The following is a 56,415-nucleotide window of genomic DNA, read 5'->3' as shown; positions in this document are numbered from 1 at the left end:
GGCGATGGCCTTGAGCAAGGTCGACTTGCCACTGCCGTTGGGCCCCAGCAGCGCCGTGACCTGACCGTGGCCAATGCCTGCCAGCGACAACTGCTCGATGATCCGCCGCTTGCCATAACTGACGTCCAACTGGCGGATTTCAAGTTCATGAGCGCTCATCATTGGCCTCCATTGCGGCGCAGCACAATCGACAGGAAGAACGGAATACCCACCAGCGAGGTGACGATACCCACCGGAATCAGCACCCCGGGAATGATGTTCTTCGACGCCACCGACGCCAGCGACAGGATCAACGCACCCGCCAGGGCACTGCCAGGCAGGTAAAAGCGGTGGTCCTCACCGAACAGCAGGCGGGCAATGTGCGGGCCCACCAAGCCAATGAAGCCGATGGTGCCCACGAAGGCCACAGCCAGCGCAGACAGCACGCTGACCCGCAGCAAAGTGCCCAAACGCAGGCGCTTCACGTCGATACCAAAGCTGGCCGCGCGATCCTCGCCCAGGCGCAGCGCCGTGAGCTGCCAGGCACGGCGCAAGGCCAGCGGCAAAGCCACCACCAACGCCAGCGCCAACAACCCCACCTTCATCCAGCTGGCGCGGGCCAGGCTGCCTAGGGTCCAGAACACCAGTGCTTGCAGGGAGTCCTCGGTGGCCACGAACTGGATCAGCGACACCAGCGCACCAAAGGTGAAGCCCAGGGCAATGCCGAACAGCACCACCACGCTGGTATCGGCCTTGCGCCAGCGCGCCAGCAGGTCGAGCAGCATCGTGGCAACCAGGGCAAACACAAACGCATTGATTGCCACCAGCCATTCGTCCGGCACGCCGGGAATGCCCAGGTTGAGCACAATGGCCAACGCCGCGCCGAACGCCGCCGCATGGGACACGCCCAAGGTGAACGGGCTGGCCAGCGGGTTGTTGAGGATGGTCTGCATCTCGGCGCCGGCCAGGCCCAGGGCTGCGCCCACCAACACGGCCATCAGGGACTGGGGCAGGCGAATGCTCCAGACGATGACTTGCTGGCCGGGGCTGACCGAGGCCTTGTGCAGCAGGGTCTGCCACAGGTCATGCAGGGTCAGGCCCGAAGGGCCCAGGGTAAAGTCCAGCACCAGCGACGCAACGATGGCCACCGCGAACAACGCCAGCAGCAACAGGCGGCGGCGCAGCACTCGGCGATAGTCGTCCAAGATCGCCTGCTCGTGCATGACCGCCATGTTCATGGGGCGGCCTTGAGGTCAGCCCAGAACGCGCCGCTGATGTCTTCAGGCAGCATCTTCTGCAGCTCGGCCTGGGTCTGGTGGGGGTCCAGGTCCTTGAACTGCTGCGGGTAGAACCACTTGGCCATGGCTTCCACCGCCAGAATGTTCAGCGGCGAGTTGTAGAAGTTGTGCCACACGCCATGCACGCGGCCTTCCTTCACGGCGGTCAGGCTGCTGATGCCCTCGCGGGCCACCAACGTCTGCATGCTCGCGCGGGCATTGGCCTCGCTCACGCCAATACCGGCCTTGTAACCGGCGTTGGTCGAGGTGTTGTCGCGCGTTCCGTCAACCAGGTAGAAGCGCGGATCGGCGGCGATCAGCTTTTCCAGGTTGATGTCACCGATAATGCCGGGCAGCAGGCCGGCGGCGATGTTGTTGCCACCGGCAGCCTCGATGAAGTCGCCCATGTTGCCATTGCCTGCGGTGTGGCAGCAGGCAATGCCACCCTTGCCGACGCCGGCGAGCATCTCGATGAACACCGTGGGGCGCTGGTCTTGAGGGACCTTGCTAACCACGTCCTGCACCCGCTTGAGGTGTTGCTGGTAGAAGTCCACATAGGCCTGGGCCTGAGGCTCGCGGTGCAGCACCTTGCCCAGCAGGCGCATGCTGGGCACGGTGTTCTGCAGGGGGTGCTGGCGGAAATCGATGAACACTACCGCAATGCCGGCGTCCTGCAGTTGCTTGACGATGGGGTTGTCCAGGCCCGGGCCGTGACCGGCAATGCCGAAGATGGCCACATCGGGGTTCAGGGCCAGGACCTTCTCGGCGCTGACGCTGGCCTCGGAGGTAGTGCCAATGGTGGGTACCTTGGCAATGCCCGGGTAGATGGCCTTGAAGGCATCATAGCCGGGCTTGTCCGCCGAACTCAGCTCGCCCTGCCAGCCCGCCACTCGCTTGAACGGCTGCTTGCCCTCCAGCAGCGCCATGGCGTAGATCATCCGCCCCTCGCCCAGCAGCACGTGCTGAGGGTTGTCTGGCACCTGCACGGTACGCCCGGCGATATCGGTGACGGTCTGGGCCAACAGCAGCGGGCTGAAAAGGCTGAACGCCACGGCGGTGAGCCAGCCGGTGGCACGGAGGGAGCGGTTTGCACGGCAACGCATCGGGGACCTCGGTGTGGGCAATGAAAATCGCTGGCGATTTTAACTGCTAATGATTCCCAACAACGTGAAACATGTGACAGGTGGTGATTACACCAGCACGCTGCGGTCGAAAACGAACACCCTGCCCGGCTCTGGGCGGTGTTCCAGCAAGGTCTGCGGGCGGCCCATGGGCGGCCGGTTCTTCTCGCCGGTGTCGACGATCCAGCCCTTTTCCTTCATGCGCTCCAGCCTGCCGCGCAAGGTGGTGTGTTGCACCGCCTGGCCCAGGCAGGCCTCAAAGGCGGCCAGGGCCTCGGTCACGGTAAAGCGTGGTTGCAGCAGGTGCAGGGGCAACGCCGTGTACACCGCCTTGGCGGTCAGCCGGGCATAGGCCTGGGCCACCAGCGCGGCATGGTCGAAAGGCAGCGGTTGCCTGCCTTCCAGCACCTCGTCCAGGTCGATAAAGCGCAAGTCGTCGCCCTCAAGCCCGGTGGTGGGACACAGCAGCGCCAGGTAGATAGTGCTCATGGACCAGCCACGCGGGTCCCGCGAAGCGCTACCCACCGTGGCCACCTGCTCCAGGTGCGGGGGCGCCACCCGCGCCTTTTCGTCCAGGGCGCGAGCGGCGGCGGCATCCAGGCTGGCGTCGGCGCAACGGCCGTTGACCAGCACGCCGGGCAGCGCCCATTGCTCTATGAACGGCTCGCGGGCACGGCGGATCAGCAGCAGTTCCAGGCGCTGCGGGGCGGTGAGGCGCAGGGCGACGATGTCGACGCTGGCGAGTATCTGGGCGTTGTTCATATCCATCCCTTCAGTGCACGGCTGAGAGGTATTTGTGGGAGCGGGCTCTGCCCGCGAAGATGACAGCTGGTTGGCGCTGAAGATACGCGGCGCCTGATTCGCGGGCAGAGCGCGCTCCCACATAAAACACTGTCGATCAACCCGAAATAATTTTGCTTGACCACATATTACATCAGGTGGAATATGTAGTCACGCACAGCGCTGCAAGGAGTTGCCCCCATGAAGATCGCCAGTTTCGACATCGATGCCCAAAAGGGCTTCACGCCCCTCTGTCCGGCCGAGCTGCCGGTGCCCGAAGGCCATCTGATCGGCGCGGCACTCAACCACCTGGCCTCGTTTGCCAGCCTGCGCCTGGGCAGCAAGGACGCCCATTCACCCAGCGCCGCGTGGGTGGTGGACAGCCCGGACAAGATGCTGCAACCGCTGGGCCTGCCCAACGCCGACATCACCTGGGTCAGCCACTGCGTGCCCGGCACGCCCGGTTTTGAACTGCTGGACGAGTTGCCCAAGCCACTGGACTACGACTTCTTCGTATGGAAGGGCATCGAGCCGGACCTGCACCCCTACGGCGCCTGCTACCACGACCTGGCCGACACCCGCAGCACCGGCGCCATCGAGTTCCTGCGCCAGCAAGCCGTGGATTACGTGCTGGTGGGCGGCCTGGCCCTGGACTACTGCGTCAAGACCACGGCCCTGCAACTGCATCGTGCCGGTTTCAGGGTCGGCGTTTACCTGCCCGCCTGCCGCGCCATCGCTGACACCACGGCCCAGGCGGCCTGCCAGCAGATGCAGGCCGAGGGCATCGAACTCTACGCCAGCGCCGCCGACCTGGCCGCTGCCATGAACAAGGAAGCCTGACCATGGCCGAGAGCGTTTTCGCCGACCGTATCGTGCAGAACCTGCTGGACACCGATTTCTACAAATTGACCATGATGCAGGCCGTGCTGCACAACTACCCCAACGCCGAGGTGGAATGGGAGTTTCGCTGCCGCAACGCCGAGGACCTGACCCCGTACCTGGCCGAGATCCGCTACCAGATCGAGCGGCTGGCCGACATGTCCATCACCCACGACCAACTGGCCTTCCTGGAGCGCATCCCGTTCATGAAGCCAGACTTCATCCGCTTCCTGAGCCTGTTCCGCTTCAACCTGCGCTATGTGCACACCAGCATTGAAAGCGGCCAGCTGTGCATACGCCTGCGCGGGCCCTGGCTGCACGTGATCCTGTACGAAATCCCGCTGCTGGCCATCATCAGTGAGGTGCGCAACCGTTATCGCTACCGGGACGTGGTAATAGAGCAGGCCTCCGAGCACCTGTACAACAAGCTGGACTGGCTCAAGGGTGAGGCCAGCGCGGCCGAGCTCAGCGGCTTCCAGCTGGCCGACTTCGGCACCCGCCGGCGCTTTTCCTACCGGGTTCAGGAAGAGGTAGTGCATATCCTCAAGCGCGACTTCCCCGGGCGTTTCGTGGGCACCAGTAACGTGCACCTGGCCCGCGAGCTGGACGTGAAACCCATTGGCACCATGGCCCACGAATGGTTCATGGCCCACCAGCAACTGGGCCCGCGGCTGATCGACAGCCAGATCGCCGCCCTGGACTGCTGGGTGCGCGAATACCGCGGCCTGCTGGGCATTGCCCTGACCGACTGCATCACCATGAACGCCTTTCTCAACGACTTCGACCTGTACTTCGCCAAGCTCTTCGACGGCCTGCGCCACGACTCGGGTGACCCGCTGCAGTGGGCGGAAAAGGCCATACGGCACTATGAAAGCCTGGGCATCGACCCGCTCAGCAAGACCCTGATCTTCTCCGACGGCCTGAATATGCCCAAGGCGCTGGAACTGTATAGAGCGCTGCACGGGCGGATCAATGTAAGCTTTGGCATCGGCACCAACCTGACGTGCGACATTCCAGGGGTGGAGCCCATGAACATCGTGATCAAGATGACCGCCTGCAACGGCCATCCGGTGGCGAAGATTTCCGACACGCCGGGCAAGACCCAGTGCCTGGACGAGAACTTCGTGACCTACCTCAAACATGTATTTCGCGTCTGAATTGCAACCTCAGGAGTTCGACATGAGCAACCGTCAAATCGAGATCGCCGCGGCCCTCAACGTGGTCCCGCCCTTCGCCGACACCGCCGCCCTGGTGGCTGAGGTGGAGCGCCGCAAGGCCTTCATCAAGCAATGCCTGCGCAACGCCCACGTCAAGGTGCTGGTGCTGGGTATCAGCGGCGGCGTCGACTCGCTGACCGCCGGCCGCCTGGCGCAGCTGTCGGTGCAGGAGCTGCGCGCCGAGACCGGCGACAGCGGCTATACATTCATCGCCGTGCGCCTGCCGTACAACGTGCAGCACGACGAGCACGATGCCGCCGCGTCGATGGCCTTCATCCGCGCCGACATCGAAGACACCGTGAACATCGCCGGTGCCGTGCTGGGCCTGAGCGAACAGGTGGCCCACCTGCACGGCCTCACCGATGCCCGCCGCGACTTCGTGATCGGCAACGCCAAGGCACGTATCCGCATGGTGGCCCAGTACACCATCGCCAACGCCAACAACGGCCTGGTGATTGGCACCGACCACGCCGCCGAGGCGGTGATGGGCTTCTTCACCAAGTTCGGCGACGGCGCCTGCGACCTGGCGCCGCTCAGCGGCCTGGTGAAAAACCAGGTTCGGGCCATTGCCCGCCACCTGGGCGCGCCGGAAAACCTGGTGGAAAAAGTGCCCACTGCCGACCTCGAAGAGCTGCGCCCCGGTAAGCCGGACGAGGAGTCCCATGGGGTCACCTACGCGCAGATCGATGCTTTCCTGCACGGCCAGCCGGTGAGCGAGGACGCCTACGCGATCATCGTGCGCACCTACGACAACAGCCAGCACAAACGCGAGCTGCCGTTCGCGCCGTGACCGGTCCGATGTGCCGCCAGGCCGGGAACCGGTGCCTGGCGCGCATCAATCGACACTTGGTGCTGGCGATGCCGAGGCGTGATCGTCAGCGGGGCATGGCTGGCACGCCGGGTGATCCGCTGGAGCGAACGCGCCGCCTGACTGTTCTTCATCTGGATGCGTACACGCTGCGGGGGCGGCCCGCAACGAAATCGATCCAGCGTATTGATATCGATACAAAATTGACCAAGCATCCAGTTACGCTGATAAAACCAGCTCAGATCATACACGTAACGTATCGAATTCGTTCCAGAACCCCGTACCCAAACTCCAGCAACCCCCTGAATTTACTGGCTTTTGATCTTGGCACCCCCCTTGCTCTGTTCAGTCCTAAACCACCGAACACAAGGATTGCCCCATGTTCTCCAAAAGCCTCACCCTCGCCGACTTCGACCCTCTGCTCAATGACGCCATCGGCCTTGAAGGCCGCCGCCAGGAACAGCACATCGAGCTGATCGCTTCCGAGAACTACACCAGCCCGGCCGTGATGCAGGCTCAGGGCTCGGTGTTGACCAACAAATACGCCGAAGGCTACCCAGGCAAGCGCTATTACGGCGGTTGCGAACACGTGGACGTGGTGGAGCAACTGGCCATCGACCGCGCCAAGGCATTGTTCGGTGCCGAGTACGCCAACGTGCAACCGCACTCCGGCTCACAGGCCAATGCCGCAGTGTTCCTGGCTCTGCTGCAACCAGGCGACACGGTGCTGGGCATGAGCCTGGCCCATGGCGGCCACCTGACCCACGGTGCCAAAGTGAGTTTTTCCGGGCGGCTGTACAACGCCGTGCAGTACGGCATTAATGACCACGGCCTGATCGATTACGACGAAGTGGAACGCCTGGCCGTTGAGCACCAGCCAAAGATGCTCATCGCCGGTTTCTCGGCCTATTCGCGCACCCTGGATTTCGCCCGCTTCCGCGCCATCGCCGACAAGGTGGGCGCCTACCTGTTCGTGGACATGGCCCACGTGGCGGGGCTGGTGGCCGCCGGCCTGTACCCCAACCCTCTGCCCTTCGCCGACGTGGTCACGACCACCACCCACAAGACCCTGCGCGGCCCCCGTGGCGGCCTGATCCTGGCGCGCAGCAACCCGGCACTGGAGAAGAAACTGGACTCGGCCGTATTCCCGGGTGGCCAGGGCGGCCCGCTGATGCACGTGATCGCCGGCAAGGCCGTGTGCTTCAAGGAAGCCCTGGCACCTGAATTCAAGGCATACCAGCAGCAGGTCATTGACAACGCCCGGGCCATGGCCGAGGTGTTCGTGGAGCGCGGTTACGATGTGGTGTCGGGCGGCACCGATAACCACCTGTTCCTGGTCAGCCTGATTCGCCGCGGCATTACCGGCAAGGACGCCGACGCGGCCTTGGGGCGCGTACACATCACCGTGAACAAGAACGCCGTACCGAACGATCCGCAGTCGCCTTTTGTGACCTCGGGCCTGCGCATCGGCACACCCGCCGTCACCACCCGCGGTTTCGGCACGTCGGAGTGCTCGCGCCTGGCAGGCTGGATCTGCGACGTACTGGACCACCTGGGCGACGCCGACGTGGAAGCCGAGGTTGCCTCGCAGGTTGCGACACTGAGCCGCGACTTCCCTGTGTACACCCGCTAGGCGCTTGAGGTTGCCCTCTGGCACACTTCACGCAAGTGTCCAGAAGGGCAACCTAACTGGCCAGCGGCCAATGTCGGGAATAACAATGAAACTGCATCAACTGCGCGCTTTAGTCTCCATCCACGAAACCGGCAGCCTGCAAGACGCATCGCAGGTGCTGCACCTGACTCAGTCAGCACTGAGCCGGGCCATCAAGGAACTCGAAAACGAGCTGGGCATCACCTTGCTGGTGCGTTCCAACAAAGGCATGACCCTCACCGAATACGGCCAGCGCATGCTCGGCCATGCCCGCCAAGCGCTGGAAAGCGTACGCCGCGCGCGTCAGGAAATCGAGGACATGAAAGGCTTGGTGGTCAGCGAGATCACCATTGGCGTGACGCCCGTTACCGCGTTGCTGCAGTCCCTCAAGCAAGCCCTGCTGCACTTCCAGCAAAGCTACCCCCAGGCCACCCTGAAAGTGCTGGAGATGCGCCCTACGCAGTTGTTGCAGCACTTGCGCGACGGCCTGCTGGACTTTGCCCTGACCTCCCAGGTGCCGGCCAATGCCGTGGGCCTGGACTGGCAACCGCTGTGCCGCATCCCTGGCGTGGTGGTGGTGCGCAAGGACCACCCGCTGCGCAATGTGCGTTCGTTGCGGTTGCTGCAACAGGCCCACTGGATCAGCGTGGACCCGCTCACCGACAGCCAGTCGCAATTCAACCAATTGTTCGAAGGCAGCGCCCTGGGCCGCCCGCGCAAGGTGTTCGAATGCACGGCCATGAACCTGGCGATCAAGATACTGATCGACAGCGACGCGGTGATGATCATGAGCCAGCCCGCCCTGGGGCACGACCTGGTGGGCATGAGCGATATGTCCAAGCACCTGCTGAAGATCGACATTCAGGAACCGGTGCCCGAGTACTCGGTGAACCTGGTGTGTGTGAACCGCAGCTACCTGACCAAGACCGCCGGCCACCTGTTCGCTCATCTGCATGAAGCATTGGCGGGCAAGCCTGCTGCTATCTGAGGCTTGGCCCCCCCCTGTAGGAGCGGACCGTGTCCGCGAAGCACACACCGCCATACGTCAGGTACGACGCGGCGGGACCTTCGCGGACACGGCCCGCTCCTACACCATTGCGCAAGGCCTTTACTCCTGCGCTGGATGAATGTCATACCGCAGCCTTTACGGGCCTTTCGTGGTTTGAAGTGAGCAGTCACCACTCTACCTGTTCTCTCGCGTTACCCATCTGCCCACCTCCTCGGCACCAGTTTCGCGCATCGCGAGTCGAAAATGCCCACATGCAACGTCTGCCTATCCCGCCGCCGCTGATCATCCGCACCAACGGTTGGGGGCTTGCATAAAAGCGATGTGCAGTTTGAGCAGCGCTGTTCAACACTGCGGATCACCACGACCCCGGGTTCAGGAACAGCGCCATGAAAACCACCCCCGCCAGTGAACTGCCTCATCAGCCCAGCCCAGCCATGATCTCGCAGCAAGCGCGCAAGATGCGCCGCGTGGTCATCGCCTCGTCGCTGGGCAACGGCCTGGAGATCTACGATTTCACCGTGTACAGCTTCTTTGCGGTGATCATCGGCAAGCTGTTCTTCCCAGCCGACTCGGCCATGGCCTCGTTGCTGATGTCCTTGGCCACGTTCGCCATCGGCTTCCTCATGCGCCCACTAGGTGCGGTGCTGATCGGCCGCGTGGCCGACCGTCGCGGCCGCAAGGCGGCGCTGTCGCTGACCATCGCCCTGATGACCCTGGGCACCGGCATCATCGCCCTTACCCCTACCTATTCGAGCATCGGCATTGCCGCCACCCTGCTGCTGGTGTTCGGCCGCTTGCTGCAGGGCCTGTCAGCCGGCGGCGAGGTGGGCAGCGCCTCGGCGTTCCTGATGGAATCGGGCAACGCCAGCAACCGCTGCTTCATGGTCAGTTGGCAGGGCGCCAGCCAAGGTGCCGCGGCCTTGCTGGGCGCACTGACCGGCCTGCTGCTGAGCAGCAACCTGAGCCCCGAAGCCCTGGAAAACTGGGGCTGGCGCGTGCCATTCGTGATCGGCCTGCTGATTGGCCCGGTGGGCTGGTTCATTCGCCAGCACCTGGACGAAACCCACACCGAAACCGCCAACACGCCCTCGCTGGCGCAACTGCTGCGCGAGCACAAGGGCACCCTGCTGCTGGGCATCATGTGGATGTCCGCCTCCACCGTGAGCATGTACATGGTGGTGTTCTATATGCCGACCTACTTGGTGCGCACCCTGCACTACCCCGGCAGCTTCTCGTTTGCCCTGGTGGGCCTTGCCAGCGCCCTGCTGGCGGTGACTCCGCCGCTCGCTGCGCGCTACGCCGACCGTTTTGCCCGACGCAAGCCGCTGCTGTACTGGGTGGTTGGGCTGTCGCTGGTGTTCGCCTACCCCTCGTTCCTGCTGCTGGGCCTGCAAAGCACTTGGCTGTGCATGCTGGCCATCACCCTGCTGATCATGCCCATGGCCGTCGGCGTGGGCGCCAGTTTCGCCATGCTGATGGAGGCCTTCCCCCGTGAGCAGCGCGTGACCGGCCTGTCGGTGATCTACAGCTTCGGCGTGACCCTGTTCGGCGGCTTCTCGCCGCTGCTGGTGACCTGGCTGATAGGCCTGACCGGCAACCCCTTGACCCCAGCCTTGTACCTGATCGCCACCCTGGTGCTGGCACTGATCGCCCTGCGTCTGTTCCCGGAATATCCGGGCCGCGACTGAGTCCCCTTTACTACCAGAAAAGGAAGCAACCGTGAGCAACCTGATCATCAACCAGAAACTGCAAGCCAGCGCCGAACATTTCGCCAGCATCCGCCGCGACATCCACACCTTTCCCGAGCTGGGCGGCGACGTCCCTCGCACCGCTGGCCTGGTAGCCGAAATGCTCGGCGCCTGGGGCTACGAAGTGCACACCCAGGTGGGTGGCCACGGCGTGGTAGGCGTGCTGAAACGCGGCACCGGCTCACGCAGCCTGGGCATTCGTGCCGACATGGACGCCTTGCCGATTCTGGAGAAGAACGGCCTGCCGTGGGCCAGCCAGCACCAAGGGCGCATGCACGCCTGCGGCCACGACGGCCACACGGCCACCCTGCTGGCGGCAGCCGAGCAACTGGCCCTGCACGCCGAATTCGATGGCACCCTGAACCTGATTTTCCAGCCCGACGAAGAAGGCCTGGCCGGCGCCAAGCAGATGATTGATGACGGCCTGTTCACCCGTTTCCCCTGCGATGCGGTGTACGCCTACCACAACATGCCCGGCGTGCCCGTGGGCAAGGCGGTGGTACAGGCCGGCGGCTTCATGGCTTCGTCGGAACGGGTGACCATCACCCTGACCGGCCGCGGCGGCCACGGCGCCATGCCGGAGCGCGCCATCGACCCGGTGCCGGCGCTGGCCAGCATCATCACCGCCCTGCAAACCGTGATTTCACGCAACCTGTCCACCGATGACGCCGCCGTAATAAGCGTGGGCATGGTCCAGGCGGGCACGGCGTACAACATCATTCCCGAAACGGCGAACGTCATGCTCAGCGTACGCACTGCCGACCCGGCCGTACGCGACCGCGTGGAAAAGCGCATTCGTGAGATTGTCGAGGGCCAGGCGGCCAGCTTCGGGGTGAAGGCCGATATCGACTATCAGTTGCTGGCGCCGGTGCTGGTGAACAGTGCGGTCGAGACTGAGCGCATGCTGGGTGTGGCCCGCGAGGTGCTGGGCGTCGAAAACGTGCTGGAGCGGATGCCGGTGCGCATCATGGGCAGCGAAGACTTTGCCTGGATGCTCCACGAAAAACCCGGCTGCTATTTCGTGCTGGGCAACGGCACAGGCGAATTCGTGGGCTGTTCGGTGCACAACGATCACTACGACTTCAACGACGCCGTGATCCCGCTGGGCGCGGCGTGCTGGGTGGGGCTGGTGGAAGGCTATCTCAAGGCGTGAAGCCGCATCGCCTGCGGACGCGGCCTTCCGGCCGCTCCTACGGCCTGGCGGCAGCTCGGTATCGCCGCGGTTAGCGGGCGGCGGCCAGGATCAGTTGCTTCATTTCGGACACCGCCGCCTTGAAGCCCACAAACAGGGCATGGGCCACCAGCGCGTGGCCGATGTTCAGTTCGTTGATGCCCTTGATGGCCGCCACGGCCTCGACGTTGTGGTAGTGCAGGCCATGGCCGGCATTGACGACAAGGCCCTGGGCCACGCCGAAGGCCACGCCATCGGCAATGCGCTGCAGTTCTTCGGCAACCTCGGCGGGCGTCTGCGCATCGGCATAGCGACCGGTGTGCAGTTCGATGGCCGGTGCGCCAACGCGCTTGGAAGCAGCGATCTGGCGCTCGTCGGCGTCGATGAACAACGACACTTCGCAACCGATCTTGCTCAGGCGCTCTACCGCTGCCTGAATCCGCGCTTCCTGGCCAGCCACGTCCAGGCCACCTTCGGTGGTCAGTTCCTGACGGGTTTCCGGTACCAGGCACACGTGGGCCGGGCGGATGCGCTCGGCGAAGGCCAGCATTTCTTCAGTAACGCCCATTTCGAAGTTCATGCGCGTTTGCAGCACGTCCTTGAGCAACAGTACGTCGCGTTCCTGGATATGCCGGCGGTCTTCGCGCAGGTGCACGGTAATGCCGTCGGCGCCCGCCTCTTCGGCGTCCAGCGCGGCCTTGACCGGGTCAGGGTAGCGGGTGCCGCGGGCCTGACGCAGGGTAGCGACGTGGTCGATGTTGACGCCGAGAAGAATGCGATTGCTGGTGGTCACGGGAGCGCTCCTTGGAATTGAGACCCCAAGGATACGTGGTGCTCACGGCTTGCGAAACAGTTCCCGGCTGACCAGCGGACGACCGCCCAGGTGCACGGCCAATGCCTGGCGCATCAGGCGCTTGGCAGCAGCCAGCGCACCAGGGGCCTCCCAGTCGGCTTCAGCCATGGCCAGCAGCTGTGCGCCGCTGAACAGCCCAGGCTGGATCAGCCATACGCGCTCAAGGCCGGCATCCACCAGCAACCGATACAGGCCATCGGCCTCCACCGGGTTGCCATTGACGTCGGCGTCCAAGGCGAAGCCGTAGCCCAGGTCATCCAGCAAGCGCCATTCGAACGAACGCAACAGCGGCTCCAGTGGCCGACCTTCGGCCAGCGCTTGTAACGTGGCGGCGTAGTGGTCGAACACGCCGGGGTGAGGGTCCTCGGCGGGCAATAGGCGAATCAGCAGCTCATTGAGGTACAGGCCGCTGAACAAGGCGTCGCCCACCATCCAGGCGGCCACGCCCACGGTTTCCATGCGCCCGACATTCTTCAGCTCGCCCTTGCCACGAAACTCGGCTTCCAGCGGCACGAACGGCCGCGCCTGGGTGCCTGCCTTGCTGCGCGCACTGCGCAACACCGCGCGCAGGCGGCCCTGGGGGGTGAGGAAGTCGACCAGGGCGCTGTTCTCGCGGTAGGGGCGCGAGTGCAGCACGTAGGCGGGTTGCAGGATGGGCGGGTTGGACATGGGCATTCAATTCTTCAGGTCGGAAATGTAATTGTGGGAGCGGGCTCTGCCCGCGAACAGAACACCGCGGTGCCCCATTCGCGGGCAGAGCCCGCTCCCACAAAAAACCGTGCCTGGGAAGGACGGTGCGGTACTAGAGGTCGCCGTAGCCCAGCGAGCGCAGGGCGCGTTCGTCGTCGGACCAGCCACCCTTGACCTTCACCCACAGGTTGAGCATGACCTTGGAGTCGAACAGCAGCTCCATGTCCTTGCGCGCTTCCATGCCGATGCGCTTGATGCGCTCACCCTTGTCGCCAATGATGATTTTCTTCTGGCCGTCGCGTTCCACCAGAATCAGGGCGTGGATGTGCAGGGTCTTGCCCTGCTGCTTGAATTCTTCGATCTCGACGGTGATCTGGTACGGAAGCTCCGCACCCAGCTGGCGCATGATCTTCTCGCGCACCAGTTCGGCGGCCAGGAAGCGGCTGCTGCGGTCGGTGATCTGGTCTTCCGGGAAGAAGTGATCATTTTCCGGCAGGTGCTTGGCAATCAGGCCTTCCAGGGCTTCGAGGTTGTGGCCATGCTGGGCCGACACCGGCACGATCTCGGCGTTGGGCAGTTGCTCCTGCAGCCAGGCCAGATGCGGCATCAACTCGGCCTTGTCCTCGATGCGGTCAGTCTTGTTGATGGCCAGGATCACCGGGCCCTGCACGTACTGCACACGCTCCAGCACCAGTTGATCTTCGTCGGTCCACTTGGTGCGGTCGACCACGAAAATCACCACGTCCACGTCTTTCAACGCCGCCGAGGCGGTCTTGTTCATGTAGCGGTTGAGCGCTTTCTCGTTGCTCTTGTGCATGCCGGGGGTGTCGACGTAGATCGCCTGGATCTCGCCCTCGGTCTTGATGCCCAGCATGTTGTGGCGAGTGGTCTGCGGCTTGCGCGAGGTGATCGCCAGCTTCTGGCCCAGGATGTGGTTGAGCAGCGTGGACTTGCCCACGTTCGGGCGGCCGACGATTGCGACATAGCCACAGCGGGTTGGGGTTGTATCAGTCATTGCCATTCTCCACGCCCAGGGCGATCAGTGCTGCAGCGGCCGCTACCTGTTCGGCAATGCGACGGCTCACGCCCTGACCCCGGCTTTTTTCGTTCAAAAGGGTGATTTCACATTCGACGAAAAACGTCCGGCAATGCGGTTCGCCCTGGATATCCACCACTTCGTAACGCGGCAGGTCGCAGGCCCGGGACTGCAGGAATTCCTGCAGTCGGGTCTTGGGGTCCTTGTTGGTGTCCACCAGCGTCAGGCTGTCGAACTCGCTGGTCAGCCAGGACAACACGCGCTCGCGGGCCACGTCCATGCCCGCATCCAGGTAGATGGCACCAATCAGAGCTTCCAGGGCATCGGCCAGGATCGACTCGCGGCGGAAACCGCCGCTTTTCAATTCACCGCTGCCCAGGCGCAGGTATTCGCCCAGGTCGAAACCACGGGCCAGCACGGCCAGTGTCTCGCCCTTCACCAACCGTGCGCGCAGGCGCGACAGCTGGCCTTCGCGGGCCTGTGGAAACCGTTCGAACAACGATTCACCGGCCACGAAATTGAGGATGGCATCACCGAGGAACTCCAGGCGCTCATTGTTGCGCCCGGCGAAGCTGCGGTGAGTCAAGGCCAGGACCATCAGTTCCTGATCTTTAAAGGTATAGCCGAGCTGACGCTCGAGACGGCTCAAGGAAACACTCACGGTTTACGCACGCTGAATTCGTGGTCAAATTTCACCACCAGGTCGACATTGCCGATCAGTGGCTCACGCTGTTCGTATTGCAAATGGGCGGCGAATACATCGTCGTCCAGTGTCACGGTCAAAATCTTTCCAGGGTCCAGGTCACGGATATTGTTGACCTGCATGCCGGCGGACACATGATCGTAGAAGGCGGCCACGCTATCGATGCGCTTGGCTTTCTCCGCCGGTACCGATTCGATGATTTTCTTCACCGTCCAGTAGTCGAAGTAATGCGGAAGAACCTTGAAGGCAGTACTGGCCACAAAGCCCAGTATGGCCAGGATAACCAGCCCTCCCAGCAGCGAAACGCCTTTCTGCGAACCGCTTCCGTTCATGTCCAGCTCCTCGTCCCTGCCGACGCCTGAAAAGCATTCGGCGCTGTCCACTGGACAGCGCCGCCTGGTGTTACTTGATCAGCCCGACTCGCGAGAAATTCGGCAAGTGGCTCATCTTCGGTTCCGGCCAGCTCATCCAGACCGCGAAGGCCTTGCCGACGATATTGCGGTCCGGGACCATGCCCAGCAATTCCTTGGGAATGCGTGGATCATCCCAGTAACGGCTGTCATTGGAGTTGTCACGGTTGTCGCCCATCATGAAGTAGTGCCCGGCGGGCACGGTCCATTGATTGTCTGGCGGCATGTGATAACGGCCCATTTCCTGGCGGATCAGGTGCTCGACGTTGCCGAGTTTTTCCTGATACAGCTCAGCGGTGCCCAGGGTACCAGGCTCGGTGCCCAGCAGCTTTTCGGCGACCGGCTGGCCGTTGATCAATAGTTGCTTGTCGCTGGTGTAGGCGATGTGGTCGCCCGGCAGGCCGATCACGCGCTTGATGTAGTTGACGCTAGGGTCGCTTGGGTAGCGGAACACCATCACGTCGCCACGCTGCGGGTCACCGATCTCGATGACCTTCTTGTCGATCACCGGCAGGCGAATGCCATAGGAGAACTTGTTCACCAGGATGAAATCGCCCACCTCCAAAGTCGGCTTCATGGACCCCGATGGGATCTGGAAAGGCTCGACCAGGAACGAACGCAGCACCAGCACGATAAACAGCACAGGGAAGAACGACTTGCCGTATTCAACCAGCGTCGGCTCCTTGTTCAACTGTTCAAGCACTACCGGGTCCGGCTCGGTGACACTGCCCTGGTAGGTGGCGATCGCGGTCTTGCGACGCGAGGCCAGGAAAACCAGATCGAACAGTGCCAGCAAACCGCACACGGCTACAGCGATAACCAGCAACAGCGGGAAATTTAGAGACATAGGACCTAACTATCCAACCTGAGCACGGCGAGGAAGGCTTCTTGTGGAATTTCCACGTTGCCGACCTGTTTCATGCGTTTCTTACCGGCCTTCTGCTTTTCCAACAGCTTGCGCTTACGGCTTACGTCACCGCCGTAGCATTTGGCCAGTACGTTCTTTCTGAGCGCCTTGACAGTGGTACGGGCCACGATCTGGCCGCCAATGGCGGCCTGGATCGCAACGTCGAACATCTGCCGAGGAATCAGTTCTTTCATCTTTTCGGTCAGCGCACGGCCCTTGTAGTGGGCGTTGTCGCGGTGAACGATCAGGGCCAGGGCGTCAACCTTGTCACCGTTGATCAGCACGTCCAGCTTGACCAGGTTGGCCGACTGGTAGCGATCGAAATGGTAGTCCAGGGAAGCATAGCCGCGGCTGGTGGATTTCAGGCGATCGAAGAAGTCCAGCACCACTTCGTTCATCGGCAGGTCGTAGCGCACCTGCACCTGGCTGCCGAGGAACTGCATGTCGCGCTGTACGCCACGCTTCTCGATGCACAGGGTAATGACGTTGCCCAGGTGCTCTTGAGGCACAAGGATAGTAGCGGCGACGATCGGCTCGCGGAAATCTTCCACGGCGGATACGTCCGGCAGCTTCGACGGGTTGTCGACGTAGATGGTCTCGCCCGTCTTGAGCAGCACTTCGAAGATTACGCTAGGCGCGGTGGTAATCAGGTCCAGGTCGTATTCGCGCTCCAGGCGCTCCTGGATGATTTCCATGTGCAGCATGCCCAGGAAGCCACAGCGGAAGCCGAAGCCCAGGGCGTCGGAGCTTTCCGGCAGGTACTGCAACGACGAGTCGTTGAGGGTCAGCTTGGACAGTGCGTCGCGGAAGTCTTCGAAGTCTTCGGAGCTGACCGGGAACAGGCCGGCGTAGACTTGTGGCTGGATGCGCTTGAAGCCTGGCAGCACGTCTACGTCAGGGGTGCTGCTCAAGGTCAGGGTGTCACCTACGGGTGCACCGTGAATGTCCTTGATGCTGGCGATGATGAAGCCCACTTCACCGGCCTTGAGGTCGGCGGTGGCGGTGTGCTTGGGCGTGAATACACCCACGCTGTCGACCAGGTGCACCTTGCCGGTGGACTTGACCAGAATCTTGTCACCCTTTTTCACGCGGCCATGGCGAACGCGTACCAGGGACACGACGCCCAGGTAGTTGTCGAACCAGGAGTCGATGATCAACGCCTGCAGCGGATCTTCGATGTTGCCGGTAGGGGCTGGAATGGTCTGGACCAGGCGTTCGAGCACGTCGATCACGCCCATGCCGCTTTTGGCACTGCACGCCACGGCGTCGGTGGCGTCGATGCCGATGACCTTCTCGATCTCGTCCTTGACGCGATCGGGGTCGGCCTGGGGCAGGTCCATCTTGTTCAGCACCGGCATGACTTCCAGGCCCTGCTCGATGGCGGTGTAGCAGTTGGCGACCGACTGGGCCTCCACGCCTTGACCGGCATCGACCACCAGCAGCGCGCCTTCGCAGGCGGCCAGCGAACGGCTGACTTCATAGGTGAAGTCGACGTGGCCGGGGGTGTCGATGAAGTTCAGCTGGTAGGTTTTACCGTCCTGGGCCTTGTAGTGCAGCGTGACGCTGTGGGCCTTGATGGTGATCCCACGCTCGCGCTCCAGGTCCATGGAGTCCAGCACCTGAGCTTCCATCTCGCGATCGGCCAGGCCGCCGCACATCTGGATGAACCGATCGGCCAGCGTCGACTTGCCATGGTCAATGTGGGCGATGATGGAGAAATTGCGGATATGACTCAAATCACTCACGGATCAACACTCAAAAAGGCTGCGGGCTGGACGCCCAACGAAAAATAGCCGGGAATTGTACCTGATTATCCGCGGCGTGGGGAAATTGGGGTTATTGCCGGGTGTTTGTTCATGTTCTCCCGCCAGGCTGCGAAGGCCCGCAGCGGGCCCGCGATCGACATGCCACAGCTGAAGGTCCTTCAGACCTTTTCGCAGCCTGCGCAGCTCAAAGGGATCCACCACAAAAAAGGGCGGTCAACGACCGCCCTTCCCTGTTTCAGGCCTGTGCGATCACTCGCTGAGCTTGAAGGTGATGAAGCTCGCACGGCCCTGGCGCAGCACGCGCATGGACACCGACCGGTTTTTCGGCAAGCCCTTGGCGATTTCGGTGAATTCCTTCGCCGAACCGATGGCCTGGTTGTTCAGGTGGGTGATGACGTCACCCGGCTGCAGGCCGATCAGGGAGGCAGGGCCGTCCTGAACGTCCTTGATGACCACGCCGCTTTGCAGGTCCAGGGACTTTTTCTGATCGGCGGTCAGGTCGGCCACGGAAACGCCCAGGCGGTTACTGTTGCTCTCGGCCTGGGCCTTGTCGCTGCCACCGGCCACGATGTCGTCGTCATTGGCAGGCATGGCCCCGACGGTCACGTCGATGGTCTTGCGCTTGCCTTCGCGAACCACTTCCAGGCTGGCCTTGGCACCGGCCTTCAGGCTACCCACCAGGTGCGGCAGGTCGGCAGACATGACGATTGGCTGGCCATTCATGCTCAGGATAACGTCGCCCACTTGCAGGCCGGACTTGGCCGCAGGGCCGTCCTCAACCAACTGCGCCACCAGGGCACCGGCCGGCTTGTCCAGGCCGAACGACTCGGCCAGGTCCTTGTTCACTTCCTGGATGACCACGCCCAGCCAGCCACGGCTGACCTTGCCGTCTTTCTTCAGCTGGTTGGCCACGTCCATGGCCACATCGATGGGGATGGCGAACGACAGGCCCATGAAGCCGCCGGAACGGGTGAATATCTGCGAGTTGATGCCCACCACTTCGCCCGCCATGTTGAACAGCGGGCCGCCGGAGTTGCCAGGATTGATGGCCACGTCGGTCTGGATGAACGGTACGTAGGCGTCATTGGGCAGGGTACGGCCCTTGGCGCTGACAATACCCTTGGTGACGGAATGATCGAAGCCGAACGGCGAACCGATGGCCAACACCCACTCGCCCACCTTGAGCTTGTCGGAGTCGCCCAATTTCACGGTAGGCAGGTTCTTGCCGTCGATTTTCAGCAGCGCCACGTCGGTGCGCGGGTCGGTACCCACCAACTTGGCTTTCAGCTCGCTGCGGTCGGACAGGCGCACGATGATTTCATCGGCGTCGGCGATCACGTGGTTGTTGGTCAGCACATAGCCATCATCGGAAATGATGAAGCCCGACCCCAGGGACTGGGCTTCGCGCTGGCGATCACCGCCCTTGGGGCTGCGCGGCGAACGCGGCATGTTGCGGAAGAAATCGCGGAAGGCCGGCGGCAGGTCGTCCAGGTCCGGCATGTCGCCGCCGGCCGTGGCGCGGTCGGGCAGCTTTTGCGTGGTACTGATGTTGACGACGGCCGGCGAGGCCTGCTCCACCAGGTTGGTGAAGTCGGGCAGGGCTTCAGCCTGGGCGGTGACGGCCTGGCCGAGCATTAGCACGGCGGCGCACACGGTCAGGTAACTCTTCAAGCGTAATATCGACATACGGCTCCCGTTGGTCACGAGCAAGGTTTAGCAATTGGCTTCGCCAGACGCACAAAACCCGGGCACTGCCGCAAGGCAATGTCCGGGTCCGGGTGTCAGCAGAGGCGATCCTGAAACAGCAGACAAGGCCAGACCCTTGAGGGTCTGACCTATAGAAAAAAACAGAGGGTTTTGCAACCTGACTGACAGAAGTTTCATTTCGACATCCTTTGTAACGGATGCCCTGGCGTGCTCCCTGCACGCCCGCTTCTGCTCAGCATTGGCGCCTCAATTCTTCGCCTGAGCGTCTTGCGCGCGCATCGACAACGCGATGCGTTCGGCGGTGCCGATGGGAATTTCACCGACCACGGTCACCATCACATCACCCTTGGGCGTGGTGAGGCGCCGCGATACGGCCGAGGTTGGCCCTAGCTGAGTACGGGTATCGGTGCCCACTGTGCCGTTGAGCGGCTCCAGAAATACCGAGAACCGTGCCAGGCCGTCGTCATACATCAGGCTACTGACCGTGACCTTGCTGTCCGGGTCTTTGCGGACCGAACTGCCGGCCAGCTCGAAACCGGGCGGCAACCAGTCCGAGCGCCAGTGACTGGCAGCCGACGCAGGGGCTTGGGCCACCACGGACGGTGCCAGCGGCTTGCAGTTGTCACTGGCCGCCAGCTGCGCATCGGTGGGTACGGTGGTGTCCAACCGGGTGAACTGGAAGCGCTCCAGCAAGCGCCCCTTGTCGTCGAGCAACAACGACTTGAGCGGCAGGCCAGTCTGGCTGTCCAGATGCAATTCGAAACCGTAGCGATGCTGGTCTTTGGGCGTCAGCGTGACGATGGTGGCGTCACGCCCCGCTACCCGTGATTGCCCCGCCACCGACAGGTCGTACCAGGACATCAACTTGAGCGGGTCGAGCACCCGACCCGAGGAATTTGGTGCTTCGGTCACACCGGGAACCAGGGTTCCGCTCACGCATTGGGTACGACCATCCACGCGCACGACTTCCTGGGCGGAGCCGTCGAGCTGCAGAAGCCGCTCGCTGACCTTGCCGTTCTGGGCGCGATGCCAGATATCGTGAGTGGAAAAACTGCCGTTGCGTTCGTAGACGAAAGTGCCCTGGAAACTCTGCTGCTGCTCGGCCTGGGCCAGGCGGTTAAGCCATTGTGAAGCGTCGGTGGCCGCAAAGGCCGGGACGCTCAGGCAAGTACCGAGCAATAGCGGTAGTAGCGGTATGGCGCGCATGCAACTCCTTAGCGGTTTTCAAGACTCGCGGCACGTGCGTAAGGCAACGCGCTTTCAGTCCCTTTCAACGCAGCTTCCTGGGCGTGTTGGCGCAGGTAGCCGGGCAGACGCTGGTCATGCATGCCAGCCTGACCTTGCAGAACGCCGTTGGCCATGGGGCCGGTGCTCTGGTCGGCACTTTCAGTGTAGCCTGCCAGCACGGCCGGGCCTTGAACCTGCGGCACCGAAGGCGCCTGCTGGGTAGCCGGTTGCTGCTGGGCCAGTTGGTTGCCGGCGATTTCGTCCTGGTTGTACAGGCGCACACCTGCCAGCACCGCGACGGTTACCGAGGCAGCCACGGCCAGACGGCCAATGCTGCGCCATGGGCCACGGGACGCCTTGATGGGGGCGATCTCGTCGGCAATGGCAGCCGAAACGGCCGTTGCCAGGTCCAGGCGTGGGTCAAGCAAGTCCTTGTGCATGACAGCACGCGCAATCTGGTAGCGATTCCAGGTGGCACGTGTTTCAGGATCTTCCAGGGCATTGATGACCCGGCGTAATTCCAGTTCGTCCGCTTCGTTATCCATCACCGCGGACAGCGATTCCTGCAAAGCTTCACGACTCATGGCGGTTCCTCTCTTGGCTGTCGCCGCTGTCTCAGGTTTCCTGCAACAAAGGCTGCAGGGCTTTATCTATGGCCTCCCGAGCGCGGAAAATCCGGGATCGCACGGTACCAACCGGACACTGCATGACGCTGGCAATGTCCTCGTAACTCAGACCATCGAATTCACGTAAAGTTAACGCCGTACGCAAATCTTCTGGCAGTTGCTGGATGGTCCGGTGGACGGTGCCCTCGATCTCATCGCGTAACAGGGAGCGCTCCGGAGACTCCAGATCCTTGAGGCCATGATCGCCGTCGTAGAACTCGGCATCCTCGGAACTCACATCACTATCGGGTGGCCTGCGACCGCGGGACACCAAGTAGTTTTTCGCCGTGTTGATGGCGATGCGGTACAGCCAGGTGTAAAAGGCACTGTCTCCGCGAAAATTTCCAAGCGCCCGATACGCCTTGATAAAGGCTTCTTGCGCCACATCCTGGGCTTCATGGGTGTCGTGCACGAATCGCACGATCAACCCGAGAATCTTGTGCTGATACTTCAGCACCAACAGATCGAAAGCTCGCCGGTCGCCGCGTTGAACACGCTCGACCAGTTGCTGATCCTCTTCCTGGGTTAGCATGAATACTCCTCGTTGTACCTGGAGGAGCATTGCTTAAGCCATCGTTCAGGCTTGCAAACATAGACTCGGGCTTTTCGCAAAAGTTCTCCCCTCCAAGCAAGTTTCCTGCGAGCCATAATTTGACCTGCACGAAAACCGCAGCGCGGTCATGGCCGGCTGCGTCAATAATCTTGTCGTCGAATCCGCTTGCAGTGGCCAGCGACCTCAGCCCCACATAAAGCCGACGCCGTTTCCCTTCTCATGGGCGACCGTCTATGGATACCGGGGTATTGCATAAAGTTCCCGGTATTTGCAGGGATCGCCCGAGGACGTTGCGAGTTCATGCGTTGAGCGCCGGTGTTTCAGCCATGAAACAGGCTCAAGACCGGTCGATCAGGCGCATTCCTTCCGTCCGTCAGTCCATGTATCTGATAGCCCGACCAACGGTATAGTTCCACAACGCCATGAAGGCGTCGCTATTGTGCCGCTGGGACCCTTTATATACTAGTAGCCACAGGAGAGTTCGGCAGGGCTCCCCACAGATACCGGTTGGTGCCAACGTGGGCGGGCCGCCTTGTCTGTTCGGCTTTGGATTTTGGGTGTGCTACCAAGTGAGGATTGCACAGCACCGGCCGCATGGAGGAGACTGCGCCGAAAACAATAGTCGCCCCCGCGGACACACAGACATGAGCCAGCAGTATCAACACGACGTTCTAGTGATTGGCAGCGGTGCCGCAGGCTTGAGCCTGGCCCTGACCCTGCCCGGCCATTTGCGCATTGCTGTGCTGAGCAAGGGCGATTTGTCCAACGGCTCGACCTTCTGGGCCCAGGGCGGCGTCGCAGCCGTGCTGGATGACACCGACACGGTGCAGTCCCACGTGGAGGACACCCTCAACGCGGGCGGCGGCTTGTGCCACGAAGACGCCGTGCGTTTCACTGTGGAGCACAGCCGCGAGGCCATCCAGTGGCTGATCGACCAGGGCGTGCCGTTCACCCGCGACGATGACCCGGCCCACGACGAAAACAGTTTCGAATTCCACCTGACGCGCGAAGGCGGCCATAGCCACCGGCGTATCATCCATGCCGCCGACGCCACCGGCGCCGCCATCTTCAAGACCTTGCTGGCCCAGGCCCGACTGCGCCCCAACATCGACCTGCTGGAACAGCGCGTGGCGGTGGACCTGATCACCGAACGACGCCTGGGTCTGGATGGCGATCGCTGCCTGGGCGCCTACGTGCTGGACCGCAGCACCGGGGAAGTGGACACCTTTGGTGCGCGCTTCACCATCCTGGCCACCGGTGGCGCGGCCAAGGTCTACCTGTACACCAGCAACCCCGATGGCGCCTGTGGCGACGGCATCGCCATGGCCTGGCGCGCCGGTTGCCGGGTGGCGAACCTGGAATTCAACCAGTTCCACCCCACCTGCCTGTACCACCCCCAGGCCAAGAGTTTCCTGGTAACCGAAGCCCTGCGCGGCGAAGGCGCCTTGCTCAAGCTGCCCAACGGCGAACGCTTCATGCCGCGCTTTGACCCTCGCGCCGAACTGGCGCCGCGCGATATAGTGGCCCGCGCCATCGACCACGAAATGAAGCGCCTGGGCGTGGACTGCGTGTACCTGGATATCAGCCACAAACCGGCCGAGTTCATCACCAGCCACTTCCCGACCGTGTACGAACGCTGCTTGAGCTTCGGCATCGACATTACCCGCCAGGCCATTCCGGTGGTGCCCGCGGCGCACTACACCTGCGGCGGCGTGATGATCGATCAGCACGGCTGCACCGACGTGCCCGGCCTGTACGCCATCGGCGAAACCACCTTCACCGGCCTGCACGGCGCCAACCGCATGGCCAGCAACTCGCTGCTGGAATGCTTCGTCTATGGCCGCTCCGCCGCCGCCCACATCGTCGACCACTTGCCGCACACCGCCCTGCCCGAGCTGCTGCCGCACTGGGACGCCAGCCAGGTGACCGACTCGGACGAAGACGTGATCATCGCCCACAACTGGGATGAGCTGCGGCGCTTCATGTGGGACTACGTGGGCATCGTGCGTACCACCAAGCGCCTGCAACGGGCCGAGCACCGGGTACGCCTGTTGCTGGACGAGATCGACGAGTTCTACAGCAACTACAAAGTCAGCCGCGACCTGATCGAGCTGCGCAACCTGGCCCAGGTGGCGGAATTGATGATCCGCTCGGCCATGCAACGCAAGGAAAGCCGCGGCCTGCACTACACGCTGGATTACCCGGACATGCTGCCCGAGGCGCTGGACACTATTCTGGTGCCGCCCACCTACGACGACTGAACTTGAGCCGCGTACGCAGGCGCCGATGGTCATCGGCGCCTTGCGTGTCGCCCGGCAGGCACAGGCTGCGCGACCACCACTGGCCCGGCAGGCGAAAACGCACCACCACAAGCCCCGGCAATGCCAGGCTGTCGGGCCGCAGTTGCACGGCCTGCCAGCCTCCGGCCCGATTCCACAGCGCCCAGCCGCTGGCGTCGCGGCGCAGTGCCTGCCAGGCGTGGGGGTGGTTGAGCAGAATGGATCGGGGCAGGTGCCAGGCCCCATGGGCCAGGCACATCAGCACGCCCAGGCAGCGCCAGATGAACGGCGCGTCCAGCAGCAACAGGCTGACCAGCGCCAGGCCCTGTGCAGCCAGATAGGCCGCCAGCAACCGCCGGGAGGCGCGCCAGCGACACTGGAAGGTGCTACTTGGGCTGGACACGGTCCAGGATCATGCGGACCATGCGCTGCAGCTCCGGGTCCTCGGATTCGGCACGCTCCATGAACCAGCCGAACATATCCTGGTCTTCGCATTCCAGCAGGCGGCGGTAGCATTCGCGGTCCACGCCGTTGAGGCCGGGGTACACCTCCTTGACGAAAGGCACCAGCAAGACGTCCAGCTCCAGCATGCCACGACGGCTATGCCAGTAGAGCCGGTTGAGTTCAATATCTTCGACCATGGAGCGCTCCTCAAATAGGCGGGCAGTATACAGGGGCTGGCGCCGCGCGGCACTTGGACTAACGTAGCCGCAAGCTACAAGGTGCAAGCTGCAAGTTCCTCCGCTCTAGCTTGTAGCTTGTAGCTTGTAGCTTGTAGCTTGTAGCTTGTTCTATGATGGTGCCCAGTCTTTTGCCTTTGCGATGTCCCATGGCCGATTCCGCTTTTTTCTGCGTGCTGTCCCACGAAGGTGTTCTGGCCGTCCGCGGCTCTGATGCCGGCAAGTTCCTGCAGGGTCAGTTGACCTGCAACATCAACTACCTCACCGAGCATTACGCCAGCCTGGGCGCACGCTGCACCCAGAAGGGCCGCATGCAGTCGAGCTTCCGCATCCTGCTGCAAGGCGACGGCATGCTGCTGGCCATGGCCTGCGAACTGATCGAGCCGCAACTGGCCGACCTGAAAAAATACGCGGTGTTTTCCAAGTCCAAACTGACCGACGAGAGCGCCGCCTGGGTGCGTTTCGGCATGACCAATGGCGAGGCGGCCCTGGCTGCGCTGGGCCTGCAGCTGGGTTCCGAAAGCAACACGGCGGTGCGCCATGAGACGCTGATTGCCGTGCGGGTCTCGGCCGGGCGCGCCGAGCTGTGGGTACCTGCCGAGCAGGCCGAAGGCGTTCAGCAACAGCTTGCACAGCACCTGCCCCAGGCCCAACTGAATGACTGGCTGCTGGGCCAGGTGCGCGCCGGCATCGCCCAGGTGATGCCCGAAACCCGCGAAACCTTCATCCCGCAGATGCTCAACCTGCAAGCCGTGGGCGGTGTCAGCTTCAAGAAAGGTTGCTACACCGGCCAGGAAATCGTGGCGCGCATGCAGTACCTGGGCAAGCTCAAGCGTCGTCTGTACCGCCTGTCGCTGGCCGATGAACAACTGCCCGCGCCCGGTACGCCGCTGTTTTCGCCTACGCACAACAGCGCCGTCGGCGAAGTGGCGCTGGCCGCTCGCGCCGATCACGGTATCGAACTGCTGGCCGTGCTGCAGGCTGACGCCGTGGAAGAAGGCCAACTGCACCTGGGGAGTCTCGAAGGCCCGCGCCTGAGCGTGCTCGACCTGCCCTATGAACTGGATCGCGACCGCGAGATCCAACGCTAGGCATGATGCCTTCGCCCTTCTGCCGACACCTCTGTCGGCAGCAGGCGCCCACCGCGACAAGCGTTCCAGGAAGTCGATATGAGCGAACTTGCCGAAACGGTACAAGTGCATTTGCTGGCGGCCATCGACAATGATGACCTGGTTCTGCCAACACTTCCCGAAGTTGCCCTGCGCATTCGCGAGGCCGCCGAAGACGTCGACATCAGCGTCGGCGCACTGGGCAAGGTCATCAGCCGCGACCCGGCGCTGGCTGCACGGCTGATCAAGGTGGTCAACAGCCCCATGCTGCGCGCCACCCAGGAAGTCACCGACCTGAGCGCAGCCATCAACCGCCTGGGCATCAACTACAGCAGTAACCTGGCCATCGGCCTGGTGATCGAGCAGATCTTCCATGCCCGCTCCCCGGTGGTGCAGGCCAAGTTGCTGGAGGTGTGGTGCCAGAGCCTGGAAGTGGCCGGTGTCAGCTACGAGCTGTGCCGCCGCCACACCTCGCTCAAACCGGACCAGGCGGCATTGGCGGGGTTGGTGCACCAGATCGGTATCTTACCGATACTCACCTATGCCCAAGACCACAACGAACTGCTGTCAGACCCGGTGTGCCTGAACCACGTGATCGAGCGCATCCAGCCACTGCTGGGCGTCAGAATCCTGGAGGCCTGGGAGTTCGCCGAGCCCTTGGCGAAGGTGCCCGGCCACTACCTGGACCTGACTCGCCACACCGCACAGATCGACTACGCCGACATCGTCCAGATCGCCCGCCTGGTGCGCCAGCGCGACTTTCACCGGCTGCCCGGCCTGCCCGCCTATCGCCACTTGAACCTGGGCGAGGAATTGCCCCTGGCGGAAGTGGACCTCAGTGTGGCGCTTGGGATGTTCCGCTAATCGGCGACGAAGCTGACCCGCACTTTGAGCCCCGTGTGCGCACCGTCATGCAGGCTGATGTGCGCCAGGTGCGCCTTGCAAATCTCGCCGACAATCGCCAACCCCAGCCCGGCGCCCTTGGCGCTGCGGCGGTAGAAACGCTCGAACACCCGCTCGCGTTCGTCGGCCGGGATGCCCGGGCCGTCATCTTCCACTTCCAGCACCGCCGGGGCGCCAACCCGCATGATGACGTTACCGCCAGGCGCGGTATGCGCCAGGGCATTGTCCAGCAGGTTGCTGAGCAGTTCGTTGAGCAGCGTCGGTTCGCCGCGCAGCCACACCGGCTCGTCCGCCTCCAGCGCCAGTGCTACGCCACGGGCGTGGGCCAGCGGCGCCATGGCCATCCCCAGGTCCCGCGCCAGCTGGCTCAGGTCCAGGCGCTGCGCGCCCCCTTCGGCGATGGCCCGCGCACCATTCTCCACCCGTGCCATGGACAGCAGTTGATTGGCCAGGTGCGTCAGGCGGTCGGCGTCCTCACCCGCTGCCTCCAGCGCCTGGCGCCACACTTCGCCCTGATCGGCACGCAGGCCGAGGGCGATACGCGCCTTGAGCGCCGCGAGCGGGGTGCGCAACTCATGGGCCGCGTCGGCAATGAACTGAGCCTGGCGCTCGAACTGGCCGCGAAGGCGCTCGGTAAAATGGTTTAGCGACAGCACCAGTGGCACCAGTTCGCGCTGTACACTGACCACCGGCAAGGGCCGCAGGTCGTCTGGCTGACGCGCCTCCACTTCGCCGCGCAAGCGCGCCAGCGGGCGCAGCGCGGCGCTGACGGCGAACCACACCAGCAGTAGCGCGCCCAGGCCGAGCATGCCCAGCCGCAGCAAGGTATCGGCCATCAGCCCGCGGGCCATGCGGATGCGCGCCTCCTCGGTCTCGGCCACGCGAATCTCGGCCATGCCATTCATGTCTGGCTCGCTGACCGCTTTCAACAGGCTTACCACCCGCACGTCCTGGCCCAGGTAGCGGCCATTGTAGAAACGTGCCAGGGCCGGGTAGTCGTCAGTGCGCGGCGTGCCTGCCGGGGGCGCCGGCAGGTTTTCATAGCCGGATATCAGCTTCTGGTGAATGTCGTTGACTTGGTAGTAGATGCGCCCGGCGCTGTCATAGGCAAAGGTGTCCAGCGCCACGTAAGGCACATCGGCACTCAGGCTGCCGTCGCGCTGCGACAGGCCCGCGGCAATGCTGCGCGCCGAGGCCAGCAAGGTGCGGTCATAGGCGGTGTCGGCAGCCTCGCGGCCGTTCCAGTAGGCGCTGAGGCCGCTGGCCAACATCAGCACCACCAACAACACGGCCAGGTTGCACAACAGGCGCCAGCGCAGGCTCTGAACCTTAAGCATCGCGGCTCTCGAGCAGGTAGCCCAGGCCGCGGAAGGTAACGATGGCCACGGCCTGACCGTCGAGTTTCTTGCGCAAGCGGTGCACGTAGATTTCGATGGCGTCGGCACTGGCCTCCTCGTCCAGGCCAAACACCTGGGCGGCTACCTGCTCCTTGCTCATGACCCGCCCCGGCCGGGCGATCAGCGCTTCGAGCACGGCCTGCTCGCGGCTGGTCAGCGCCAGTAACTCATCGGCCAGGGTGAACCGCCGGGTGTCCAGGTCGTAGACCAGTGCACCGCACCGCTGCTGACGCTCGCCACCCAGCACGCTGCGGCGCAGCAGGGCCTTGACCCGCGCTTCCAGTTCGCTCAACTCGAACGGCTTGGCCAGGTAGTCATCGGCGCCCAGGTTCAGCCCGTGCACCCGGTCCTTGACCTCGCTGCGGGCGGTGAGCATCAACACCGGCAGGTTCTTGCCGCGCCCACGCAGGCGCGCCAGCACCTCGAAGCCGTCCATGCGCGGCAAGCCCACGTCGAGAATTACCAACGCGTAGTCCTCGCTGGCCAGCGCCAGGTCGGCGGCCACGCCGTCCTGCAGTACGTCCACCGTCAGCCCGGTGTTCTTCAGGGCCTGGGCGACGCTTTCTGCCAGGGGCAGGTGGTCTTCGGCGAGGAGTATGCGCATGGGGATCAATCTCGTGTTGTAGATGGCTGGTAACCGCTGCCGTAGGCTGCGCTGGCCCTTTGGTACACTGCAGAGCTTCAGCGTGGGCGACGGCCCGCGCAGCCTGCCGGCAGCGACAGTGCGGCAGTGTACGCCCCGGCCCGCGCCTGTGAAGGGCTGCCACAGGCAATTTTCGCCTGAAAGGTTAGCGAAAGGTTGCTCCCTTATCATCACCCCACGGCAACTCCATTGCAGGGCGTTGCCGTGAAAAACGCCACGATGCGTTTTCACTAAAACAAGAACAAAAAAACGGAGTTTCCCCATGCTATTGAACCGCGCGCAGGCTCGCCTGTCTGTTCTGGCCCTGGCACTGGCCGCCAGTTACCTGGCACTACCATTCAATGCCCTGGCCGCTGAACCCAAACGCCCCGAATGCATCGCTCCGGCCTCCCCCGGCGGCGGTTTCGACCTGACCTGCAAGCTGGTGCAAAGCGCTCTGGTGAGCGAAAAGATCCTCAGCAAACCCATGCGTGTCACCTACATGCCCGGCGGCGTCGGCGCGGTGGCCTACAACGCTGTGGTTGCGCAACGCCCGGCTGACGGCGGCTCGCTGGTGGCCTGGTCAAGCGGCTCGCTGTTGAACCTGGCGCAAGGCAAGTTCGGCCGTTTCGATGAGCACGCCGTGCGCTGGCTGGCCGCCGTGGGCACCAGCTACGGCGCCATCGCCGTCAAAAACGATTCGCCGTACAAAAACCTCGACGACCTGGTGCAGGCCTTGAAGAAGGACCCCAGCAAGGTGGTGATCGGCGCCAGCGGCACCGTGGGCAGCCAGGACTGGATGCAGACCGCGCTGATCGCCAAGGCGGCCGGCATCAACCCGCGTGAACTGCGCTACGTGGCACTGGAAGGCGGCGGTGAAATTGCCACCGCGTTGCTGGGCGGCCACATCCAGGTCGGCAGCACCGACATTTCCGACTCAATGCCACATATTCTGAGTGGTGACATGCGCATGCTGGCGGTGTTCGCCGACAAGCGCATTGACGACCCGCACATGAAAGACATCCCCACCGCGCGCGAACAGGGCTACGACATCGTCTGGCCCGTGGTACGCGGCTTCTACCTGGGGCCCAAGGTCAGCGACGCCGACTACGACTGGTGGAAAGCGGCGTTCGACAACATGCTCGCGTCCGACGACTTCGCTACCCTGCGCGCCCAGCGCTCGCTGTTTCCGTTCGCCATGACCGGCCCGGAACTGGACACCTACGTGAAGAAACAGGTCACCGACTACAAAACCCTGGCCAAGGAATTCGGCCTGGTTCAGTGAAGCCCTTCACCTAGGAGACCTCCCATGGCCCTGCAACGTCTCTTTGCCATCGCCCTGCTGCTGGCGTGCGCCGCACTGGCCGCGATGGCCTGGCCCTACCAGGCCGCTTTTTCCTACGAACCGGTAGGCCCGCGGGCCTTCCCCCTGCTAATGCTGGGCCTGATGGCTGCGGCCCTGCTGTACCTGAGCATCCACCCCACCGCCATCGCCCACAGTGACGAAGAGCCACCGCTGGACCGCGCCACCCTGGGCAAGATCGCTGCCTGCGTGGCGTTGCTGCTGGTGTTTGCCGGCACCTTCGAATCCTTGGGCTTTGTGCTGGCCAGCATGCTTGCCGGCATCCCCATGGCCCGCCTGTACGGTGGCCGCTGGTTGCCCGGCGCGGTGATCATCAGCCTGCTCAGCATTGGCCTGTACCTGCTGTTCGACAGGGCCATGGATGTACCGCTGCCCCTGGGCCTGCTCGCGTTCCTGGAGAACTGACATGGACACTTTCAGCTACCTGGGCCAAGGCTTCGGCGTGGCCTTGAGCCCCTACAACCTCGTGACCGCGTTATGCGGCACCCTGATCGGCACTGTGGTTGGCCTGCTGCCAGGCCTGGGGCCTATCAATGGCGTGGCGCTGTTGATTCCCATCGCCTTTGCCCTTGGCCTGCCGCCCGAATCGGCGCTGATCCTGCTGGCGGCGGTGTACCTGGGCTGTGAGTACGGCGGCCGCATCAGCTCGATCCTGCTCAACATTCCTGGTGAAGCCTCCACGGTGATGACCACCCTGGACGGCTACCCCATGGCTCGCCAGGGCCTGGCCGGGGTGGCGTTGTCGCTGTCGGCCTGGAGCTCGTTCATTGGCGCCTTCATTGCCACCTGCGGCATGGTGCTGTTTGCCCCGCTGCTGGCCAAATGGGCCATCGCCTTCGGCCCGGCCGAGTATTTCGTGCTGATGGTGTTCGCCATCGTCTGCCTGGGCGGCATGGCCGGCAACCGGCCATTGAAGACGTTCATTGCCGCGTTGATCGGGCTGTTCCTGTCCTGCGTCGGCATCGACGCCAACAGCGGCGTGTACCGCTTCACCGGCGACAATGTGCACCTGGCCGATGGCATCCAGTTCGTGGTGCTGGTGCTGGGCCTGTTTTCCATCAGCGAAATCCTGCTGTTACTGGAAAAGACCCACCGCGGCCAGGAAGCAGTGAAGGCCACCGGGCGCATGATGTTCAACGTCAAGGAGGCCGCCGCGGTGTTTGCAGTGAACCTGCGCTGCGGCGTGCTGGGCTTCATCATGGGCGTGCTGCCAGGCGCCGGCGCCACCCTGGCCAGCGCCGTAGCCTACATGACCGAGAAGCGCATGGCCGGCGCCAGCGGCACCTTTGGCAATGGTGACAAGCGCGGCCTGGCCGCCCCGGAAACTGCCATCGGCGCCTCGGCCTGCGGCGCCCTGGTGCCCATGCTGACCCTGGGCGTGCCCGGCTCGGGTACCACGGCGGTGATGATCGGCGCCCTGTCGCTGTACAACATCACCCCGGGGCCGCTGCTGTTCCAGCAACAACCGGACATCGTCTGGGGGCTGATTGCCTCGCTGTTCATCGCCAACATCATGCTGGTGGTGCTCAACATCCCGATGATCCGGCTTTTCACCCGCATCCTGTCGGTGCCCAACTGGGCGCTGGTGCCGGTGATCGCCATCATCACCGGGATTGGCGTGTACGCCGTGCATGCCACCACCTTCGACCTGTTCCTCATGGTGGGTATCGGCATCTTCGGCTACATCCTGCGCAAGCTGGACTTCCCGCTGTCACCGGTGTTGCTGGGGTTCATTCTGGGCGGGTTGATGGAGCAGAACCTGCGCCGGGCGCTGTCGATATCCGACGGTGCGCTGGGCATTCTGTGGGCCAGCCCCATCACCCTGGGGGTGTGGGCGCTGACGGCGATTATGCTGGTGTGGCCGCTGGTGCGCCTGTGGCGCCGGCGCGTTGCCCTGGCCGCTGCCTGACGATGGGGCACCTGTGGGTGCTGGCAAGCCAGCTCCCACAGGATCGTGGTGTGGATCAGACCGGTGGCAACTGCCAGTCGATCGGTGCCAGCCCGCTCTGCTGCAAGAACTTGTTGGTTCGGCTGAAATGCCCGTTGCCGATAAAACCACGGTAGGCCGACAGCGGTGATGGGTGTACCGAGGTCAACACCAGGTGCTTGGTGCTGTCGATCAGCTTCTGCTTGCCCTGCGCATGGGCACCCCACAGCAGGAACACGACGCTGGTCTGTTGCTCACTGACGGTCTGAATGACGCGATCGGTGAACGACTCCCAGCCTTTCTTGGCATGGGACGCCGCATTGGCGCGCTCCACCGTCATGGTGGTGTTGAGCAGCAGCACGCCCTGCTCGGCCCAGTGCTGCAGGCAGCCATGGGGCGCGATGTCGATGTTCAGGTCGCGCTTGAGCTCCTTGTAGATATTGACCAGCGAAGGCGGCGTGGCGATGCCCGGCTGTACCGAGAAACATAGGCCGTGCGCCTGACCCGGGCCGTGGTAGGGGTCCTGGCCGAGGATCACCACTTTTACCTGGTTCAGCGGCGTAAGGTTGAGGGCGTTGAAAATCATTGGCCCCGGGGGGTAGATCTCCTTGCCGGCCGCATGCTCCTGGCGCAGGAACTCGCGCAGTTGAGTCATGTAGGGCTGGTCGAATTCGTCACGCAAGGCGTGCTTCCAGCTGGGTTCGAGTTTGATGCGGTCGTCGGAGGTCATTTGGCGTTGCCCGAAAAACAATGGGGCGGACACTAGGAAAGCACGCCACGATTGTCAATCCATGTAGCCGAAGACTGACGTGATGCCGACGGCGGGCCATACTGTCTGATCTACTGCCCAACTCGCGTTACTCAAGAGGTCAGGATGAATCTGCAATTCGAAGAGCTTGTCGGTGTCGATGGCGCCCGCATTGGCGTTGCCACCCTGGACGCCGAAAAATCCCTCAACGCGTTGTCGCTGCCCATGGTCGAGGCCCTCAACGACCAGCTGGAGCGCTGGGAACAGGACGACCAGATCGTCTGCGTATTGTTGCGCGGCAATGGCGCCAAGGCGTTCTGTGCCGGCGGCGACGTGCGCAGCCTGGTGCAGGCCTGCCGGGCCCACCCCGGCGAAGTGCCGCCACTGGCATCGCACTTCTTCGCTGGCGAATACCGCCTGGACTACCGCCTGCACACCTTTCCCAAGCCCTTGATCTGTTGGGGCCACGGTTACGTGCTGGGCGGCGGCCTGGGCCTGTTGCAGGGGGCCAACGTCCGTATCGTCACCCCCAGCAGCCGCCTGGCCATGCCCGAGATCAGCATCGGGCTGTTCCCCGACGTGGGCGCCAGCTGGTTCCTGTCGCGCCTGCCGGGCAAGCTGGGTTTGTTCCTGGGGCTGACCGGCTCGCACATCAACGGCCGTGACGCCCTGGACCTGGGCCTGGCCGACCGTTTCCTGCACGACCACCAGCAGCCGGCCCTGATCGAAGGGCTGCTGCAACTCAATTGGCAGGAGCAGACTGCCGTGCAGCTCAACAGCCTGCTCAAGGCCTTGCAGCAGGAAGCCGTGGGTGAAATGCCCGAAGCCCAATGGCTGCCGCGCCGTCGGCAGATCGACAGCCTGCTGGACGTCAGCGACGTGGCCGCGGCCTGGCGTGCCCTGGTGCATCAGCGCCATAGCGACGACGCGCTGCTGGCCAAGGCCGCGCATACCCTGGCGGAAGGTTGCCCGTTGACCGCGCAACTGGTCTGGGAACAGATAGTGCGCGCCCGGCACCTGTCACTGGCGCAGGTGTTCCAGATGGAATACACCCTCAGCCTCAACTGCTGCCGTCATCCGGAGTTCAGCGAGGGCGTGCGGGCGCGACTGATCGACAAGGACCAGAAACCCCGCTGGCACTGGCCCGACATAGCCGCTATTCCGCAGGCCGTGGTGGAGGCGCACTTCAGCAAGGCTTGGGAGGGGCGTCACCCGCTGGCCGATCTGTCCAATTACTGAGCGGCTACAGGTTGGCCTTACTGGCTGCCTTAGCGGCGGCCGCCGCCAAACCCGCCGTGGCCAGGGCCACCATGGTTGTCATGGTCGCCGTGCCCCTGCCAGTTGCCCCGGCCTGGGCCACCCGGGCCGCGCCCCGGCGGCGGCGGCGGTGGGCGATGACCGTTCCAGCCCGGCCCGCCTGGCCGGTAACCGCCGCCGGGTGGAGGACGGTAGTAATGAGGCGGCGGCGCGTAGTAGCGCGGCGACCGAATGTAATAACCGGAGTTGTAGTACGCGGGGCCATAGGGGTAATAGCCATAAGGATAGGCGCCCCCGGCGTACACATCCGTTCGGTAGTAGGCAGGCCCCTCGTAAGGTGCACACGCGGAGATCAGCAGACCTAGCAACACTATCAGCAAAAGTCTTGGTTTCATGGCGGCCTCCCGGACCGCTGGACAGCTCGAACCAGCGACGCTGGTCGGCGCCGAGCAAAATATAGCGATCGGCATAGATTCAGACCGCGGAAACCCGACTCAGTGCCACCCCTGAAATAATTTGCGACAAGATCGAAACACTCTTATCCATGCGCGCAATTTCTTTACCGCCCCTGGCCCCGCAGCGCCCTCCTCTACCCTAGAATGACGCACCGGTCACCAGCCAATGGATTTGCTATGCCGCCCCGCTTTACTTCGTTGTCACAGCGCTCGCTTATCCTGACGCTGGTACTGCTGCTGGCCAGCGGCTTCGTGCTCACCTCGCTGCTGAGCTACTACGCTTCGCGCAGTTCCATTCGCGACAACATCGTCAACACCGAACTGCCCCTCACCAGCGACACCGTGTACTCGGAAATCCAGAAAGACCTGGTCCGCCCGGTGCTCATCTCATCGATGATGTCACGCGACACCTTCATGCGTGACTGGGTCATGGCCGGCGAGCGCGACCCACAGCAGATGACCCGCTACCTGCAAGAGGTCATGAGCCACTACGGCGCCTACACGGCCTTTTTCGTCTCCGACGCCAGCCTGACCTACTACCAGGCCAAGGGCGTGCTCAAAAAGGTCAAGGCGCAGGAGCCTCGCGACGCCTGGTACTTCCGCGTGCGCGACATGCAGACGCCCTACGAGATCAACGTCGACGTGGACATGGCCAACCACGATGCCCTGACCATCTTCATCAACTACAAAGTGTTCGACTACCAGGACCGCTTCATCGGCGCCGCCGGCGTGGGCCTGACCGTGAACGCCGTGGTCAAGCTGATCGAAGACTACGAGCAGCGCTACCAGCGTGACGTATACTTTGTCGACCGTGACGGGCGCGTGGTGCTCACCGGCGCCCAGGGCGGCCCGCTTGGCGCCCACAGTGGCCAGCAACTGAACGCACTGGCGGACCTGCACGACCTGTTGGCGCGCATGCCCAAGCCCGCCACCGGCAGCTACGAATATGCAGCCCAAGGCAAGAAGCATTACCTGAACGTACGCTTCATTCCGGAGCTGGACTGGTACCTGTTCGTCGACAAGCGCGAAGACAATGCGCTGGGCGACATCCGCCAGTCGCTGTACCTGAACCTGTTGATCTGCCTGTTGGTGACTGCTCTGGTTCTGGGGCTGCTCAAGCGCGTGGTCAACCGCTACCAGTTGCGCCTGGAACGGCTGGCCACCCGCGACATGCTGACCGACCTGCCCAACCGCCGCGGCTTCGACCTGCTGGCCAGCCAGGCCATCAGCGAAGCCGAGCGCGATCCCCAACCGTTGGCGGCCTTGCTGCTGGACCTGGACCACTTCAAGCAACTCAACGACAGTCATGGCCACCTGGCGGGCGACGAAGTGCTCAAGGGCTTCGCCCAGGTGCTGCGCGACAGCCTGCGCCAGTCCGACATTCTGTGCCGCTGGGGCGGGGAAGAGTTCATCGTACTGTTGCGCAACACCCCGGGCGGCGATGCCCTGCAGATCGCCGAGAAGATTCGTCGGCACGCCGAGGAATACACCTTTCCCTACGCCGGCAAATCGCTGAAAATCACCACCAGCGTCGGCGTCACCGGCCTGCAGGCCAACGACAGCCTGCACAGCCTGCTCAACCGCGCCGACCATGCGCTATATCGCGCCAAACAGAGCGGACGCAATTGCGTGCGCAGCGAGTTGCCCCAGTCCCACTATGAATGATGTCAGCCTGTGCCCGGCCTGCGGCGCGTCCAACACCTGCAGCCTGGCCGACCCGCGCACTGCCACCCAGCCCTGCTGGTGCTATGGCGTGAACATCGACGCCAGCGTGCTGGCGGCCCTGCCCGCCGTCCTGCGCAACAAGGCCTGCCTGTGCCCGCGCTGCGCCCAAGTGCTGGACCAGTTGCCACCTGACGAATTCGCATGCGCCTCGACCGATTCCTGAGCAACCTGCCCCAGTTCAACCGCAAGCAAGTGCGCCTGTTGCTGGTGGAACGCCGCGTGCGCGTGGACGGCGTGGCCGTGGGCGACCCGCACGTCGAAGTGCGTGAGTTCAGCCAGGTACTGCTCGACGATCAGGTGCTGCAGGTGGGCCGCCCTGCCCGCTACTTCATGCTGCACAAGCCCATGGGCTGCGTCAGCGCCACCGTGGACCCGCAGCACCCGACGGTGCTCGACCTGCTGGATGAACCCGACAAGCACGACCTGCACCTGGCCGGGCGGCTGGACTACAACACCTCGGGGCTGATGGTGATCACCAACGATGGCCAGTGGTCGCGTCGGCTCACGCAACCACAGACCAAACTGGGCAAGGTCTATTACGTGGAAACCGAACAGGAAATCAATGAGCAGTACATCGAGACCTTCGCCCGCGGTATTTATTTTTCATTCGAAGATCTCACCACTCAGCCCGCTACACTGCAATTGCTGGGAGCGCGCAGCGCGCGGCTGACCATCGTCGAAGGCCGCTACCACCAGGTCAAGCGCATGTTCGGTCACTTTCAAAACAAGGTGTTACGGCTGCATCGTGAGCAAATGGGTCCGCTGACCCTTGATCCAGAGCTGTCGCCAGGGCAGTACCGACCACTGACGGCTGAAGAGATTCAGCAAATCTAGCGGTTGGACCGCCGGGCAGAAACCCCCGTGACAATGCTCAAACGGTACTTGCGCAGACGTCACATGCCTGCTTGAATCCAATCGTCGGTCCACATGTGACTCGACAGTCACCACCACATTCTAAGAAACCTTTTTGTCGGCCATCGGGTGCCTCACACGGCCCGAGTCCAACAGATCGCCCGCCTATAACAATACCCGTCGACCAGCTTGTTCGGATCGACATGGGCAAAAAATTCCAAGGCTATTGCCTACCTGTCACAAATAACGTGCAGAGTCGATTGCGCGAGTACCCGTTTTTTTTGCCAGGAGTCTTACGACATGAGGCCAGAAATCGCTGTGCTGGATATACAGGGTCAGTATCGGGTTTACACGGAGTTCTATCGCGCGGATGGTGCGGAAAAAACCATCATTCTGGTTAATGGGTCGTTGGCTACCACGGCGTCTTTTGCACAGACCGTGAGAAATCTTCATCCGCAATTCAACGTAGTGCTGTACGACCAGCCCTATGCCGGCAAGTCCAAGCCTCACAACCTGCACCAGCGTTCGCTGACCAAGGAAGAGGAAGGCCTGATCCTGGTCGAGCTGATCGACCACTTCAACGCCGAGCATGTGATGTCGTTCTCGTGGGGTGGCGCCTGCGCGCTACTGGCCCTGGCCCATCAGCCCAAGCGGATCGAGAAGGCGGTGATCAGCTCGTTCTCGCCAGTGCTCAACGACTCCATGCGCGACTACCTGGAGCGCGGCGCCCACTACCTGGGCCGTTGCGACCGCCACAAGGTCGGCCACCTGGTCAATGACACCATCGGCAAGCACCTGCCGTCGCTGTTCAAGCGGTTCAACTACCGCCATGTCAGCAGCCTGGACGACCACGAATACGCGCAGATGCACTTTCACATCAGCGAAGTCCTGCAGCACGACCTGGGCAACGCCCTGCATGCCGCTAGCAGGATCAGCGTGCCCGTGCTGTTCATGAACGGTGAGTGGGACGAATACACCACGGCCCACGAAGCCCGGCACTTCGCCAACCATGTGGCACGTACCGAGTTCAGCACCATCCAGAGCACCGGGCATTTCCTGGACATGGAGCACAAGGCCGCCTGCCGTGACACCCGCCTGGCGCTGATGGACTTTCTCAAGCCCAATGCCCAGGAGAATCGCCTGCGCTATCGTCCGTTCGACGGCCACCATGCACTGGCTATCTGAACACCGGCCAGCCGACTGCCACGCGTGCACATCAACGCCACCCAACGGGGCCGAGAAGATGAACAACCGTGGCGGCCGGCCGGCAAATGCGCCTGGGGCGCAATTAGCGCTTCAATTGACGGGCGACTTCTGGTAAAAAGTGAACCGCGTTCAGCGGGTGTCGTATAATGGCATTACTCCAGCTTCCCAAGCTGATAACGAGGGTTCGATTCCCTTCACCCGCTCCAGCCTTTTCTGGTTCCAATTTCCAACCTTTTATTGCCCCACGCTCGCCCCACGGCGACGCTTCCCCCTTGTTCAGAATATCTTCCCCCCTGACGTTCCAGACGTAGCGAGTCGGCTGCGCATTTCGCAGTGCCAAGAACGTGGTGATCGCGCTTTCCACTTCGCGAACCGAACTGAAACTGCCGTCACGCAGGTACACCGTGATGTCGCGAAAGAAGCGCTCAACCATGTTCATCCACGAACTGGAGGTCGGGGTGAAATGCATGTGGAAGCGTTTGTGCGTCTCAAGCCATGCCTTCACTTTTTGGATGCTTGTGCGTGGCGTAGTTGTCGACGATCACCTGCAGCTGAAGAGGCTTGGGCGTTTCTCGATTGATCTTCTTCTTGAGAAACTCCAGCCATTCCTGATGCCGGTGTTGGCGCTCGATGGAACTGATCAAGCGTCCCTGAAGATAATCCAGCGCAGTGAACAAGGTGACGGTGCCATGGCGGACATAATCTTGCAATTGCGTGCGAATATGCCCGATGCCCAAAGGCAGTCCGGGTTGGGTGCGCTCGAAGGCCTGAACCTGGTGCAGCCGCTACGAGATGGCCACCGTCTGCGGGCAGCTCAAACCGACACTGGCCCCCTCCCCTCCCGCTCCACCACCCACGCCAACGGCAACGTCAGCAACAACACCCCCGCCACTACCATCAACGCCAGGGTAATTCCCGTCACATCCCCCAGCCGTCCGAACAGCACCGGCGCCAGCGCCCCGGCCCCGATGGTGCCGGTGTAGAACAACGCAAACGCCTGCTCGCGGCGGTCCGGGGCGGCCAATTCCGGTACGGCGCCATACAGCACCGAGGACGTGCCGTTCAGCGCTAAGCCCAGCAGCGGCAGCATGGCCATCAGGCCCCACTGGGGCAGGAACAACGCCAGCACAATCAGCAACGAAGTGCTGGTCTCCGTGAGCCACACGGTTTTCATCATGCCGATGCGCGCGCCCAGGTAGCCGCACAGCAGTTTGCCAAAGGCCCCGCCGATGAACAGCAGCATCAGCGCCAGACCGATGCCGGCGGTGCCGGCGCCCTTGGCTTGCAGCAAGAACGGCAGAAAGGTCAGGAAGCCCATGCGTACCGCGCTGTCCAGGGTACCGGTCAGCAGTAAGGCACGCAGGCCCAGTGCCGAACCCTGCCCCATGGCCAGCGCGGTTTTCCTTGCGGCCTGCGCGCCAACGATGCCGCGCGATGGCACCAGCCACCACAGCAAAGCGGCTGCCAGCAAGCCGAGCAGCCCCATCAGGGTGGCACTGACCCGCCAACTGATGACCGTCAGCAACAGGCCCACCAACCCCGGGATCAGGGTTTTGCCAATATCGCCGGCGAAGTTGTACTGCGACAGGGCCTGCTTCACCCCGCCACCCGCCTCATGGGTGTCGGTCACCAGCGAGGACGCCAGGGGGTGCTGGGTGCTTGCCCCCAGGCCGCCGAGCATCAGCGCCAGCAGCAACACCCCCAGGCCGCTTGCCTGGCCAACACATAAATAGGCAATGCCGGCCAGCGCGGTGCCGCCCACCAGCAAGCGTTCCCGGCCCCAACGCCGCGCCGCGCGGCTAGCAAGCAGCTGTATGCCGGCCATGGTCCCGGAGTAGGCGCCACGCAGCAGCCCGACCTGAGTGAGGCTCAAGCCGAACTGCGCTTGCCAGATCGGCAACAGCACATAAATAAGGTCGGTGAGGCCATCGTGCACGGCGTGCGCACTGCAGGCCGCCAGCAGTGAGCGGCGGCGCAGCGACTGGTCGCTGGCAGGGGACGGGTGACCAGCAAGAATTTCGTCGGCAGTCGTCATTATTGTCAGGCACAGACTGGGAGATATAGATAGCCTGCTATTTATAAAACGGAATACCAACGAGCACAAACACCTAGTGTCCTGTCTTCGAAATACGTTCTCTTTTGACGAGTGGCTGTTGTTCCCAGGCAAGGCGCGGCAACGAGCCCTCGCAGGGCTATGGCAAGGAGTCGCCACGCCGCCTGGCAACGACAGACGCCGTCAACAGTGAACAGCTTATTTCGGAGACAGGCCACTAGTTCCTTGTCATTAATACCCACTATAGGCGGCCCGTTTCACCCAACAAATATTCACTCGCGTCGAAAAAACACAGAACGATTGAAATGGCCGTGGGTCAGTACCGTTAATGACCATAGCGCTGCGCGAGCGAAAGGAGCCCGGCATGACAGACTCGTTGCTACAACCGACCTTGTTGGACAAGCTGTATGAAAACCAGCTGGCCATTGCCGCTGCGGTCGAAGAGCTGGCCTTGTGGGTAGAGGTGCGCTGGGAGGCCGAGGACATCGCCGAAAACGTACGCAGCGCCTTGGAAACCCTGGACCGCAATGCGGATTACATCAACCGTACGATTGCAGCGCTGCGCAAGGAGCGTGCGGATCTGTAGGCACTGTTGACGCTCGGTAAGGCTTGCACGAACTGCAGGCTTTTCAACAGTGCCAGCCATTGTACATATATTATTTTTGACGTACTTCCATTCGCACGATAATTAAAAATGCGTCTAACTGGAAATGGGATACAAAAAAAGTCTCTTAAAAACAATCAGCTCAAAAAAGTTCCGTTCCGGCCCTGTCCGCTGATCAGCCAGCCACCCTCTGCCAATTTCCCAGCGCCAACTATTCACGCCTCGCAGGTCATTGACAGCAAACGACTTCAGTCATAGCTTCATGCCTCAGTGAACCGCCGTTGAGCCCCTCAGGTTCGCCCTCCAACAAGACGGGATCAATGCCCGCGCCTTACATCGACTATTCCGGACATATTGCTGTGCCTTTTTGCTGTATTGCCTTCGTACTGTCGTGAGCCGGTGCAGTATCGGGCGCTGCGCGCCTGACTGCCGACTATCTGCAACCGCACGATTCGGGAGTGCTGGAAAATGGCCGAAGCCCAAGCAAGGCGTTTCTCGCTATCGCTGTTGCCACGCCTGGTGGGGTTTGGCGTGCTGTCGTTCATTATCTGGCTATTGTTTTCCACCTTGTTCATGCCGTTGATGTCCTCGTCGGCGACCCGCGCCATCCTCAATGCCCCGGTGATTCTGCTGACCACGCCCATTGATGGTGTGGTGCGTACCCTGAGTATCCAGCCCGGCAGCACCTTCAATACCGGGCAGGACATTGCCACCATCGAAAACCCCCGCGCCAACCAGGAAACCCTGCTGACCCTGCAAACCCGGCGCCTTACCCTGGAGCAGCAATTGTCATCGCTGGCCAGCCAGGCCGAGCACGATCAGCAGTATTTCGATGCCCTGGAGAAAACCAGCCAGCAGTACCAGAGCGCCTATCAGACTCGACAGTTGTACGCGCAAAAAGCCCTGAAAGCGGAGAGCAGCGCCGCCAGTGCACGCCTCGCCGATGCCCAGGAAACCGTGCAGCGCAACCAAGACCTGTACTACCAGGGGGCCGTGAGCGAAGCGGTGGTGGCCAGTTCGCGGGCGCAATTGGCGTCGCTGCAAGGCGCTGCCGAGTCGGTGCGTTCGCGCCTGCGCATCAACAGCGGTGACCTGTCCGCCGCCAAGGACCAGGTGTACCTGGACCCGGACCAACTGCGCATGTTCGACCTCAGTGCGCAAATGACCACCTTGCAACTGAGCCTGGCCAACCAGGCAAAGAACCGCGCCACCCAGCAGCAGGAACTGGATAACCTCAACCAGTTGATCGAGACCGAGCAGAACCGCGTGAAGATGATGGCTGCTTACGAAGTGGTGGCCTATTCGCCCGGCACCGTGCAAGAACTGGTGGCCCCACAGGGCACCCTGGTGCGTGCAGGCGCCACCTTGTTGCGCGCCACCAATTGCAGCCAGAGCTACGTGATCGCCGTGTTCCCCGAGCGCATGGCCAGCAAGATTACCCGTGACACCGAATTGCAGGTGTCGATTCGCGGGCTGGACCAACCGCTCAAGGCCAAAGTGGTGCAAATGCTCTCCAGCCCTACCGACATCCAGGCCAGCAGTTACAGCGTGCCCTTCCCCTACGCCGAACAGAATTCGGTGTACGTGGTGGGTGCCTTTGACAGCGACCTGCCCGACAACGAGCGGGCGCTGACCTGCAACCCCGGCAACTGGGTAACCGCCTCGGTGTCGCGATGAGGGCGCTGTTGTTCGTGGCCGTGTTGTGGATGGCCCAGGCCAGCGCCGACGAGGCACGCCCGCACTTGGCCCAGATGACCTGCGCGGCCTTGGGCCAGGCCGTGCAGGCCTTGGGCAGCGGGCCGGTACTGCTGGCCAGTTACCCGCCGCTCAATGGCCAGCCACCGGCCATCCTGGCGTTGCGCGGGGTGGCTTTCACCTACGATAACGCCCTGGCCAGCATTGCCCTGTTCGGCTGCGGCAATGCCGCCGCGGCTCGGCAGATAGCCGATGCCCTGGCCTATGCCAGCGGCCACGATCCGGACTACAACGACGCACGCGTGCGCAATGCCTACGCCGCCGGGCCCGTGAAGCATGGCGCCATCGCCTTGCCCGGCTACTGGAGCAGCGAGCGTGGCGCCTGGAACCAGGATGCCTACCAGGTGGGCAGCGCCACCGGCAATCAGGCCTGGGCCGTATTGGCGTTGCTGGAAGCCTACCGGCAAAGCCAGGACGACAACTACCTGCAAGCCGCGCGCAGAATTCTGGCCTGGACCCAGGCCAATACCTACGACAGCCAGACCCCACCAGGTTTCATCGGCGGCTTTTACGGCTACCCGCCCACGCCCCAGCGCCAGGGCTGGAAGTCTACCGAACACAATGTCGACCTGGCTGCCGCCTGGGGGGCGCTGGACCGCTTGCACGCCGACGCCGACGCTGCCAGCCAGGCACAGATCGCCCGGCGCTTCGTGAACAGCCAATGGGACGCCGCCCAGGGGAGGTTCCTGATCGGTACCTTGCCCGACGGCCATACCCAGGAACGAGAAAAATCCGGCCTGGATGCGCAGATCTGGCCACTGATTGCCCTGCCCGGCCGCCCGGCCGACTGGCAACGCAGCCTGACGTTCATCGATCACGCCCACCGCTTTGCCGACGGCTATGGCTTCAACCGCGCCCCCGTTGGCCTGTGGACCGAAGGCACGGCCCAGGCCGCGGCCGTGGCGCAACTCAGCGGCGCGCCGCAGCAGGCGCAACCCCTGTGGGCCGTGCTGGTGGCACAACAAGCGGGGGACGGCTGGTTGTTTGCCACGCCGCAGGCACAAATAAGTACGGGGCTGGCCATCGGCCCCACCTCCACCACCAACGACTTTTTCTATTACCACCTGCCACACCTGGGCGCCACGGCATGGGCGGCCATCGCCGCCACCGGCGTCAACCCCTTCACCGGTGCTCAAGAGGCGCACTGACATGCACGCACTCGACTCGATGCAACTGTTGCAGATCAATGCCTGGACCCTGGCCATCGTGGTGCTGTTCAGTTGCCTGACCCACCGCGACCAATGGGCCGCGCGGGCGCTGTTCGGCGGCCTGACCGCCGTTCTGCTGATCAACTACTTGCTGTGGCGCATTCATGACACCTTGCCCGACCGTCATTCGGGGTTTGCTACGGTCTGGTCCTACAGTTTTCTGTTCTTTGAGATGCTTGCCATCAGCTACACGCTGTTCTCCATCATCGTCATGCTGTGCCGCAGTGACCACCGCCCCGCCGCCGACGCAGGCGAATTGCGCCTGCGCGCACTGGGCCATGATGCGCCGGCGGTGGACGTGTTCATCTGCACTTACAACGAAGGGCTGGAAGTGCTGGAGAAAACCATCATCGCCGCCCAGGCCATGGACTATCCCAACTTCACCGTCTGGGTGCTGGACGATACCCGTCGTGACTGGCTGCGCGATTACTGCCAAGGCATGGGCGTGCAGTACGCACGTCGCAACAACAACCTGCACGCCAAGGCCGGCAACCTCAACAACGGCTTGCGCGAGTCAGCGGCCCGCAGCAATGCGCCTTACATCCTGGTATTGGATGCCGACTTCGCCCCGCAACAACCCATTCTGATGCGCACCCTGGGCCTGTTCCAGGACCCCAAGGTCGGGCTGGTGCAGACCCCCCAGTTCTACTACAACCCCGACCCTATCCAGCACAACCTGGGGTCGGCCACCTGCTGGGTGGACGAACAGCGGGTGTTCTTCGACGTGTTCCAGCCCGCCAAGGACGGCTGGGACGCGGCCTTCTGCGTGGGCACCTCATTCGTGGTGCGTCGCGACCTGATCGAAAGCCTAGGCGGTTTTCCCACAGGCTCCGTGTGCGAAGACATTTACACCACTTACCGCCTGCTGCAGAAAGGCTACGTCACCCGCTGGCTGAATGAACGGCTGTCCATCGGGCTGTCGGCCGAGGGGCTCACCGACTACATCAACCAACGCGGGCGCTGGTGCCTGGGCACGGTCCAGGTGGCGCTGCTCAAGGACGGCCCGCTACGCGGCAGTGGCTACACCCTCAACGACCGCCTGCACTATGTGCACGGCTTGCTGCACTGGTTTTCCAAGCCCTTCATTCTGATGATGCTGGTATCGCCGGTGCTCTACTGGTACTTCGGCATTGCCGGGTTCTACGCCAAGCCCATGGACTTCCTGGCCTTCGGCATGCCGGCGCTGATCGCGTTCTGGGGCTATGGCACCTGGGTCACCGACCGACGTACCTTGCCGATCTTCACCGAAGTGACGCAAATCGTTGCCTCGCTGGCGGTCACCGCTACCTTGGCCAGCGCCCTGCTGCGGCCCTTTGGTCGGCCTTTCAAGGTCACGGCCAAGGGCATCGACCGCTCGAAAACCATGGTCCACTGGAAGCTGTTCGGCTTCTTCCTGGCGCTGACCGCGCTGTCGCAGATCGGTGCCTTCACGGCCATCGTCACCGCCGACAGCCTGGACGGCAACATGAGCTTCAACCTGTGCTGGACGGTGGTGGCGCTGATCTACAACCTGGCCACGCTGGTGGCCTGCGTTGACCGGCCGCGGCTGCATGGCGAGGAACGCTTTCCGTTCGACCGGCCCGCCGGTTTCCGCCTTGGCGGCCGCACGCTGACCGGGCGGCTGGTGGACATTTCCATCACCGGCGCCGCCTTTGCCTGCCACCAGGCCGGCTCGATTCGCTGCGGGGCGCGGGGCGAAATCTGGGTGAACAAAGTGGGCTGGGTGGGCGTTGAGGTGATGCGCCAGCAACAAGGTGTGCAGTTGGGTCTGCGTTTCGTCGACATGGACGAGGCCTTGCGACGTAAGCTGATCGGCCGCCTGTTCAGCGATGCCAACGCCAACGTCGCCGGCAAGGCTCACCCCGGCATCGCCTTCGGCAGCCTGCTGCGCCGTGCCTTGCTGGGGGAAAAACGCCTGGCCCCGGTGCACGTGCGCAGGCCTCGGCGCAGCAGCGCCAGCAGCCGCTTTCCATCTTTGCCAAGCCGGCGTCAGCCGTTGCAATTGATGCAGGTGTCCCATGGCAAGGGTGGCCTGCTGAGCCTGCTGTTTTCCCAACTGCGCGCCCTGTTAGGCCCGCGCCTTTAGGAGTGCGACCATGAGAAACTGCCTGTCCGGCACGTGCCTGACCTCCCTGCTGATGGTCGCCGGCTGCTCACTGGAACCTGCCTACCAACCACCCGACCCGCCCATCGACCAGGCGTGGCCGGCCAACGCCGGCGGTGCCTGCTGCGAAGGCCGCCAGACGTTCGAGCAGGACTGGCATACCTTCATCAGTGATGAGCGCCTGCGCCAACTGATAGACCTGGCCCTGGCCAATAACCGCGGGCTGCGCCAGTTCGCTGCCAGCGTTGACGAATCACGGGCCTCGTTCAACGGCGCCAGCGCGGCGCTGTACCCCAGCATTGGCATCGACACCTACGCCGGGCGCAGCAAACTGCCGGCGTTGCAGCAAACCCCGGGCGGCGGCTCCAGCACGGGCAGCATTGCCAATACGTTCCAGGCCACGGCCGGTTTCACCTCCTACGAACTGGATTTTTTTGGCCGCGTGCGCAGCCAGCAACACGCGGCCGGCGCGCGTTTCGAGGCCAGCCAGGCCGACTACCAGACCGCACGCCTGGCGTTGATTGGCGAGGTGGCCAGCACCTGGCTGACGCTCAAGGCCAATCAAACCCTGCTTGACCTGGCCCGAAGCACATTCCAGTCCCAGCAGCACTACGGCGAGCTATTGCGCACAAGTTTCAACCTTGGCTCAACCGCACGCATCGACGTGCACCAGGGCGACGCCATGACCAATACAGCGGCCGTGCAGGTCAACACCTACCGCATGCAGGTGGCGCAAAACCTCAACGCCTTGCGCGTACTGGTGGGCCAACCGGTGCCCGACGCACTGCTGCCCAAGGGCGAACTGGGCAAACAGCTGGCCACCGCCGACGTGCCTGCAGGCCTGCCGTCCAGCCTGGTGGCGCGGCGGCCGGACATCATGTCGGCGCAAGCGCAGATGCGCGCCGCCAACGCCGAGATCGGTACCGCCCGTGCGGCCTACTTTCCCAGCTTCTCGCTAACCGGCGCCCTGGGCAGCCTGAGTGGTGACTTCTCCAGGTTGCTCACCGGCCCTGCGGCCTTCTGGAACCTGGCTGCCGCAGGCTCGCTGACGCTGCTGGACGCAGGTACCCGCAAAGCAGGCGTTGACGCCAGCCACGCGCGGTATGACGAACGCACCGCCGCTTACGAAGAAACCGTACTCAACGCCTTCCGCGAGGCCGCCGACGCCCTGAACGCGCGCCAGGAGATGCTCACCCAGGTTGCCGCACAGCAGCGCCTGGTGGTTGACTACCAGGAAGCCTATCGCCAATCGCGGTTGCGATTCGAGGCCGGGCTGGACAGCTACTTCTCGACCATGGACGCCCAACGCTCGCTGTTTGGCGCCCAACAGCAGTGGCTGCAACTGGAGCTGGCGCGGGAGATCAACCAGGTCAACCTGTACAAAGCCCTGGGCGGTGGCTGGACACCGCCCAATGTCAAAGTGGCCGGGAAATGACACGCAGCACTTGTAGCCGTTGCCCAAGGCTGCGCGGGCCCCTAAGTTCACTGGAGATCTTCAGCGAGGCACAGGGCCTGCGCAGCCTGGCCGCAGCACCAACACGGCCTTTATGCAATCAGGTGAGCACTGGCGCGATCAGTAGCCGTTCGCCGTGAGGATCTGCTGCACCGTGCGGCTGGCCGGGCGGTGGTAGAACTTCAACAACTCGCTGCTGCGGTTGGTGAAGATGCCATCCACACCGGCGTCCATGACCTTCTGGTAGTCCACCGGGTCGTCGACGGTATAGACGTGCACGAGCATGCCCTTGGCGTGGGTCATCTGGTTCATCCAGGGCTGCACCAGGTCCATGTAGCTCTGCTCGCCGCCATGACTCAGCGCCGCCGAGGGGCCGGTGCCCACGGCGCCATTGGCCTTGGCGAAGGCCAGCCAGCGCTCGAATTCGGTGCGGTCGCGCGGTTGCTGGCGGGCATAGAAGGCAGCCTTGTCTTCGCCACTGGCAGGGTCAAAGACAGCCTCGGTCTTGGGCTCGATGCTGCCCTCACCCACCCACAGCAACAGCACCTTCGGCACCTTGGGCATGAACTGGTTGAGCAAGGTGAGGCTGTTTTTCTCGAAGGTTTGCAGCACCAGGCGACGCTGCGGGGCGACCTGCCCGTTCGCCATCAGCCAGCCGCGCTGGACCAGCTTGGCCGCCAAGTCTTTCTCTATGCCCGGAAACAGCAACGGCGCCTTGGTTTCAATGTACAGCCCGGTGTGGTGAGTGGGGTCCTGCTCGGCGATGTCGATGATCTCGTCGAGGGTCAGGATCTTCAACCCCGCATACGTCGGGCGAGCGCGTTGCGGGTAGGCCTGGTTGAACCAGCTGCCGGCATCCAGCGTCTTCAGCTGCGCCAGGGTGAACTGGCTGACGGGCAGATCTTTCTGCGCGGGAAACTGGCCGGCAATGTTGGTGGTGCGCCCCAGGTTGGTGTCGTGCAGGGCAATGAGTTGCCCGTCGCGCGTGCGCTGCAAGTCCATTTCCAGGTAATCGGCACCCAGCTCGCGGGCCAGGGTGTAGGACGCGCGGGTCGACTCCGGTGCATCGAACGACGCCCCCCGGTGGGCAATCACCGCAGGCCAGGGAATGCCCGCCGCCCTGGCCAGTGCCTCGCCCCCGGGGGCCTGGGCGCGGGCCAGGCCGACAGAGGCCAACAACCATGCAGCGGTAAACCAGGTGATACGCCAGTGAACAGACATACACGCTCCTTGCGGTGTTCAAACGAAAGGCCAGCATAGTCGGCGATGAACATGACAAGACGGTTTCCCCCTTGGCGCAGCATGGTACAGTCGCGCCCTGTAACCGATCCCGAGCAAGACGCACTTCATGGAACTCGACGCTTTCGACGCCAGCCTCGGCCAATGGCCGCACCTGCACTTTCATTGCACCGGCCTGCTGCTAGGCAACGGCGCCAGCCGTGCGATGTGGCGCAACTTCGCCTACGACTCGCTGTTCGAGCGGGCACAGAAGGTGCGCAACAAGCCGTTGGGCCAGACCGACCTGGCGCTGTTCAAGTCCATGGGCACCGAGAACTTCGAGCAGGTGCTGAGCGCGCTCAACGTCACCATCCGGGTCAACGCCGCGCTGGCCATCAGCGCCTCAGCCCCGCTGAACCGCTACTACGCGATCAAGGAAGCGCTGATTCACGCCATGCGCAGCGTGCACATTCCGTTTCGGCTGGTGCCCACGGACGCCCTGCAAGGCATCGCCAGCCACCTGCGCCAGTACGCCACGGTGTATTCGAGCAACTACGACCTGCTGCTCAGCTGGGCCATCGAACAGGCGGCCGAGGGCTTCGACGACCTGTTCGACGTGGACCAGGGTTTTGATGTGCGTCGTACCCGCAGCGAGGCAACCCGCGTGCTGCACCTGCATGGAGGCCTGCACCTGATCCGCCAGGTGGACGGTACCACGCGCAAACGCAATGCCCTGGGCAGCGCGCTGCTGGACGGCTTTGCCATCAACCAGCCAGGCGAAGTACCGCTGTTCGTCAACGAAGGACGCTGCGCAGACAAACAACGCGCCATCCGCCAATCCGATTACCTGAGCTGGTGCCACGGCCAACTCGCCGGCCACCAGGGCCCGCTGTGCCTGTTCGGCCACAGCTTGGGCGAACAGGACCGTTACCTGCTGGACGCCATCGAGCAGGCGGACGTGCAGCAACTGGCAATCTCGATCTTCCCCCTCAGCGATGCCTGGATCATCAGCCAGAAACGCTACTTCACCACCCTGTTCCGGGGCCGTGAACTGCACTTCTTCGACACCACCAGCCACCCATTGGGCGCGCCGGCCCTGAACGTGCCGGTGCCCAAGCCGGTGGTCAAGCGCAAGCGCTAAATTGCAGGCAAGCCTTGCGCCAGCAGATCCAGGTCTGGCGCTTCGGCAAGCCACTGCCAGTCGCCATCGCTCAGCTGCCCGGGTTGGATATTGCGCAGGCTCAGCACCTGCCCGCCCGGCAGGCTGACGAGGGTATGCGCGCCGCTACGGGTCAGCAGCGGCTGCGTGCCATCGGCAAAGCCGATGAACAGCAGACGGTCGATACCTGGTTGGAAGTCCAGCAACGTATCGCCCTCCTGCGCCCGCGCCTGAATCACGAAGCGGTCGCGGCCCGGCCCGCCGCTCAGCGTGTCACGGCCGGCGCCGCCATCGAGCCAATCCTCCCCCGCGCCCCCCTCCAGGCGATCGTCGGCATGGCCGCCCAGCAGGGCATTGTCAGCCTCGTTGCCCGTCAGGACGTCGGCATAGTCGCCGCCAATCAGGTGCTCGATTTGCGCGGGGTTTTCCAGGTGCAGCGTTTCTCCCGCCACCTGCGCCGCCCCTTGGCGCAGGTCTATCACGGACGCGCTGCTGACAGCCGCGACATTGAGGGTATCGACGCCGCCATTCAGGTCGCGCAGGGTGCGCCGCTCGGGGGTGTTGAGGGCCGTGAACTCATTGGTGTACACGTAGTGATCGTTGCCATTGTCCAGCCGCCCGAAAACGTTCAGGCGCCAGCTGTTCAACGTGCCGACCTTGCCTGGGGCGCGGTCGACCACGTGCAACTGCCACTGCCCACTGGCCGGTTCGCCACGCAGGCGCGTGGTATTGAAGATGAAGTCCAGCCGTTGGCGCTGATGAAAGCGCCTGTCGCCGGTGTGGGCGTCGCCACTGGCCGGTGGCTTGCCTGGACGGTCCATCAACACCGAACGGGTGCCCGACGGCGACACCAGTACCAGCTGCAGATCACCAGGGCGCTGGTGGCTCAGCTTTACTTCCACCAACACGTGCTCGATACGCAGGCGTGCGTCCTCAAGGGCCATGCTGTAGCGCAGCCCGGTGGCATCGTGGTCGGGAATGGCGAACTCACCTTCGGTGCTGGCCAGGGGCTGTTCCAGCAACGCCTCGTTGGCAAAACGCTGTTGGCCAGGCCAGTCCTGGGCCAGGCGTACCGCCGCCAGGGCATCGACCTCGCCGTAGCCATAGTCATGGCTGACGTGCATGCCACCACCGTTCCAGTAACGGCTAGCGTTGAACTGCCACTGGGTGGAGGGGTCACGCACCTGGCGTGCGGTCAACGCCAGGATCTCATGAACGTCGCGGTAGCCCAGCCGCGGGTTGGCCTGCAACATCAGAGCGGTCACTGCGCTGACGATTGGCGCGGCGAGGCTGGTGCCCGTTTGTGGCAAGCCCACCCGGGTGAACACGCCCACGCCTTGGGCGCTGACCAGCAGGTTCGCGCCCGGGCTGGAAAAGCCGGGCGCGGCGCAAGGCTGGCTGCGTGGCGGTGGGCAGGTAGCGGCCACCATGATGTTGCCGCGCATGTTGCTCAGGCTGGAATAGTTGGCGTTGCCGCCGGCCTGGCGGGCGTTGCCGGCACTCATGACAATCACCGTGCCCCGGCCTTGTCGACCATCGCTCAAGGCGCGCCGGTACTCCACCGGTATGGCACCTATGACCGGCATCTTCAACACCGGCTCGAAACGCCCCGTGGCGCCCCAACTCAGGTTGGCCACATCGTATTGCTTGAGGGCATTGAGGGTATCCAGCCGGCCGCCCACCCAATGGCCGCCAATGGTTGCCTGGGGGGCCACGCCTACCGTGCCCAGCTCGTTGCGCGCCGCCACCATCACTGACGCCACGCTGCTGGCATGCTCGGCATCGCGGTCGACACTGGCCTTGCTGGCCATGAACCAGGGCACCGCATTGGCCAGCCACAGAGGGTCGACGTTGGGTAGCAGGTCTTCGTGGCGGTAGGCAAACGCTACCTTGTGACCCTTGCTGTGGGCCTCGAACTGGCCGATGCGCACCCCCAGGCCGGTGTAGCGCGCCCACACCGAAGGCACGTTAGCCTGGTGCAGGTAGGTTTGCAGGGGAAAGTCGGGGTCAACCGGCGCTTCGTGCGCCAATGCCAGGCCGGCGCAACACAGCGCCGCCAGGCCGGTAATCAGTTTGCTCATGGAAACACTCGCCCGGTAAGTAGTGGACCAGTGTTGCCCTGGGCGAGCGGGCTGCCTATCCGACAGCGGGCCTAAAACAACGAAAAAGACGGGTCCTACATCCCTGTCGGATAGTTCCGATTCAGATCAGGCCATCAGCCTTGAGCAGGGTTTCCAGGCAATGCTCCTCAATGGCGTAGAACGCCTTCAGCGCCTCGATCTTTTCCAGCAGTGCACGCGGGTCCTGTGGCTCGGCACGCTTCACCGCCAAAATCATCTTGTTCTTGTTGGTGTGCTCCAGCGAAATGAACTCGAACACCTTGGTGTCGTAGCCGCATGCTTCCAGGTACAAGGCCCGCAGGCTATCGGTGACCATCTCGGCCTGCTGGCCCAGGTGCAGGCCGTATTGCAGCATGGGCTTGAGCAGGCCCGGGCTCTGGATCTGCAGGCGGATCTGCTTGTGGCAGCATGGCGAGCACATAATGATGGCCGCGCCGGTGCGAATGCCGGTGTGAATGGCATAGTCGGTGGCGATGTCGCAGGCGTGCAGCGCGATCATCACGTCGATGGCGCTGGGCACCACGGTACGCACGTCACCGTGCTCGAACACCAGGCCGGGATGTTCAAGACGCGCCGCAGCGGTGTTGCACAGGGTAACCATGTCTTCGCGCAACTCGACACCGGTCACCTGGGCCTCACGGCCCAGGGTGTTGCGCAGGTAGTCGTGAATGGCGAACGTGAGGTAGCCCTTGCCCGAACCGAAATCGGCCACGCGCACCGCCTGACCCTGGGCAACCGGCGCGCCGGCGAAGGCGTGGGAAAACACCTCGATGAACTTGTTGATCTGCTTCCATTTGCGCGACATGGCCGGAATCAGTTCGTGCTGCTTGTTGGTGACGCCCAGGTCCACCAGGAACGGGCGGTTCAACTCCAGATAGCGCTTTTTCTCGCGGTCATGCTCGGCCGACGCGGCCTGGCGCGGTTGCTGCGCGGCATTGCGGTGCAGCAAGGCCTTGTTCTTCTTGCTGAACTCCAGTTGCACCTCGTCGGTCAGGGTCAGCAGATGGGCGTTCTTGAAGCTTGCCGGGAGCAGTTCGGCGATCAGCGCCAGTGCCTCGTCCAGCGCCAGGTTCTTGGTGATGTCGCGCGTCTGGTAGCGGTACACGAAGCTCAGGCACGGTTGTTCCTTGACCGTCACAGGCTTGATGATCACCCGCTGCAACTGGGCGTCTTCCCCCACATGGCGGGCCAGCACCAGCTTGACCACGGCATTCTGGGCAAGGCTTGCGCCCAGCAGGTCGAGAAAGGTGGCACGCGGGTCCGGCGTGGTCTTGGGGTTTGCGGCAGTGGCAGACATCGAAAAAGGCCTGGAAAAAGGAATGCGCGCATTTTACGGGGCTTTGCCCTGTCAGGGCACGGACTTGTTCGGTTTGATCGACGATACGCCTTTGCCAGGTTTACCAGGCTGCGGCGGCCATGCCGCCCACACCCAGCAACAGCGCCGAGTAGAACAGCACCACGCGACGCAGCAATGCGTCCCTGCCCAGCCGCGAGCCGGCGCCAATACGCGTCACGCAAAAACCGACCATTGCGATGGCAAGCATCAACTCGCCTATCAATAACACCAGCATGTCAGTTGCCCCTCGTTGGTTCAGAGATGAATAGCGTCGTGAATGTCCCGATACCGGTCATGCAGGGTCGACAGGTCCACCAGCGCGGGTGGCAGCGGGGAGTCGAGCAGTTGCGAGCGATGACTCACGCGCCCCTTGCGCAACAGCGCCGACACATGATCGCGTACGGTATAGGTGCTCAGGCGCAACAACTCGGCGATTTCCTTGTTGCTATGGCCTGACAGCAAGAGGTTCAGGACCTCTTTTTCCCGAGGGGTCAAATGCATATGAATACCTGCGCGGCGGTGCGATGGCGCAAGGGTCGTCGTGCCTGCTGGCCCCAACCGTTCACCCCCTGCGAGACGGCACCATAAATTAGGCGCACAGGGAAAAACAATGACTGGAAACACTTGTTTATCAAACTGCCGGAATCGTGCCATTGACATTCAAAAACAGCAGACAAAACGCACAGAAATATAGGGCATGAACTACGAACTCCTACAAACTATTCTGTCGGAACGTAAGTTATCTCCTACTGATAGATAGTTACTTTGGGAAACTTCCTACCGCCCGCCCCGCCGCTCACGCAAGCGTCAAGGCCGGGTCAAAAGCGACGCCCGGCAAAACACTTCTGGATTGCCGCGACTCGATGGGCTAAAAGATGCCCGCACATTACAAAAATATTCGTTCCACCTTTTAGGCTGGCCTGTTCGTTACGTGAACCGTTGCACGCCATACGAGAGCAATTTCATGAAGAAGCTGTGTTTGCTGGGCATGCTTGCGAGCCTGGCCTTTCAACCGGTGATGGCGGCCACTGCCGCGTCGCCGCTGATGACCAAGGACGCGTTCATCGCCGACCTGATGAAGCGCATGACCGTGGATGAGAAAATCGGCCAACTGCGGCTGATCGCCATCGGCCCGGAAATGACCCACGAACAGATTCGCGAGGAAATTGCCGCCGGGCGCATCGGCGGCACCTTCAACTCGGTCACCCGCGCCGAAAACCGTCCCATGCAGGACGCTGCCGTGCAGCGCAGCCGGCTGAAGATCCCGATGTTCTTCGCCTATGACGTTATCCACGGTATTCGCACCATTTTCCCCATCAGCCTGGCTTTGGCCTCTAGCTGGGACATGAATGCCATCTCGCTGTCCGCGCGCACTGCCGCCGCCGAGGCGGCCGCCGACGGCATCGACATGACCTACGGGCCCATGGTCGACATTGCCCGTGACCCACGTTGGGGGCGCACCAGCGAAGGCTTCGGCGAGGACACCTACCTGGTGTCGCGCATTGCCAAAGTGATGGTCAAGGGGTTCCAGGGCAATGACGTCAGCGCCCCGGACAGCATCATGGCCGCGGTCAAGCACTTCGCCCTGTACGGCGGCGTCGAAGGCGGCCGCGACTACAACACCGTGGACATGAGCCCCACGCGCATGTACCAGGACTACCTGCCGCCCTACCGCGCCGCCATCGATGCCGGCGCCGGCGGCGTGATGGTTGCGTTGAACTCCATCAACGGCGTGCCCGCCACCTCCAACACCTGGCTGATGCAAGACCTGCTGCGCAAGGACTGGGGCTTCAAGGGGGTGACCATCAGCGATCACGGCGCCATCCATGAGCTGATCAAGCACGGCGTGGCCCGCGACGACCGCGATGCGGCGAAGCTGGCGATCAAGGCCGGCATCGACATGAGCATGAATGACCAGGTGTACGGCAAGGAACTGCCCGGGCTGATCAAGTCGGGCGAGGTGCCCATGGCCGACCTCGACAACGCCGTGCGTGAGGTGCTGGGAACCAAGTACGACCTGGGGCTGTTCAAGGACCCGTACCGGCGCATCGGCAAGGCCAGCGATGACCCGGCCGATACCTATGCCGACAGCCGCCTGCACCGCCAGGTGGCCCGTGAGGTGGCGCGCACCAGCATGGTCCTGCTGGAAAACCACCACCAGACCCTGCCCCTGAAAAAACAAGGCACCATCGCCCTGGTCGGCCCTCTGGGCGACGCGCCCATCGACATGATGGGCAGCTGGTCGGCAGCCGGCAAGCCGGAACAGTCCGTCACCTTGCTGCAGGGCCTGAAGAACGCCGTGGGGGATCGCGCCAAAGTGATCTACGCCAAGGGCGCCAACGTCACCGACAACCAGGACGCCATCGCCTTCCTCAATCGCATCATTTTCGACCGCGAGGAAGTGCACATCGACAAGCGACCGGCCGAGCAGATCATCGCCGAAGCCGTGAAAGCCGCCGAGCAGGCCGACGTGATCGTGGCCGCCGTGGGCGAGGCGCGCGGCATGTCCCATGAATCCGCGAGCCGCACCACCCTGGACCTGCCCGAAACCCAGAAAGCCCTGCTCAAGGCCCTGAAAGCCACCGGCAAGCCGCTGGTGCTGGTGCTGATGAATGGCCGGCCATTGTCACTGGTCGAAGAACAGAAACAGGCCGATGCCATGCTGGAAACCTGGTTCTCGGGCACCGAAGGCGGCAACGCCATCGCCGACGTTTTGTTCGGCGAC

General features: G+C 63.1%; 52 protein-coding genes, 1 tRNA gene and 1 pseudogene (2 of these 54 running past the window's edge). 26 read left to right on the top strand and 28 right to left on the bottom strand.

The features are described 5' to 3' along the window. From PMM47T1_RS02980 to PMM47T1_RS02965, 4 genes are all read right to left on the bottom strand, one after another. A protein-coding gene (locus PMM47T1_RS02980) for an ABC transporter ATP-binding protein (protein WP_008365652.1) crosses the window boundary here: on the bottom strand, positions 1 to 159 show its 5' portion. 618 nt of this gene lie to the left of the window's left edge; 159 of the gene's 777 nt are visible here — the first part of the coding sequence; it begins with the start codon at positions 157 to 159; its stop codon lies off the left edge, out of view. Further along, on the bottom strand, positions 159 to 1,217 hold the full coding sequence (locus PMM47T1_RS02975; protein ID WP_008365651.1) for a FecCD family ABC transporter permease: 1,059 nt from the start codon (positions 1,215 to 1,217) through the stop codon (positions 159 to 161). Before PMM47T1_RS02975 ends, PMM47T1_RS02980 begins: the two co-directional genes overlap by 1 nt. Then, positions 1,214 to 2,359: an ABC transporter substrate-binding protein gene (locus PMM47T1_RS02970; protein WP_008365650.1), complete on the bottom strand. Its 1,146-nt coding sequence runs from the start codon at positions 2,357 to 2,359 to the stop codon at positions 1,214 to 1,216. Before PMM47T1_RS02970 ends, PMM47T1_RS02975 begins: the two co-directional genes overlap by 4 nt. A gap of 87 nt (positions 2,360 to 2,446) precedes the next feature. Then, entirely contained in the window at positions 2,447 to 3,139 is a 693-nt protein-coding gene (locus tag PMM47T1_RS02965; RefSeq protein WP_008365649.1) for an NUDIX domain-containing protein, read from the bottom strand. 219 nt (positions 3,140 to 3,358) lie between these two features. Between PMM47T1_RS02965 and PMM47T1_RS02960 the strand changes: the two genes are divergently transcribed. The 7 genes from PMM47T1_RS02960 to PMM47T1_RS02930 all read left to right on the top strand — a co-directional run bounded on the left by PMM47T1_RS02960 (position 3,359) and on the right by PMM47T1_RS02930 (position 11,622). Beyond that, positions 3,359 to 3,997: an isochorismatase family protein gene (locus PMM47T1_RS02960; RefSeq protein ID WP_008365648.1), complete on the top strand. Its 639-nt coding sequence runs from the start codon at positions 3,359 to 3,361 to the stop codon at positions 3,995 to 3,997. Between the two features lie 2 nt (positions 3,998 to 3,999). Then, positions 4,000 to 5,193, top strand: coding sequence for a nicotinate phosphoribosyltransferase (gene pncB / locus PMM47T1_RS02955; RefSeq protein ID WP_008365647.1), 1,194 nt, complete (start codon positions 4,000 to 4,002; stop codon positions 5,191 to 5,193). Positions 5,194 to 5,215: 22 nt separating this feature from the next. Next, positions 5,216 to 6,043, top strand: a complete 828-nt coding sequence (nadE, locus tag PMM47T1_RS02950) for an ammonia-dependent NAD(+) synthetase (RefSeq protein ID WP_008365645.1) — start codon at positions 5,216 to 5,218, stop codon at positions 6,041 to 6,043. A 397-nt stretch (positions 6,044 to 6,440) separates the two neighbouring features. Then, on the top strand, positions 6,441 to 7,694 hold the full coding sequence (glyA, locus tag PMM47T1_RS02945) for a serine hydroxymethyltransferase (protein ID WP_008365643.1): 1,254 nt from the start codon (positions 6,441 to 6,443) through the stop codon (positions 7,692 to 7,694). A gap of 85 nt (positions 7,695 to 7,779) precedes the next feature. Continuing rightward, positions 7,780 to 8,700: a LysR family transcriptional regulator gene (locus PMM47T1_RS02940; protein WP_008365640.1), complete on the top strand. Its 921-nt coding sequence runs from the start codon at positions 7,780 to 7,782 to the stop codon at positions 8,698 to 8,700. 407 nt (positions 8,701 to 9,107) lie between these two features. Continuing rightward, on the top strand, positions 9,108 to 10,409 hold the full coding sequence (locus PMM47T1_RS02935) for an MFS transporter (protein WP_008365639.1): 1,302 nt from the start codon (positions 9,108 to 9,110) through the stop codon (positions 10,407 to 10,409). A 31-nt stretch (positions 10,410 to 10,440) separates the two neighbouring features. Beyond that, positions 10,441 to 11,622: a M20 aminoacylase family protein gene (locus PMM47T1_RS02930; RefSeq protein WP_008365638.1), complete on the top strand. Its 1,182-nt coding sequence runs from the start codon at positions 10,441 to 10,443 to the stop codon at positions 11,620 to 11,622. Positions 11,623 to 11,692: 70 nt separating this feature from the next. Here the strand turns inward: PMM47T1_RS02930 and pdxJ are convergent, their stop codons facing one another. From pdxJ to rpoE, 11 genes are all read right to left on the bottom strand, one after another. Continuing rightward, positions 11,693 to 12,433 carry a pyridoxine 5'-phosphate synthase gene (gene pdxJ, locus PMM47T1_RS02925; RefSeq protein WP_008365637.1) on the bottom strand — a complete coding sequence of 247 codons (741 nt, stop codon included), beginning with the start codon at positions 12,431 to 12,433 and terminating at the stop codon, positions 11,693 to 11,695. 42 nt (positions 12,434 to 12,475) lie between these two features. Next, positions 12,476 to 13,162 (bottom strand): DNA repair protein RecO, encoded by a 687-nt coding sequence (gene recO, locus PMM47T1_RS02920; protein ID WP_008365635.1) that lies wholly within the window; start codon positions 13,160 to 13,162, stop codon positions 12,476 to 12,478. A 133-nt stretch (positions 13,163 to 13,295) separates the two neighbouring features. Continuing rightward, the gene (era, locus tag PMM47T1_RS02915) at positions 13,296 to 14,198 is read right to left on the bottom strand and encodes a GTPase Era (RefSeq protein WP_008365634.1); all 903 of its coding nucleotides are present in this window, start codon (positions 14,196 to 14,198) and stop codon (positions 13,296 to 13,298) included. Further along, on the bottom strand, positions 14,191 to 14,880 hold the full coding sequence (rnc, locus tag PMM47T1_RS02910; protein WP_008365632.1) for a ribonuclease III: 690 nt from the start codon (positions 14,878 to 14,880) through the stop codon (positions 14,191 to 14,193). The genes era and rnc overlap by 8 nt, the downstream gene beginning before the upstream one ends. Beyond that, on the bottom strand, positions 14,877 to 15,254 hold the full coding sequence (locus PMM47T1_RS02905) for a DUF4845 domain-containing protein (protein ID WP_008365630.1): 378 nt from the start codon (positions 15,252 to 15,254) through the stop codon (positions 14,877 to 14,879). Before PMM47T1_RS02905 ends, rnc begins: the two co-directional genes overlap by 4 nt. 70 nt (positions 15,255 to 15,324) lie before the next feature. Next, the gene (gene lepB / locus PMM47T1_RS02900) at positions 15,325 to 16,179 is read right to left on the bottom strand and encodes a signal peptidase I (protein WP_008365628.1); all 855 of its coding nucleotides are present in this window, start codon (positions 16,177 to 16,179) and stop codon (positions 15,325 to 15,327) included. 5 nt (positions 16,180 to 16,184) lie between these two features. Continuing rightward, positions 16,185 to 17,984 (bottom strand): translation elongation factor 4, encoded by a 1,800-nt coding sequence (lepA, locus tag PMM47T1_RS02895; protein WP_043300642.1) that lies wholly within the window; start codon positions 17,982 to 17,984, stop codon positions 16,185 to 16,187. 270 nt (positions 17,985 to 18,254) lie between these two features. Then, on the bottom strand, positions 18,255 to 19,691 hold the full coding sequence (locus PMM47T1_RS02890; protein WP_008365625.1) for a DegQ family serine endoprotease: 1,437 nt from the start codon (positions 19,689 to 19,691) through the stop codon (positions 18,255 to 18,257). A gap of 267 nt (positions 19,692 to 19,958) precedes the next feature. Beyond that, on the bottom strand, positions 19,959 to 20,918 hold the full coding sequence (locus PMM47T1_RS02885; protein ID WP_008365623.1) for a MucB/RseB C-terminal domain-containing protein: 960 nt from the start codon (positions 20,916 to 20,918) through the stop codon (positions 19,959 to 19,961). 8 nt (positions 20,919 to 20,926) lie between these two features. Next, positions 20,927 to 21,523 carry a sigma-E factor negative regulatory protein gene (locus tag PMM47T1_RS02880; protein ID WP_008365622.1) on the bottom strand — a complete coding sequence of 199 codons (597 nt, stop codon included), beginning with the start codon at positions 21,521 to 21,523 and terminating at the stop codon, positions 20,927 to 20,929. Between the two features lie 31 nt (positions 21,524 to 21,554). Continuing rightward, on the bottom strand, positions 21,555 to 22,136 hold the full coding sequence (gene rpoE, locus PMM47T1_RS02875) for an RNA polymerase sigma factor RpoE (protein WP_003252049.1): 582 nt from the start codon (positions 22,134 to 22,136) through the stop codon (positions 21,555 to 21,557). Positions 22,137 to 22,801: 665 nt separating this feature from the next. Between rpoE and nadB the strand changes: the two genes are divergently transcribed. Then, positions 22,802 to 24,418, top strand: coding sequence for an L-aspartate oxidase (nadB, locus tag PMM47T1_RS02870; RefSeq protein ID WP_008365621.1), 1,617 nt, complete (start codon positions 22,802 to 22,804; stop codon positions 24,416 to 24,418). On the opposite strand, the gene PMM47T1_RS02865 is transcribed toward nadB, so the two are convergent. Both PMM47T1_RS02865 and PMM47T1_RS02860 read right to left on the bottom strand, forming a co-directional pair. Next, positions 24,387 to 24,839, bottom strand: coding sequence for a protein YgfX (locus PMM47T1_RS02865; RefSeq protein WP_043300640.1), 453 nt, complete (start codon positions 24,837 to 24,839; stop codon positions 24,387 to 24,389). The genes nadB and PMM47T1_RS02865 overlap by 32 nt on opposite strands. Continuing rightward, positions 24,823 to 25,077, bottom strand: a complete 255-nt coding sequence (locus PMM47T1_RS02860) for an FAD assembly factor SdhE (RefSeq protein WP_008365619.1) — start codon at positions 25,075 to 25,077, stop codon at positions 24,823 to 24,825. Before PMM47T1_RS02860 ends, PMM47T1_RS02865 begins: the two co-directional genes overlap by 17 nt. 188 nt (positions 25,078 to 25,265) lie before the next feature. On the opposite strand from PMM47T1_RS02860, the gene ygfZ reads away from it, so the two are divergent. Next, positions 25,266 to 26,207, top strand: a complete 942-nt coding sequence (gene ygfZ / locus PMM47T1_RS02855; RefSeq protein ID WP_008365617.1) for a CAF17-like 4Fe-4S cluster assembly/insertion protein YgfZ — start codon at positions 25,266 to 25,268, stop codon at positions 26,205 to 26,207. A gap of 78 nt (positions 26,208 to 26,285) precedes the next feature. Beyond that, entirely contained in the window at positions 26,286 to 27,089 is an 804-nt protein-coding gene (locus tag PMM47T1_RS02850) for an HDOD domain-containing protein (RefSeq protein ID WP_008365616.1), read from the top strand. Here the strand turns inward: PMM47T1_RS02850 and PMM47T1_RS02845 are convergent. Further along, complete coding sequence (locus PMM47T1_RS02845) at positions 27,086 to 28,465, bottom strand: sensor histidine kinase (protein WP_008365615.1); 1,380 nt, start codon at positions 28,463 to 28,465, stop codon at positions 27,086 to 27,088. The two genes, PMM47T1_RS02850 and PMM47T1_RS02845, sit on opposite strands and share 4 nt — an antisense overlap. After that, on the bottom strand, positions 28,458 to 29,129 hold the full coding sequence (locus PMM47T1_RS02840) for a response regulator (RefSeq protein WP_008365613.1): 672 nt from the start codon (positions 29,127 to 29,129) through the stop codon (positions 28,458 to 28,460). Before PMM47T1_RS02840 ends, PMM47T1_RS02845 begins: the two co-directional genes overlap by 8 nt. A gap of 301 nt (positions 29,130 to 29,430) precedes the next feature. Here PMM47T1_RS02840 and PMM47T1_RS02835 point away from each other — a divergent pair, with 301 nt between their 5' ends. Genes PMM47T1_RS02835 through PMM47T1_RS02825 form a run of 3 tightly spaced genes read left to right on the top strand, consistent with a single transcriptional unit; the run spans position 29,431 to position 32,419 of the window. Beyond that, a complete protein-coding gene (locus PMM47T1_RS02835; RefSeq protein ID WP_008365611.1) occupies positions 29,431 to 30,432 on the top strand; it encodes a Bug family tripartite tricarboxylate transporter substrate binding protein in 1,002 nt (333 codons plus the stop codon). 24 nt (positions 30,433 to 30,456) lie between these two features. Then, positions 30,457 to 30,915 carry a tripartite tricarboxylate transporter TctB family protein gene (locus PMM47T1_RS02830; RefSeq protein WP_008365610.1) on the top strand — a complete coding sequence of 153 codons (459 nt, stop codon included), beginning with the start codon at positions 30,457 to 30,459 and terminating at the stop codon, positions 30,913 to 30,915. Between the two features lies 1 nt (position 30,916). Next, a complete protein-coding gene (locus tag PMM47T1_RS02825) occupies positions 30,917 to 32,419 on the top strand; it encodes a tripartite tricarboxylate transporter permease (RefSeq protein ID WP_008365608.1) in 1,503 nt (500 codons plus the stop codon). A gap of 55 nt (positions 32,420 to 32,474) precedes the next feature. On the opposite strand, the gene ung is transcribed toward PMM47T1_RS02825, so the two are convergent. Further along, positions 32,475 to 33,167, bottom strand: coding sequence for a uracil-DNA glycosylase (gene ung, locus PMM47T1_RS02820; RefSeq protein WP_008365605.1), 693 nt, complete (start codon positions 33,165 to 33,167; stop codon positions 32,475 to 32,477). Between the two features lie 144 nt (positions 33,168 to 33,311). Between ung and PMM47T1_RS02815 the strand changes: the two genes are divergently transcribed. Further along, positions 33,312 to 34,424, top strand: a complete 1,113-nt coding sequence (locus PMM47T1_RS02815) for an enoyl-CoA hydratase/isomerase family protein (protein WP_008365603.1) — start codon at positions 33,312 to 33,314, stop codon at positions 34,422 to 34,424. 29 nt (positions 34,425 to 34,453) lie between these two features. Here the strand turns inward: PMM47T1_RS02815 and PMM47T1_RS02810 are convergent, their stop codons facing one another. Then, entirely contained in the window at positions 34,454 to 34,837 is a 384-nt protein-coding gene (locus tag PMM47T1_RS02810) for a hypothetical protein (protein WP_081492605.1), read from the bottom strand. Between the two features lie 237 nt (positions 34,838 to 35,074). Between PMM47T1_RS02810 and PMM47T1_RS02805 the strand changes: the two genes are divergently transcribed. The 5 genes from PMM47T1_RS02805 (at position 35,075) to PMM47T1_RS02785 (ending at position 38,886) form a co-directional block, all read left to right on the top strand. Continuing rightward, the gene (locus PMM47T1_RS02805) at positions 35,075 to 36,562 is read left to right on the top strand and encodes a sensor domain-containing diguanylate cyclase (protein ID WP_008365600.1); all 1,488 of its coding nucleotides are present in this window, start codon (positions 35,075 to 35,077) and stop codon (positions 36,560 to 36,562) included. Then, on the top strand, positions 36,555 to 36,785 hold the full coding sequence (locus tag PMM47T1_RS02800) for a cysteine-rich CWC family protein (RefSeq protein WP_008365598.1): 231 nt from the start codon (positions 36,555 to 36,557) through the stop codon (positions 36,783 to 36,785). Before PMM47T1_RS02805 ends, PMM47T1_RS02800 begins: the two co-directional genes overlap by 8 nt. Beyond that, positions 36,764 to 37,456, top strand: a complete 693-nt coding sequence (locus tag PMM47T1_RS02795; RefSeq protein ID WP_008365596.1) for a pseudouridine synthase — start codon at positions 36,764 to 36,766, stop codon at positions 37,454 to 37,456. Before PMM47T1_RS02800 ends, PMM47T1_RS02795 begins: the two co-directional genes overlap by 22 nt. 318 nt (positions 37,457 to 37,774) lie before the next feature. Then, positions 37,775 to 38,659: an alpha/beta fold hydrolase gene (locus PMM47T1_RS02790; protein ID WP_008365594.1), complete on the top strand. Its 885-nt coding sequence runs from the start codon at positions 37,775 to 37,777 to the stop codon at positions 38,657 to 38,659. A 153-nt stretch (positions 38,660 to 38,812) separates the two neighbouring features. After that, positions 38,813 to 38,886, top strand: a tRNA-Gly gene (locus tag PMM47T1_RS02785). A gap of 65 nt (positions 38,887 to 38,951) precedes the next feature. Here PMM47T1_RS02785 and PMM47T1_RS28810 read toward each other — a convergent pair. Continuing rightward, positions 38,952 to 39,456: pseudogene (locus tag PMM47T1_RS28810) on the bottom strand (IS630 family transposase); the annotation flags it as partial. 38 nt (positions 39,457 to 39,494) lie between these two features. Further along, complete coding sequence (locus tag PMM47T1_RS02775) at positions 39,495 to 40,715, bottom strand: MFS transporter (RefSeq protein ID WP_008365592.1); 1,221 nt, start codon at positions 40,713 to 40,715, stop codon at positions 39,495 to 39,497. Positions 40,716 to 41,097: 382 nt separating this feature from the next. Between PMM47T1_RS02775 and PMM47T1_RS02770 the strand changes: the two genes are divergently transcribed. The 5 genes from PMM47T1_RS02770 (at position 41,098) to PMM47T1_RS02750 (ending at position 47,839) form a co-directional block, all read left to right on the top strand. After that, on the top strand, positions 41,098 to 41,319 hold the full coding sequence (locus tag PMM47T1_RS02770; RefSeq protein WP_008365590.1) for a hypothetical protein: 222 nt from the start codon (positions 41,098 to 41,100) through the stop codon (positions 41,317 to 41,319). Between the two features lie 486 nt (positions 41,320 to 41,805). Next, a complete protein-coding gene (locus PMM47T1_RS02765) occupies positions 41,806 to 43,014 on the top strand; it encodes an HlyD family secretion protein (protein WP_008365588.1) in 1,209 nt (402 codons plus the stop codon). Further along, complete coding sequence (locus PMM47T1_RS02760; RefSeq protein WP_043300638.1) at positions 43,011 to 44,240, top strand: hypothetical protein; 1,230 nt, start codon at positions 43,011 to 43,013, stop codon at positions 44,238 to 44,240. The genes PMM47T1_RS02765 and PMM47T1_RS02760 overlap by 4 nt, the downstream gene beginning before the upstream one ends. 1 nt (position 44,241) lies before the next feature. Then, complete coding sequence (locus PMM47T1_RS02755) at positions 44,242 to 46,386, top strand: glycosyltransferase family 2 protein (protein ID WP_008365583.1); 2,145 nt, start codon at positions 44,242 to 44,244, stop codon at positions 46,384 to 46,386. Positions 46,387 to 46,396: 10 nt separating this feature from the next. Beyond that, positions 46,397 to 47,839: an efflux transporter outer membrane subunit gene (locus PMM47T1_RS02750; RefSeq protein ID WP_008365581.1), complete on the top strand. Its 1,443-nt coding sequence runs from the start codon at positions 46,397 to 46,399 to the stop codon at positions 47,837 to 47,839. A 138-nt stretch (positions 47,840 to 47,977) separates the two neighbouring features. Here the strand turns inward: PMM47T1_RS02750 and PMM47T1_RS02745 are convergent, their stop codons facing one another. Continuing rightward, the gene (locus PMM47T1_RS02745) at positions 47,978 to 49,078 is read right to left on the bottom strand and encodes a glycerophosphodiester phosphodiesterase (RefSeq protein ID WP_008365580.1); all 1,101 of its coding nucleotides are present in this window, start codon (positions 49,076 to 49,078) and stop codon (positions 47,978 to 47,980) included. Positions 49,079 to 49,205: 127 nt separating this feature from the next. Here PMM47T1_RS02745 and PMM47T1_RS02740 point away from each other — a divergent pair, with 127 nt between their 5' ends. Further along, a complete protein-coding gene (locus PMM47T1_RS02740) occupies positions 49,206 to 50,216 on the top strand; it encodes a DUF4917 family protein (protein WP_008365578.1) in 1,011 nt (336 codons plus the stop codon). On the opposite strand, the gene PMM47T1_RS02735 is transcribed toward PMM47T1_RS02740, so the two are convergent. The 4 genes from PMM47T1_RS02735 to PMM47T1_RS02725 all read right to left on the bottom strand — a co-directional run bounded on the left by PMM47T1_RS02735 (position 50,213) and on the right by PMM47T1_RS02725 (position 54,191). Next, on the bottom strand, positions 50,213 to 52,315 hold the full coding sequence (locus PMM47T1_RS02735) for a proprotein convertase P-domain-containing protein (RefSeq protein ID WP_008365576.1): 2,103 nt from the start codon (positions 52,313 to 52,315) through the stop codon (positions 50,213 to 50,215). The genes PMM47T1_RS02740 and PMM47T1_RS02735 overlap by 4 nt on opposite strands. 121 nt (positions 52,316 to 52,436) lie before the next feature. Beyond that, positions 52,437 to 53,651 (bottom strand): class I SAM-dependent methyltransferase, encoded by a 1,215-nt coding sequence (locus tag PMM47T1_RS02730; protein WP_008365574.1) that lies wholly within the window; start codon positions 53,649 to 53,651, stop codon positions 52,437 to 52,439. 100 nt (positions 53,652 to 53,751) lie between these two features. Next, on the bottom strand, positions 53,752 to 53,925 hold the full coding sequence (locus PMM47T1_RS29650) for a hypothetical protein (protein WP_157212937.1): 174 nt from the start codon (positions 53,923 to 53,925) through the stop codon (positions 53,752 to 53,754). Positions 53,926 to 53,945: 20 nt separating this feature from the next. Continuing rightward, the gene (locus PMM47T1_RS02725) at positions 53,946 to 54,191 is read right to left on the bottom strand and encodes a helix-turn-helix domain-containing protein (RefSeq protein ID WP_008365572.1); all 246 of its coding nucleotides are present in this window, start codon (positions 54,189 to 54,191) and stop codon (positions 53,946 to 53,948) included. A gap of 463 nt (positions 54,192 to 54,654) precedes the next feature. Between PMM47T1_RS02725 and bglX the strand changes: the two genes are divergently transcribed. Further along, positions 54,655 to 56,415: the 5' portion of a beta-glucosidase BglX gene (gene bglX, locus PMM47T1_RS02720; RefSeq protein ID WP_008365570.1), read on the top strand. 534 nt of this gene lie beyond the right edge of the window; only the first 1,761 of its 2,295 coding nucleotides appear in the window; its start codon is at positions 54,655 to 54,657; its stop codon lies off the right edge, out of view.

Origin of the sequence: Pseudomonas sp. M47T1 (genome assembly GCF_000263855.1) — a bacterium.
Taxonomy (GTDB): domain Bacteria; phylum Pseudomonadota; class Gammaproteobacteria; order Pseudomonadales; family Pseudomonadaceae; genus Aquipseudomonas.
The sequence above is the reverse complement of the archived record's forward strand: the minus strand, read 5'-3'. Positions and strand labels throughout refer to the sequence as shown.

Coding starts and splice junctions, on each gene's coding strand:
- PMM47T1_RS02975 (WP_008365651.1), bottom strand. CDS start 1,217: ATGAACATGGCGGTCATGCACGAGCAGGCGATCTTGGACGACTATCGC.
- PMM47T1_RS02970 (WP_008365650.1), bottom strand. CDS start 2,359: ATGCGTTGCCGTGCAAACCGCTCCCTCCGTGCCACCGGCTGGCTCACC.
- PMM47T1_RS02965 (WP_008365649.1), bottom strand. CDS start 3,139: ATGAACAACGCCCAGATACTCGCCAGCGTCGACATCGTCGCCCTGCGC.
- PMM47T1_RS02960 (WP_008365648.1), top strand. CDS start 3,359: ATGAAGATCGCCAGTTTCGACATCGATGCCCAAAAGGGCTTCACGCCC.
- pncB (WP_008365647.1), top strand. CDS start 4,000: ATGGCCGAGAGCGTTTTCGCCGACCGTATCGTGCAGAACCTGCTGGAC.
- nadE (WP_008365645.1), top strand. CDS start 5,216: ATGAGCAACCGTCAAATCGAGATCGCCGCGGCCCTCAACGTGGTCCCG.
- glyA (WP_008365643.1), top strand. CDS start 6,441: ATGTTCTCCAAAAGCCTCACCCTCGCCGACTTCGACCCTCTGCTCAAT.
- PMM47T1_RS02940 (WP_008365640.1), top strand. CDS start 7,780: ATGAAACTGCATCAACTGCGCGCTTTAGTCTCCATCCACGAAACCGGC.
- PMM47T1_RS02935 (WP_008365639.1), top strand. CDS start 9,108: ATGAAAACCACCCCCGCCAGTGAACTGCCTCATCAGCCCAGCCCAGCC.
- recO (WP_008365635.1), bottom strand. CDS start 13,162: ATGTCCAACCCGCCCATCCTGCAACCCGCCTACGTGCTGCACTCGCGC.
- era (WP_008365634.1), bottom strand. CDS start 14,198: ATGACTGATACAACCCCAACCCGCTGTGGCTATGTCGCAATCGTCGGC.
- PMM47T1_RS02905 (WP_008365630.1), bottom strand. CDS start 15,254: ATGAACGGAAGCGGTTCGCAGAAAGGCGTTTCGCTGCTGGGAGGGCTG.
- lepB (WP_008365628.1), bottom strand. CDS start 16,179: ATGTCTCTAAATTTCCCGCTGTTGCTGGTTATCGCTGTAGCCGTGTGC.
- PMM47T1_RS02890 (WP_008365625.1), bottom strand. CDS start 19,691: ATGTCGATATTACGCTTGAAGAGTTACCTGACCGTGTGCGCCGCCGTG.
- PMM47T1_RS02885 (WP_008365623.1), bottom strand. CDS start 20,918: ATGCGCGCCATACCGCTACTACCGCTATTGCTCGGTACTTGCCTGAGC.
- PMM47T1_RS02880 (WP_008365622.1), bottom strand. CDS start 21,523: ATGAGTCGTGAAGCTTTGCAGGAATCGCTGTCCGCGGTGATGGATAAC.
- rpoE (WP_003252049.1), bottom strand. CDS start 22,136: ATGCTAACCCAGGAAGAGGATCAGCAACTGGTCGAGCGTGTTCAACGC.
- nadB (WP_008365621.1), top strand. CDS start 22,802: ATGAGCCAGCAGTATCAACACGACGTTCTAGTGATTGGCAGCGGTGCC.
- PMM47T1_RS02860 (WP_008365619.1), bottom strand. CDS start 25,077: ATGGTCGAAGATATTGAACTCAACCGGCTCTACTGGCATAGCCGTCGT.
- ygfZ (WP_008365617.1), top strand. CDS start 25,266: ATGGCCGATTCCGCTTTTTTCTGCGTGCTGTCCCACGAAGGTGTTCTG.
- PMM47T1_RS02850 (WP_008365616.1), top strand. CDS start 26,286: ATGAGCGAACTTGCCGAAACGGTACAAGTGCATTTGCTGGCGGCCATC.
- PMM47T1_RS02845 (WP_008365615.1), bottom strand. CDS start 28,465: ATGCTTAAGGTTCAGAGCCTGCGCTGGCGCCTGTTGTGCAACCTGGCC.
- PMM47T1_RS02840 (WP_008365613.1), bottom strand. CDS start 29,129: ATGCGCATACTCCTCGCCGAAGACCACCTGCCCCTGGCAGAAAGCGTC.
- PMM47T1_RS02835 (WP_008365611.1), top strand. CDS start 29,431: ATGCTATTGAACCGCGCGCAGGCTCGCCTGTCTGTTCTGGCCCTGGCA.
- PMM47T1_RS02830 (WP_008365610.1), top strand. CDS start 30,457: ATGGCCCTGCAACGTCTCTTTGCCATCGCCCTGCTGCTGGCGTGCGCC.
- PMM47T1_RS02825 (WP_008365608.1), top strand. CDS start 30,917: ATGGACACTTTCAGCTACCTGGGCCAAGGCTTCGGCGTGGCCTTGAGC.
- ung (WP_008365605.1), bottom strand. CDS start 33,167: ATGACCTCCGACGACCGCATCAAACTCGAACCCAGCTGGAAGCACGCC.
- PMM47T1_RS02815 (WP_008365603.1), top strand. CDS start 33,312: ATGAATCTGCAATTCGAAGAGCTTGTCGGTGTCGATGGCGCCCGCATT.
- PMM47T1_RS02810 (WP_081492605.1), bottom strand. CDS start 34,837: ATGAAACCAAGACTTTTGCTGATAGTGTTGCTAGGTCTGCTGATCTCC.
- PMM47T1_RS02805 (WP_008365600.1), top strand. CDS start 35,075: ATGCCGCCCCGCTTTACTTCGTTGTCACAGCGCTCGCTTATCCTGACG.
- PMM47T1_RS02800 (WP_008365598.1), top strand. CDS start 36,555: ATGAATGATGTCAGCCTGTGCCCGGCCTGCGGCGCGTCCAACACCTGC.
- PMM47T1_RS02795 (WP_008365596.1), top strand. CDS start 36,764: ATGCGCCTCGACCGATTCCTGAGCAACCTGCCCCAGTTCAACCGCAAG.
- PMM47T1_RS02790 (WP_008365594.1), top strand. CDS start 37,775: ATGAGGCCAGAAATCGCTGTGCTGGATATACAGGGTCAGTATCGGGTT.
- PMM47T1_RS02775 (WP_008365592.1), bottom strand. CDS start 40,715: ATGACGACTGCCGACGAAATTCTTGCTGGTCACCCGTCCCCTGCCAGC.
- PMM47T1_RS02770 (WP_008365590.1), top strand. CDS start 41,098: ATGACAGACTCGTTGCTACAACCGACCTTGTTGGACAAGCTGTATGAA.
- PMM47T1_RS02765 (WP_008365588.1), top strand. CDS start 41,806: ATGGCCGAAGCCCAAGCAAGGCGTTTCTCGCTATCGCTGTTGCCACGC.
- PMM47T1_RS02760 (WP_043300638.1), top strand. CDS start 43,011: ATGAGGGCGCTGTTGTTCGTGGCCGTGTTGTGGATGGCCCAGGCCAGC.
- PMM47T1_RS02755 (WP_008365583.1), top strand. CDS start 44,242: ATGCACGCACTCGACTCGATGCAACTGTTGCAGATCAATGCCTGGACC.
- PMM47T1_RS02750 (WP_008365581.1), top strand. CDS start 46,397: ATGAGAAACTGCCTGTCCGGCACGTGCCTGACCTCCCTGCTGATGGTC.
- PMM47T1_RS02745 (WP_008365580.1), bottom strand. CDS start 49,078: ATGTCTGTTCACTGGCGTATCACCTGGTTTACCGCTGCATGGTTGTTG.
- PMM47T1_RS02740 (WP_008365578.1), top strand. CDS start 49,206: ATGGAACTCGACGCTTTCGACGCCAGCCTCGGCCAATGGCCGCACCTG.
- PMM47T1_RS02735 (WP_008365576.1), bottom strand. CDS start 52,315: ATGAGCAAACTGATTACCGGCCTGGCGGCGCTGTGTTGCGCCGGCCTG.
- PMM47T1_RS02730 (WP_008365574.1), bottom strand. CDS start 53,651: ATGTCTGCCACTGCCGCAAACCCCAAGACCACGCCGGACCCGCGTGCC.
- PMM47T1_RS29650 (WP_157212937.1), bottom strand. CDS start 53,925: ATGCTGGTGTTATTGATAGGCGAGTTGATGCTTGCCATCGCAATGGTC.
- PMM47T1_RS02725 (WP_008365572.1), bottom strand. CDS start 54,191: ATGCATTTGACCCCTCGGGAAAAAGAGGTCCTGAACCTCTTGCTGTCA.